Origin of the sequence: Streptomyces pratensis, assembly GCF_037137275.1 — a bacterium.
GTDB classification, from domain to species: Bacteria; Actinomycetota; Actinomycetes; order Streptomycetales; family Streptomycetaceae; genus Streptomyces; species Streptomyces pratensis_B.
Map to the genome: position 1 here is coordinate 64,901 of NZ_JBBBEN010000092.1, position 56,349 is coordinate 121,249.

Genomic DNA, 56,349 nt, shown 5'->3' on the forward strand with positions numbered 1-56,349 from the left:
CACCACCGCCTCAGCCGCCCCGGCAGGCCTCGACGAGCAGCAGGGCCACGTCGTCGGGGTCGTCCGGCTGACGCATGGTGTCGACGAGCCGGGCGCAGGTGGCGTCGTGGGGCGGGGTCGCGGCCCCGAGGATGCGCAGAAGGAGGCTCAGGCGCTCGTCGATGGGGTCGCCGCGGGTTTCTACGAGGCCGTCGGTGTAGAGGAGAAGCTGGTCACCGGGGTGCAGGGAGAGGGCGGTCGTGTCGAAGTCGACACCACCGACGCCGAGGGGCGCTCCGGTGGGCGGGTGGAGCAGTTCGGGCCGGCGCCCTGCGCGGGTGAGGACCGGGGGGAGGTGTCCGGCGTTGGCGATGCGGCACTGCTCGGTGCGGGGGTCGTACGTGGTGTAGAGACAGGTGGCGATGTAGTGCTCCAGGCCCTGCGTGAGCTGGTCGAGGTGGCGCAGGACCTCGTCCGGGGGCAGGTCCAGAGCGGCGTAGGCGCGAGCGGCGGTGCGCAGCTGCCCCATGGCGGCGGCGGCGTCGATGCCGTTGCCCATGACGTCGCCGATGACGAGGGCGGTCTTGTCGTCGGCGAGGGGGATGACGTCGTACCAGTCGCCCCCGACCTCGTTGGCCGCCAGGGCCGGCCGGTACAGGGAGGCGATCTTCAGGCCGGGCCGTTGCGGCGAGGCGGGTGGCAGCAGGCTGCGCTGGAGGGTCTCCGCGGCGGTCCGTACGTTCTGGTGCCACCGGGCGTTGTCGATGGCGATGGCCGCCCGGCCGGCCAGTTCGCGGGCGAGCAGGACGTCGTCCGCGTCGAAGGGCGCGGGGTTGCGGGCTCTCAGGAGGTCGAAGGCGCCGATGACCTCGTTCCTGGCGATCAGGGGGACCGCGAGGTAGGAGTGCGCGCCGACACGGGCCAGGCGGTCGGCGGCCTGCGGGTCGCGGGCGATGCGCAGCAGGTCCTGGTCGTCGCAGTGGGCCACGAGGACGGGCTCGCCGGTGCGCACACAGCGCGTGATCAGCCGGTCGGGACCGTAGGCGGAGACCTCGCCGACCGGGTCGGCGGCAGCGGCGATGTCGAGGGGGACGGCGGAGGCGACGGCGAGCGCCCGGAACAGCTCGGGGCCTTCCGGGTGCGCCGGTGAGGTGCGACAGGACAGCACGTCGTCCAGGACGTCGACCGCGGTCACGTCCGCGAGATCCGGGACCGCGACTTCCGCGAGCTCCCGGGCGGTCTGCACGACCCCGAGGGTCGTGCCGATCCGGGCGGAGGCGTCCGCGATCAGCGCGAGCCGTCTTCGGGCCCGCTCGGCCTCCGCTGCCACCGTGTGGCGCTCGGTGACGTCGATGACCGAGGACGCCACGCCGACGACTCGCCCAGCGGGCCCGACGATCCGGTAGTACGACACGGACCACGCGTGATCGTCGTCGGGATGCGCCCGGGTGCGGCTCACGACGTACTGGTCGACGAGCGGCGTGCCCGTCGCCAGCACGCGCCGCATCGCCTCTTCGACCGCCTCCGCTCCGCCGTAGGGGTGAATGTCGCGGGGGCGTCTGCCGAGGTGCTCGGCGGCCGGCAGCCCGTTGATCCGTTCCAGCGCGGGATTGACCAGCCGGTAGCGGAGATCGGTGTCCAGCAGGGCGAACCCCACCGGGGCCTGTGACACCAGCTGCTCCGACAGGGCCAGCCGGTTCTCCACTTCGTGGAGCGTCGTCCGGTCGACGGCGATCCCCAGCGCGTACACGTCCCCGAGGTCGTCCAGCAGCCGTACGTTGCGGAACTCCACCAGCCGCGTCGATCCGTCCCGGCGCCGGACGGGGAACACCCCGGACCAGCTCCGTCCGGTGGCCATCACCCCGGCGAACAGCTCTGTCGCCCGGCCCCGGTTCTCGTCGCTGAGCAGCAGCCGCGCCGCGTACTGCCCCAGCGCCTCCCGTGCCGTGTACCCGAACGTGTCCGTGGCCTGCGGGCTCCACAGGACGACCTTGCCCTCAGCGTCCACCACGACCGCTGCGACGTTCAGGAAGTCCAGCAGCCCCCCTCGCGCCCCCCGGCCCGCGACGGCTCCGAACTCCGCGGTCTCGGAGCCGTCGGCTTCAGAAGGCGCGTCATGGGCCATCGCATGCTCCCTCCACTCCCCCGCCCCGGCATCGTGCCCGGCACCGCCGACGGAACGCTTTTCTCCATGCTGCGCCCCCGGCGGCTCCGGGGGCATCCTGGAGGACGAGGGAGCCGGGGCCCTGGAGCACGGCGTCAAGGCCCGAAGGCCCGGCCCCCGGACCGCCCTCGCGTGCTCGGAGGGCGGTTCAGTCGAGGGCGGCGGTGACCTCCACCTCGACCAGGTAGTCGGGCGAGGCCAACGCCGCGACGCCCAGCAGAGTGCCCGGGGCGGCCGGGGTGACGCCCAGCCTCGCGGCGGCGCGGGAGACCCCGTCCAGGAACAGCGGCATCTTGTCGGGGGTCCAGTCGACGACGTACACGGTCAGTCTCGTGACGTCGTCGAAGGAGGCGCCGACCGCGGCCAGGGCGGTAGCGGCGTTGAGGTAGCTCTGCTCCACCTGGGCGGCGAGGTCGCCCGCGCCGACCGTGCCTCCCCGCGCGTCGACGGAGACCTGTCCGGCGACCGAGACCAGCCGCCTACCGGTCGCGACCGACACCTGCCGGTAGGCGTCGACCGTCGGCAGTCCCGCGGGGTTCACCAGGGTGATGGCCATGCTGTGCGTCTCCTTGCCAGGGGAGCCCACGGGGGCTCGCTCGTGCCGACCGGGGGTGTCACCGGTCTCTTGTGGTTACTGAGAAACCATAAGAGAGTGGGCGTTGACGTGGAAGAACGCACTTTTCGGTGACAGGGGAACCTGGTGGTTACCAAGCAGTTGAAGGACACATCCGACGGAGTGGATCTGCGACGGGCGGACTCTCTGGCACGGGAGATCTTCTCGGACGTCGCCAACAAGTGGGCGCTGCTCATCATCGAGGCCCTCGGCGACGACACCCTGCGCTTCACGCGCCTTCGTGACGGCGTCGAGGGCATCAGCCACAAGATGCTCTCCCAGAACCTGCGCATGCTGGAACGCAACGGCCTGGTCGAGCGGACCGTGCACCCCACCGTCCCGCCCCGGGTCGACTACGCCCTCACAGAACCGGGCCGCGCCCTGCGCGCGACCGTCGACGGCATGTGCGCCTGGACCCAGCGGCACCTCGGGCACATCGAGGCCTCCCGGCAGCGGTTCGACGGCTGAGAGGAGCGACCGCCCGCAGCGGGCCGCCGAGCGCGTCCGCCGGCGCCCCGGGCGGCGGCCGGAAGGTCATCGCCTAAGCGAGCCGGAGCGCGAGCTGGCGTGCCTTCACGACGCACCGGCTCGAAGACACCGGTGCGGACGCGGTGTGACGTCGCCGAGCCGGTGCGCGAGCCCGCGCGACCGCCCGCCCCGCGAGCACGGCCCGGACGCCGCCGTACGGCCCGGGCACCCCACCCTTGGCCGCCGTCGGCCCGTCCCTGCCGTGCCCGCCGGCCTCCTACCGCAGCGCGAGGGTGGCGAACACTCCTCGGGCGGCCGTTCCGTCGGGCCAGGTCCACCCGGCGACGAGGTGCGCGGACGCCGTCCCCTCGGACGTGCCCGGCCGCAGGACGCGGGTGAGCTGAACGTCGAACCCGTCCTCAAGGGTGGTTCCGTGCACGGTGACGGTCGGGTCGGGGGTGTCGCTCTCGCTCTGGTGCTGCGGCAGCGCCTCGCCCCGCAGGAGAGCCCGCAGCTGCGCCGTCACCACCGGGTCGTGGACGCCGTCGTAGACCCACCGGGTGCCGAGCACGCCGTGCTCGGAGGTGCCGATCAGCGCCTCTTCAGGGGCGCCTTCCAGCGCCGCACCGCGGTAGCTCATCGGTGTCAGGTACGCCACCGGCTCCCGCGCGGCGGAGTCCACCACGACCATGAACTCGATGCCGACCGCGCCCTGAGGATCGTCCAGGCGGAACCCGCCGGCCTGAACCAGCTCCGGCCCTTCCGCGTCGCCCGCGTACCAGCTCTGCCGCGGCAGCCAGCCGGTGAGCAGCTCCAGCTTGGTGGGCTCCATGGTGGTGCGGTGGACGTATGCCATGCGAACTCCCTCATGTGCGGATCTGGGCCCGCTCTCCGACAGGGCGGGCCGAACCTCCGGGAAACGACGACGCTTTCGCGCCGCAGCGAGTGGCCCCGCCGGGCTCCTGTCCCCGTTCCCTGCCCCCGCACGACGGGAAGCCGCCGCACGGCGACCGCCCTGCGGGGCCGACGGCTCGCTCATGCGATCATACGGGCGGCTCTCGATGGGCCGGTGCGCAACCGACCGGTCCGGCGGCCGAGCGATCGCGCCGACGAGCCGTGGGACGTCAGCGGATGACAGAGAGCGGGAGTGCGGCGTGAGCGGGGCTGGGGGGCGAGGCGGGTCGTCCGCGTCCGAAGACGAGTGGGAGCGGTTCCTCCGTGAATCGATGGCGGGCTCTGCCGGAGCCCCCGTGGAGCCGTCGGCGCGCGCCCGCGCGGTGGAGCGGCGGCTGCGCGAGAGTCCCGGGCCGCCGGACGGCTGGCGGACATACTCACCGGCCCGGCCCCGGCGCAGGACCGGCTGGTACATGACCGGGCTGGCGGCGGCCGTGGCCCTCCTGGCCGTGGCGCTCTTCCCGCAGCAGGTCGTCGGCTGGTTCGAGGGTGACGACAGCGGGCAGGACGCGGCGCCGTCGGCCGCCGAGTCACTACGCCCGCGCGAGGCGCCCGACGCCGAGCCGAGGCTGCGCCCGACCGTCTCGGAGCCCTTCCGGGGCTCGCCAGCCGCCCACTGGGCCGACGGAGCGGCGGGTATCACGGTGCCGCCTGCCAAGGCCACCGGCTGGATGGAAGCCGCCCAGGTCGAGCGGGCACTGCGGCAGAGCCGGGACTTCCTGGTGGCCTCGGGGCTCGATCCCCGGGTGCTGCGCGGTGAGCGGCCCACGAAGGCGATCGCGCAGGTGAACCCGCACCAGAAGGACGTCCAGGAGTATTTCCGTACGGCCCTGTCGTCGACGGCGCCCACGGAGCGCACCGATCCGCTGCTCCTGTTCAGCCGCTTCCGGCCGGATCAGGCCCGGCTGGTCGGGGACGTGGTCAAGACGCGCGGCCGGCTCACGTACCGGGAGGGCGGGCGGGGGGCGGTCGAGGTGACGGCGGACGTCACCTTCGTCTACCCGGTCGCCCCTGCGGCCGACGGCGGGCGCGATGCCGAGGTCGTCCGTACCATCGTGCGGCGCGAGGTGGTGATGAGCTGGGACGATCCGGCCGAGGTCGTCACGGAGCCGGGCACGATGTCCCTTCTCTCGTACACGCTCCACATGACCAACGGCGGCTGCTCCGGCCCGACCGGCTACTTCGTGCCGCCCTTCGGCACGGCCGCCGGGCAGCCCGCCACCCAAGATCGCCGGGTCGACCCGTACGACCGCAGCGAGCCGATCGACACGGGCGACGACACGGCCATGGGCAAAGGCTGTGCGACCGCCGACCGCTCCTGACGCCCCTTGCGGCAGGCGACACCCCGTCGTCGGGGTGCCGGTTACGGGCGAACGCCGATGTCCGCCGCGCTCGGGGAGCCCACGGCCGGTCCTCCGCACGGTAGGTCAGGGGCGGAAGAACCCGCCCACGCCGGTCCGACGGGGCCCCGCGCCCTCGCAGGCCGCCGGCGCCGTCCGGCAGGGCCCTGCTGGAGCCTGCCGTCGACCGTCGCAGCCGAAGCCGGGAGACCCCGGGCTCAGGGGGTCGCCGCCGATACGACGTAGACGACCGGACTGGCCGGGTCCGTCATGTTGACCGTGATGTCCTGGGTGGGACGGGGTTTCTCGTTGCGGTGCGTGGTGCCGGCCCAGTGCTGGTCCGGGCCGAAGTACCAGCCGGTGATCTTGACGTCCCGCTCCCCGATGGAGACCCGGCCGGGTTCCAGGGCCGCGCGTCCGGTGCCCACGCCGGTCAGGAAGCGATCGAGGCCGGCGGAGGTCGTGCGGAACTTCGCGTACATCCGGCTGGCCTTCCAGTTGTTGGTCTCGTAGTACTGGACGCCGGTGGCGTTGCCGGGGATAGGGATCTCGAAGATCCGGCGCTGCATGCGGGAGGGCCAGTCCTCGCGGAGGCCCTGGGCGGCCGCCTCTGCCTCCTTGTCCTTGCCGGAGCGGCGGCTCTGGCCGGCCGAGATCAGCAGGTAGCCCGCCGGGATGCCGATCAGCAGCACGATGATCGTGGCGGTGATGAACCGCCGTCTGAACACGCGCCAGCGGTCCTCGGGCGGCTTGCCCCCACCGTCGCCGGAGGGCTCCGACTGGTGCTGCACCACGGGGTGCTCGGCTTCGGTCATGATCAGGTGACCCTTCAGGTGCTGCGGTCATGGCGTACGGGGAGGGACGCCGGGCGGGCGACCGGGTTTCAGTCGATGACGCGGGCTGACCGCGTGTTGCGCAGCGTGCTCGCCGCCTGGTCGTAGATCTGGGCGTACCGCTCGTACCGCTCGACGCGCCGCCTGTTGGCCCGGCGGAACCGGCGCGCGACCAGCCGGGCCAGGTCCGCGGCGCCGACCATACCCGCCTCCGGGCCGAGCTGCGCCTTCGCGATCCTGGCCTCCGGGCGGTAGCCGCGGCCGGTGAGGTGGCGCTTGAAGGCGTCCCGTGCAGGGCCGATGAGGAGGTCGTCGGCGGCGCTGACGCCGCCTCCGATGACGAAGCAGGACGGGTCGAGCGCGGCGGCCAGGTTGGCGATGCCGACACCGAGCCACTGGCCGATGTCCTGGAGCAGCTCGATGCACATCGCGTCGCCCTCACGGGCCAGTTCGGTGATGAGCGGACCGGTGATGTCGGGGATCTGGCCCTTCACCCGGTCCAGCAGGTAGTGGGCGACCGGGGAGTCGGCGGCGGCCAGCTCCCTTGCCTCGCGGACCAGGGCGTTGCCGGAGCTGTACTGCTCCCAGCAGCCGCGGTTGCCGCAGGGGCAGCGGTGGCCGGAGGGGACGACCTGCATGTGGCCGAACTCACCGGCGACGCCGTACTTGCCGCGTTTGACCTGGCCGTCCTCCAGGATCGCGCCGCCGATGCCCGTGCCGAGGGTGATCATGACGAGGTGGTCCTCGCCGCGGCCGGCACCGAAGCGCCACTCCGCCCAGGCCGCCGTGTTGGCGTCGTTGTCGACCATGACGGGGACGACGAGGCGGGAGGCGATGGCGTCGCGCAGGGGCTCGTCGCGCCAGGCGAGGTGCGGGGCGAACAGGACCTTGGAGCGGTCGGCGTCGACCCAGCCCGCCGCGCCGATGCCGACGGCGTGCACGTCGTGCCGGTCGGAGAGGTCCAGGACCAGCTCGACGATGGTGTCCTCGACGACCTTGGGGCTCTTGGACTTGTCGGGCGTCTCGGTGCGCAGCTGTTCCAGGATGTTGCCGTCGGCGTCGACGACGCCTGCCATCACCTTGGTGCCGCCGATGTCGATCCCGACGGTGGGGACGCGGGGCGCGGTGAGGTGGGAGCGGCGCTCCTTGGTGCCCACGGTCTTGAGGACGGTGGCGCGGGCGGAGCCGCGGTGGGCGAAGTCGCGGTACGTGCTCATCGTCCCTTGGGGGGATTGGAGGAGCCGGTCGGCAGCGGCGGCCGGCGGCGGACGGCGCCCGCCGCGCTCGATTCTGCCACTGCCGGGCCCCGGGGACCGTTGGGCGGGGTCGGCCGGGCCGGGTCGGGCCCCGGGGCGGGCCCGGGTCAGGGGGCGCCCTCGTCGGCCGGGCGGCCGCCGGGGCGGAGGGGCGCGGGGCCGCGCTCCAGCTCGTGGCTCAGCTCCTCCAGCTCGCTGCCGCCCGCCATCTGCCGGGTCAGCTCGTCCAGCGTGACGTCGTCCTTGGTGTGGCTGCCGGACATCGAGCCGCGCTTGAGCAGGACGAAGCGGTCGCCGACGAGGTAGGCGTGGTGCGGATTGTGCGTGATGAGGACCACGCCGAGGCCGGCGTCGCGGGCGGCCGCCACGTACTTGAGGACCACGCCGGACTGCTTGACCCCGAGGGCGGCGGTCGGCTCGTCCAGGACGAGGACCTTCGCGCCGAAGTGGACGGCGCGGGCGATGGCCACGCACTGGCGCTCTCCGCCGGACAGCGTCCCGATGGGCTGGTCGACGTCGCGCAGGTCGATGCCCATGCGCAGCAGCTCGGCGCGGGTCGTCTCGCGCATCAGCCGGACGTCGAGGCGCTTGAAGGGCCCGACTCCGGTGGTCGGTTCGGAGCCGAGGAAGAAGTTCCGCCACACCGGCATGAGCGGGACGACGGCGAGGTCCTGGTAGACGGTGGCGATGCCCCGGTCCAGGGCGTCGCGCGGGTTGGCGAGCGAGGTCTCCTCCCCCTCGATCAGGAAGCGCCCGGAGTCGTGCCGGTGCAGCCCCGCGATGATCTTGATGAGGGTGGACTTGCCGGCTCCGTTGTCGCCGAGCACGCAGGTGATCTGTCCGGCGTGCACCTCCAGCGAGACGTGTTCCAGGGCCTTGATGTTGCCGTAGTACTTGGCTACGTCGGCCAGCTCGACCAGCGGGCCGGCCGGGACCTCAGGGGTGGCCGTCATGACGTCGCCTCCGCGCGCTTGCGCACCCACGCGTTGAGCAGGGTGGCCAGGAGCAGCATCGCTCCCAGGAAGAACTTGAACCAGTCCGGGTTCCACTCGGCGTACACGATGCCCTTGCTGGTCATGCCGAAGATGATCGCGCCGACCGCGGAGCCGATCGCTGAGCCGTAGCCGCCGGTGATCAGGCAGCCGCCGATGACGGCGGCGATGATGAACGTCAGTTCGTTGCCGACGCCCTCGCCGGACTGGACGACGTCGTAGCTGAACAGCAGGTGCTGACCGGAGACCCAGGCGCCGAAGGCGACGCCCAGGTAGAGCCCGATCTTGGTGCGGACGACCGGGACGCCGACCGCGCGGGCGGCGTCGGCCTCACCGCCGACGGCGAAGATCCAGTTGCCGAAGCGGGTGCGGAGCAGGACCCAGGTGGCGACCGCGACGAGCGCCGCCCACCACAGGATCGTCACCTTGAACTCGACGCCGCCGAGGGTGAGCGTCGAGGCGAACAGCGCGCGGGCCGAGTCGAAGCCCTCCATGTCGCCGATGGCCTTGGTGGAGACGGTTCCGCTGATCAGTTTGGTGAAACCGAGGTTGAGACCGGTCAGCATCAGGAAGGTGCCGAGCGTGATGATGAAACTCGGCAGTCGGGTGCGGGTCAGCATGAAGCCGTTGAACGCACCGATGGCCAGGGTGACCAGCAGTGACACGAAAACGCCCACCCACACGTTGGCCGTCATCTGGTAGCTGAACATCGAGGAGATCAGCGCGGAGCTGGTCACCATCACCCCGGCGGAGAGGTCGAACTCGCCGCCGATCATCAGCAGGGCGACCGGGGCGGCCATGATGCCGAGGGTGGAGGCCGCGTACAGCACGGTGCCGAAGCTGGAGGCCTGAAGGAAGCTGTCGGCGACGATCGCGAAGAAGACGAAGACGGCCGCCGCGCCGACGACCGACCCCAGCTCGGGGCGGCCGAGCAGCTTGCGCAGCGGTGAGGTGCTCACCAGCCGCTCGTCCGCCCGCTCGGGGGCCGCGGTGGCGCCGCTCATCGGGTGCCCCGCCGGGCGTAGTCGGCCAGCGCTTTCGCGTCGTCGGCGGTGATGATCTGCGGACCGGTCAGCACGGGCAGGCCGCCACCGAGGACGTTGCGGTTGTAGCGGTGGAGCCAGAGCAGGTCGACGGCCTCGTAGCCCTGGAGGTAGGGCTGCTGGTCGACGGCGAAGCCGAGCCTCCCGTCCTGGAGGCCGGCGGCGACCTTGGCGTTCAGGTCGAAGGTGTCGATCTCCGCCTTGCTGCCCGCGGTCTGCTTGGCCTGGACTGCGGCGTCCGCGAAGGGGGCGCCGAGGGTGACGACCGCGTCGATGCTCCGGTCCGACTGGAGCTTCGCCTCGATGGAAGCCGTGACGTCGGGCATGTTGGTGCCGTCGACGTAGAGGTTCTGCATCGTGCCGTCGAAGGTCTTCTTCGCCCCGGCGCAGCGCTGCTCGTGGCCCACGTTGCCCTGCTCGTGCAGGATGCAGAGGGCCTTCTCGCGGCCGCGGGCGTCGAGCTCGTCGCCGACCGCCTCGCCGGCGATCGTCTCGTCCTGGCCGATGTGGGCCAGCGCGCCGAACTCCTTGGACTCCGCTGAGCCCGAGTTCACGGTGATGACCGGGATGCCCGCCTTGACGGCCTTGGCGACCACGGCCTTCATCGCGTCCGGCTTGGCGAGCGAGACGATCAGCCCGTCGACCTTCTTGTCGATCGCGGTCTGGACGAGCTGGGCCTGCTGCTGGGCCTCGGCGTCGTGGGAGTAGAGGAAGTTGATGTTGTCCTTGACCGCCGCCTGTTCGGCGCCCTTCTGGACGATGTCCCAGAAGGTGTCGCCGTCGCCCGAGTGGGTCACCATGGCGAAGGTCCAGCGCGGCGTGTCGACCGCGGAGCGCCCCCCGGCCTCGGCGGCCGCGCGCTCCTCCGCCCGCTTGCCGCCGGTGCTGCTGCATCCCGTGAGGGAGGCGCCCAGCACCACTGCCAGCACGGCGCCCATGACGCGTACCCCTGTCCGAACCCTTGCCACGACGCCGTGCCCTTCTACTGCTGCTCGCTGTGCTGCTTGACGGGGCCGAGGAGTGTGGAGTCCCGGCCCGGCTGCCCAAGTATCCCCGAGCCCCGCCCGCCCTCGCCGGGCAGGGCCGAAGCAGGGGCGCGTGCCCCGGTGAGGGGAGTCCTACCCCTGACTCATGTCCATGTCAATGCCCGGCTTCGGCCCCTCCGTGCGCCGTCGGCGCATCAGCCCGTCCGACGGGCTCAGGGGCGTACGAGAAGCTGGAACTCGAAGGCGTACCGACCGGCCCGGTAGACGTGCGAGCCGAATTCGACCGCGCGGCCGGTGTCGTCGTACGTGGTGCGTTCCATCGTCAGCAGCGGGGCGCCCGCGTGCTCCTCCAGGAGCCGCGCCTCGGCCTGGGCGGCGGCGCGCGCGCCGACGGACTGGCGGGCGCTGTGCAGGGTGATGCCCGCGGCCCGCATCAGCCGGTACAGCCCGGTCTCCTCCAGCTCGCCGGTGGGGAGCGGGAGGAGCCCGAGAGGCAGGTGGTTGCGAAGGAGGGCCACCGGTTCGCCGTGCGCGCTGCGCAGCCGCTCGACGGCGTGCACCTCGCTTCCCTCGGGGACGCCGAGGGCCGCGGCGGCCTCGGCGCCGGCCGGTTCCACCGCGTTGCGCAGCACCAGGGTGCCGGGGCGCTGGCCGGCCGTCTCCAGGTCGTCGTAGAGCGAGCTGAGCTCCAGGGGGCGGCGGACCTGGCTGTGGACGACCTGGGTGCCGACGCCCCGGCGGCGCACCATCAGCCCCTTGTCGACCAGGGACTGGATGGCCTGGCGGACGGTGGGCCGGGACAGACCGAGGCGGTGGGCCAGGTCGATCTCGTTGCCGAGCAGAGTGCCGGGGGCCAGGCGCCCCTGTTCGACGGCGGCCTCCAGCTGCCGCGCCAGCTGGAAGTAGAGCGGCACCGGGCTGGTGCGGTCCACGCTCAGCGGCAGCGGCTGATCGTTTCCTCTTTCGGTCACGGGGCGAGCGTAGTTCGCTTGTCCGGACAAAGCCATGGCGTAACGGACGCCGGGCCGCTCTCCCCGCGGGATCACGCGCGGCGCCGCCCTGCCCAGTGGGATGCCGGGCAGGGCGCCGCCATCCTTCTTCGCCACGGCATGCCGCACGAGGCGCGGACGTCATTTGTCAGGACAAACGCTTGACATGACGACCGGGCGAGCACCACCTTGGGGGTCATGCGCATCGGACTGATCGGAACGGGACGGATCGGTACGTTCCACGCGGAGGTGCTGAGCCGCCACCCCGCCGTGGACGGCCTGCTGCTGGCGGACGCGGACCCCGGGCGGGCGGCCGCGGCCGCCGCGCGGACGGGTGGCTCGGCCGTCACCGCGGACGCGCTGTTCACGGGCGAGGCGGCGGGAGGGCCGCCCGACGCCGTGGTGATCTGTTCGGCCACCTCGGCCCACGCGAGCTACATCGCACGCGCCGCCCGCGCCGGGATGCCCGCGTTCTGCGAGAAACCGATCGCCCTGGACCTGCCCGGCACGCTGGCCGCGCTGGCGGAGGTCGAGGCGGCGGGCAGCGTCCTGCAACTGGGATTCATGCGGCGCTTCGACGCCGGGTACGGCCGGGCGAGGACGGCCGTACGGGAGGGCGGGCTCGGGCGGCTGCACACAGTGCGGACCGTCACCTCGGACCCCGCCCCGCCGCCCGCCGCCTACCTGCCGCTCTCCGGCGGGCTGTACCGCGACTGCCTCGTCCACGACTTCGACGCCCTGCGCTGGGTGACGGGCCGCGAGGTCACCGAGGTCTACGCCACCGGCTCGGACGCAGGGCCCGCGATATTCCGGGAGGCGGGCGACGTGGCCACCGCCGCCGCCCTGCTCACCCTGGACGACGGGACTCTCGCCACCGCGACCGCGACCCGGTGCAACGGCGCGGGGTACGACGTGCGGATGGAGCTGGCGGGGGAGCTGGGCCAGATCGCCGTCGGCCTCGACGACCGTACGCCGCTCACCTCGGCCGAGCCGGCGGGCCCCGGCGCACCGGCGAAGCCCTGGCCTGGCTTTCTGGAGCGGTTCGCTCCGGCGTACGAGGCGGAGGTGGACGCCTTCCTGCGCGTCGCCCGCGGCGAGCTGGCCAATCCGTGCGACGGGCGGGAGGCCCTGCACGCCCTGCGGATCGCCGAGGCCTGCGAGGTGTCGCGCCGCGAACGCCGGCCGGTCGCGCTGGCCGAGGTCCCCTGCGGCTGATCCGGGCCCGGGCGCCCCTCATGGCGGCCGGCCCCTCCACCGTTCCGTGCCCGCCCCCGTCAGCGCAGGCAGCCCCCGCCCTCCTGGTCCGTGTCGAGCAGGCCCGCGTCGTGCACCAACAGGGCGATCTGCACCCGGTTGTCGAGCCCGAGCTTGGCGAGAATCCGCGAGACGTGGGTCTTGACCGTGGCCACGCTCAAGTACAGCGAGCCGGCGATCTGCGCGTTGGACGCCCCTCGTCCGACGGCGACGGCGACCTCCTGCTCCCGTTCGGCGAGTTCACCGAACCGCGTGCGTGCGCGTTCGGCGCGGCCGGCCCGGTCGTCCCGCCCACCTCCCGCGGCCCTGTCCATCAGCTGCCGGGTGACGGCGGGCGAGAGGACCGGATCGCCTGCGGCGACCCGACGGACCGACTCGACGATCCGGGCCGGTGGCGTGTCCTTCAGGACGAAACCGGCGGCTCCGGCGCGGATGGCCCGGAGCACGTGCTCGTCGGCGTGGAAGGTGGTCAGGACGATGACTTCGGGGGCCGCCGGGCGGCTGCGCAGACGTTCTGTCGCGGTGAGCCCGTCCATGCCCGGCATCCGGAGGTCCATCAGGACGACATCGGGTCGCAGCCGTTCGACGAGCTCCGCGACCTCGTGGCCGTCCGCGCCCTCCCCCACGATGTCGATGCCGTCGTCCCCGCCCAGCATCAGCGTCAGTCCGGCCCGGACCAACGGGTCGTCGTCGACGATCAACAGCCGCACGGGCCGGCCGGCCGGGGGCGGGGAGGGTGCCGGGGGCGCCGGAGACGGCGGAGTGCTCATGACAGCCACCGTAGCCAGCCGGCCGGAGGGGCGCGTACGGCGGGCCTGACCGGTCGAGGCCGCCCACGGGGGGCCGCGTGCGATGCACACGCACGGCGGCGTGTCCGGGGGCGGGCCTCGTGCGGCGGAGAGGGCGGGCGGTGGGCGGCGGTCATGTCGCCCCGTTCCCCGGGCGCCCTCCGGCGGACGCCCGCGCCGTACGTCACGCGGGGGGCCACGGCAGCCGGGCCCGGAGCGCGAAGCCGCCGCCGTCCGTCGGGCCGTGGTCCAGCTCGCCCCCGGCGAGCGTGGCGCGCTCGGTGAGGCCGATGAGCCCCTGGCCCGAGCCGGGGACGCGCTCGAAGGGCTCGGTCGGGGCCGGGTTGCGGACCTCGATGCCGAGCCCGCGGCCGGGGCCGCCGGTCACGAGGACGGTGACCTCGGCGCCGGGGGCGTGCTTGCGGGCGTTGGTCAGTCCCTCCTGGGCGATGCGGTAGACCGTGCGGCCGGTCGCGGCGGGGGCGTCCCCGGGGGCGGCGACCCGGTTGTCGACCACGACCCGCATGCCGGCGAGCCGCGACTCGGCGATGAGGTCGCCCAGGGTGGCGAGGGTGGGCTGCGGCCGCTCCCCCTCGCCGGAGTCCCCGGGGCCCCGCAGGACGCCGATGATCTCGCGGAGGTCCTGAAGCGCCTCGTGGGCACTGTCCCGGATGACCCCGGCGGCCCGGGCGACCTCCGCCGCGGGGGCGTCGGGCCGGAATTCCAGAGCCCCGGCGTGCACGCTGAGCAGTGTCAAGCGGTGGGCCAGGACGTCGTGCATCTCGCGGGCGATGGCCTCACGGGCCAGGCGCTGGGCCCCTTCGGCGCGGAGTTCCGCCTCGGCCTCGGCCCGGCGGGCGCGCTCGCGGAGGCTGACGACGAGCTGTCGCCGCGACCGTACGGCCATGCCCCAGCTGAGCGCCAGCAGGACGAGCAGGAGCCCGATGACGGTCGAGGCCATCAAGCTGGTCCCGGGGTCGGGGCGCAGGGAGGGCTGGAGGGGCGTGACGATCAGTGCGGCCGCCCCGACGATCGCGACGGGCTTGAAGGGGCGGTGCACGGCCAGGCTGAACAGGGCGACCATCAGGGCGCCGGCCGCGACGGGCTCCACGACGCATACCGCGGTCAGGGCCGCCGCGAGTCCGACGGGCCACCGTCGCCGGAGCCAGAGCGCACAGCAGGCCGCCGCGCCGGCCACCGAGTCGACGAAGACGACCGCGTCCGGGGTGGTCGGGTCGGCGTCGATGGCGGCGACGGTCAGCATGCCGGCGAACGCGGCGCAGAGGAAGGCCGCGATGTCCACGGCCCAGTCCCGCACGGTCCGCCGCGACCTGGCCCGGTCGCCCGGCAGCTCGGCCCCGGCCATCGCCGAGGGGAGGAGCCAGCGGTACTCGGTGGGCGTCATGTCGGCAAAGTTACGCAGCCGGTCGGCCCGGAGCCGCTCCGAGCGGCACGGGTGCGACCAAAGTCGCACGACCTGGCTGCTTTGGTCGCGGCGGACGGGGACCGGTGGGCGATGCGGAGGGCGCGGGTCGGGCGGGAGGGTCGGTCCATGAAGAGTAGCGTCGAGACGATCGGGTTCCTCGTCTTCCTCCAGGGCGTCGGCGGCCTGCTGTACGAGTGGACCGGTTGGTTCCGGCTGTGGACGGTGGTGCGGCACGTCGGCTTCCTCAGCGACCGCGGGCTGTTCGTCCACATCGTGCTGCTCGTGACAGGGGTGGCCGTGATGATCGCCGCGGACGCGGTCAAGACCTGACCGCGGCGGCCCGGCTCACGCCCCGGCACGCTCCCGGTCGGCGCCGCGCCGGCCCCAGGCGGTGCCCGCCAGGACAAGGACCGCCCCGGCCGCACCGAGCGCCCCGAGCCGTTCCCCGCCGAGGCTGATGCCGACGGCCGCGGCCCACAGTGGTTCCGTACCGAGCAGCAGGCTGACCCGGGACGGCGAGGTGCGGCGGACGGACCACATCTGCACGAAGAACGCGAACAGCGTGCAGAACACCGAGAGGAAGACCAGGCCCGCCCATTCCCGGGCGCCGAAGTCCGCCGCCGCGCTCCACGGCGAGGCGCCGGTTCCGGGAACGGCGGCGAGAACGGCGAAGACGGCGACCGCGCTGCCGAGCTGGACCGTGGTCAGGGACAGCGAGTCGGCGTCCTGGACCGCCTTGATCCTGGCCATGGCCAGGACGTGGACGGTCCGGGCGAGGGCCGCGAGAAGCATCAGGAGGTCACCGCCGGAGGGGCTGGTGAACCCGCCGCCCTGGGTCAGCAGGACCACACCGGTGACGGAGAGCCCGGCCGCGGCGACGCATCCGGCCGACGGGCGGACGCGGGTCACGGCGGCCTCTGCCAGGGGCGTGAAGATCATCGTCAGGCTGATGATCAGCCCGGCGTTGGTGGCGGAGGTGTGCACCACCCCGTACGTCTCCAGCAGGAAGATCCCGCTCAGCACCAGGCCCAGCAGCCCGGCCCCCCGCCACTGCGCGCCGGTCAGCGCCCGCAGCCTGCGCCACCCGGTCACCACGAGCACCGGCAGCACGATCGCGAACCGCAGGACGAGCACGGCGATGACGGTGTGGGCGGTGGTGATGCCCTTGGCCGCCAGGTAGCTGGCGCCCCAGACGACGGCCACCGCCAGCACGGGCAGATCGGTCGCCCAGGCGCGGCGTGGGGGTGCGAGGGCGGGCGCGGCGACGACGGACACCTGGTTCTCCTGGATCTCCACGGACCGTGTTGTGGAGACCTCACCGGCTCGCACGCGGAGCGATCACGCTACCCGCCGGGCCCCCGGGAAAGGAACACCCGTCTCGACGGTCGGATGGACCCGCAGCATCACCCGTGGTCAGGGACGGTCGAGGCGATCCGGCAGGCAGCGAGGGGCCGGTCGGCCGCGACAGAACTCCCTGGACTGACATCCCGGTACCCCTGAGGCACGGAGTGGTCACTTTCGTCGGCAAGGGCGCACGGGCGGGTCGTGCGCGGGAACCAGACCCGGCAGTTGGTCGTGGGGCAGGCGGGTCGGCCGACCACGCCGCCGCCTGGCGGGGGCCGCGTCGAGCTGCCGCGCCACGGCCGCGCCTCTACGCTGGCCGGGACGGGGACAGCGACGGGAAGGACGGGGCGGACCATGCCCGGCACACCGGTACACGCGCTCAACGACGGCACCGCGCTCCCGGCGGTGGGGCTCGGCACCTACCCGATGGACGACGCCGCAGCGGAGGAGGCCGTCGCCGGGGCCCTGGAACTCGGCTACCGGCTGGTCGACACCGCCGTCAACTACGGCAACGAGACCGGCGTCGGCCGGGGCATCGCCCGCAGCGGCGTCCCGCGCGAGGAGGTCCTCGTCACCACGAAGGCGCCCGGCCGGCACCAGGGGTACGAGGAGACGCTCGCCTCGTTCGAGCAGTCGCGGGCCCGTCTGGGCGTCGAGTACGTCGACCTGTACCTGATCCACTGGCCGCTGCCCCGCGTCGACCGGTACACGGAGACCTGGAAGGCGATGATCAAACTGCGTGAGGACGGCCTGGTCCGCTCCATCGGCGTCTCCAACTTCACCGCCGGACACCTGGAGCGGCTGGAGAGGGAGACCGGCGTGCTGCCCTCGGTGAACCAGGTCGAGATGCATCCGCTGCTCCCCCAGGAGGAGCTGCGGGCGGTTCACGCGTCGAAGGGCATCGTCACGGAGAGCTGGAGCCCGCTCGCCCGCGGCCGCGAGGTGCTGGAGGACCCCTCGACGGTGGCCGTCGCGAGGGACCACGGGGTGGCCCCCGGCCAGGTGGTCCTGCGCTGGCACACCCAGCTGGGCGCGGTGCCGATCCCGAAGTCGGCCGATCCGGGGCGCCGGCGCGAGAACCTCGATCTGTTCGGGTTCGAGCTGACGGCTCAGGAGATGGCGACGATCACGTCCGGGGCGCGACGGCGCTTCGGCGGCGACCCGGAGACGCACGAGGAGTTCTGAACGCCCTGCCCGGCGCGGCCAGCGGTCACCGGTTGCGCGGAGTGACCTCCGCCATCCGGGACCAGCCCTCGCCCTCCGCCTCGACGTTGATGATCTCGGGGACCTCGGCCACCAGCTCCGACATCGTCTCGATGGCCGCGCGGAAGTGGCCGGAGTTGACGTGCGCCTCCCCCGCCTCCGCGTCGGCGAACGCCTCCAGCAGCACGAACTCGTCCGGGTTCTCCACGCTGCGGGACCAGTCGAAGAAGAGGTTGCCGGGCTCGGCGCGGGTGGCGGCGGTGAAGTCCGCCAGTGCGGGGAGCCAGTTGTCACGCTCGGCGGGCAGGGCGGTGAACTTGACGGCGATGAAGATCATGGGGGCTCCTGGTCGGTAGGTCGGGCAGTGCGGCGCCGCGCCTGCGAGCGCTCGCCGCACCCCGACCAGGGTGACATGCCCTCACTCGACCGGGCCGGCCCGGCACACCGTGGCGCCGGGCGGCCCGCACCGGGTGGGCCTCGCCCTCTTCGGCCCCGCAGCGCCCGGTCCCGGCCCGGACGGCGTCACCGGTGCGGCGCGGCCGCACGGTGCCGCCCGTCACGGCCGGGCGTCCCTTTCGAGGAGGCGGCCGGCGGGTTCGGCCAGGACGCCGTCCGCGGCGATGCGGACGCCGCGCAGCCAACTGGAGCGGACCACGCCGTGCAGGGTCTTCCCGGCGTAGGCGGTGACCTGGTTGCGGTGGAAGAGCTCGGCGGGGTCGACGGTGAAGACGGCCTCGGGCGCGAGGACCGCGAAGTCGGCGTCCCGGCCGGCCTCGATGGCCCCCTTGCGGGAGAGCCCGGCCAGCTCCGCCGGGGCCGCGGACATCCAGCGGGCCACGTCGTCCAGCGAGTGGCCGCGCCTGCGGGCCTCGGTCCAGATGGCGGGCAGGCCGAGCTGGAGGGAGGAGATTCCACCCCAGGCAGAGGCGAAGTCCGGGGTCTTCAGGTCCGTGGTACAGGGCGAGTGGTCGGAGACGATCGCGTCGATGGTGCCGTCGGCGAGCCCGGCCCACAGGGCGTCCTGGTTGGCGGCCTCACGGATGGGCGGGCAGCACTTGAACTCGGTCGCCCCGTCCGGCACCTCCTCCGCGGTGAGGGTGAGGAAGTGCGGGCAGGACTCGACCGTGACGCGGACGCCCTCACGCCGGGCGGCGGCGATCAGCGGCAGGGCGTCGCCGGAGGACAGGTGCAGGACGTGGACTCGCGCGTCGAGCCGCTTGGCGTGCGCGATGAGGCCCTCGATCGCGGTGTTCTCGGCGTCGCGGGGGCGGGAGGCGAGGAAGTCCGCGTAGGCGGGGCCGGGGCGCTGCGGGGCCTCGGCCAGGTGGTGCGGGTCCTCGGCGTGCACGATGAGCAGCCCGCCGAAGCCGGCGATCTCCGCCATCGCGCGGGCCAGCTGCTCCTGGTCCAGCTCCGGGAACTCCTCGACGCCCGAGGGCGACAGGAAGCACTTGAAGCCGAAGACGCCGGCCTCGTGCAGCGGGCGCAGGTCCTTGGTGTTGGAAGGGATCGCGCCGCCCCAGAAGCCCGTGTCGACGTGCGCCTTGGGGGCCGCGACCTGCTGCTTGATCCGCAGGTGCTCGACGGTGGTGGTCGGCGGGAGGGAGTTGAGCGGCATGTCCAGAAGCGTGGTGATGCCGCCCGCCGCCGCCGCCCGGGTGGCCGTGAAGAAGCCTTCCCACTCGGTGCGTCCGGGGTCGTTCACATGGACGTGGGTGTCGACGAGGCCGGGCAGCAGGACGTCGTCGCCGAGCTCCTCCAGCCGGGCGCCCGGGGGCACGGCGGTGTCGTACGGCAGGACCGCGTCGATGGTCCCGCCCGCGACGGCGACCGTCGCGGGGCGGGTGCCCTCGGGGGTGACGACGCGCGACGAGCGCAGTAGCAGGTTCACGTCCGTACCGGACACCTGTTGCTCCTTCCCTCCAGGAATTCAACGAACTGTTGAAGTTTCGGTGGAGTCTTCACCCGGGAGGACCCACCGTCAACCCCCGCCGCCACCCCCTCGAAGCCCGCCGGGCCGCTCCCCGGACCTGTCGGACCCCAGCACGGGCCTATGGGAGAATTCCACAAAGTAAAATACATATTCCGAACAACGGAACGTAGCATGGGCCAGAACACGCAGCGCCGAACCGCCCGACGGATCGTCTGCACCCGGACAAAACAGGCCCTGACCGGCACGGACGCCGACCGGTCGGCGGTGGGCCGATCGAGGACCGCCCGGTAGGCTGCTGACTTGCCTTCCGCTTCGAAAGGACCGTTGACGTGCCGCCGTCCCACGCCAGCACAGCCGACTCCAAGCCCTCCGGTGCCAGCGGCGGGGTGCAGTCCCTCGAGCGTGCCTTCGATCTGCTGGAGCGGATGGCCGACGCCGGGGGCGAGGTGGGGCTGAGCGAGCTCTCCGCGAGCAGCGGGCTGCCCCTGCCCACCATTCACCGGCTGATGCGCACCCTGGTCGTCTGCGGCTACGTCCGCCAGCAGCCCAACCGCCGTTACGCACTCGGCCCCCGGCTGATCCGGCTCGGCGAGTCCGCCTCCCGGCTGCTGGGCACCTGGGCACGCCCCTACCTCCAGCGCCTGGTGGAGGAGACCGGTGAGACGGCGAACATGGCGTTGCTGGACGGGGACGAGATCGTGTACGTCGCCCAGGTGCCCTCCAAACACTCGATGCGCATGTTCACCGAGGTCGGCCGTCGGGTGCTCCCCCACTCCACCGGCGTGGGCAAGGCGCTGCTCGCCGACACCCCCGCCGACGAGGTCCGCGCGCTCCTGACGCGTACCGGCATGCCGGCCGCGACGGAGAAGACCATCACCACGCCGGAGGGCTTCCTCGAGGCTCTGGAGCAGGTGCGGGGGGCCGGGTACGCGGTGGACGACAGCGAGCAGGAGATCGGGGTGCGCTGCCTGGCGGTCTCCGTGCCGAACAGCCCCACCTCGGCCGCGATCTCCATCTCGGGCCCGGCGGGACGGGTGACGGAGGCGGCGACGGAGCGGATCGTGCCGATTCTCCAGCAGGTCGCGCAGGAGCTGTCGGGCGCGCTGACGAGCAGCGGCCCGACCGGCTGAGCCCGGCCGGCCGGGAGGCCTACCGCCTTTGGCCCCTGGGCCCCGGCCTCTTGCCCTCCCGGCCTCCTGGCCCAGCTCAGGGCGCCGCCGGGGCCCCCGCCAGCCGCCCGTCGTCCATCCGCACCGTCCGGTCCACCCGGTCCAGGTGCGTGAGGTCGTGCGTGACCAGAACCGTGGCGGTGGCGCGCTGCCGGGTCAGGGAGACCAGCAGATCGAGCACGGCCGCGCCCCGCTCGTGGTCGAGCGCGCTGGTCGGTTCGTCGACGAGGAGCACCTTGGGCTCGTTCATCAGAGCCCGCGCGATGGTGATCCGCTGGCGCTGGCCGCCCGACAGCTGGTGCGGCCGCCGGTCAGCGCGGTCCGCGAGTCCGACCGCGTCCAGCAGCTCCAGGGCCTGGCGGCGGGCCCCTCTGGCGGAGCCGCCCGACAGGTGCCGCATCACCTGGAGCTGCTCGGCCGCGGTGAGCGAGGGCAGCAGGTTGGGCTGTTGGAAGACGATGCCGATGTGCTCCCGGCGCAGCGCCGCCCGCCCCGCCCGACCCAGATCCGCGGTCCGGGTACCGGCCACGACGACCTCTCCGGAATCCGGGGTGACCAGGGTGGCGGCCGCCGCGAGGAGGCTGGACTTGCCCGAGCCGGAGCGCCCGACGACGGCGGTGAGCGTGCCGGCGGGCACGTCCAGCGATACGCGGTCCAGAGCGGTGAGCCGGCCCTCGCCGTCCGGGTAGGTGAGGGTGACGTCGGTCAGGGTGAGTGTCATCGGGCACTCCCGAGTGCGGTGAGCGGGTCGACGGCGGTGATGCGTCGGACGGACAGGGCCGCGCCGAGGATGCCGAGGGCGATCATGACGGCAGCCGGGACGAGGACGGTGGGCGCGTCCAGGACGAACGGCGCCGCACCCCCGCCGATCAAGGCCCCGGCGCCGACGGCGAGGGCGGCGCCCAGCCCCGTACCGAGGGCGAGCACCACCACGGCCTGCCCGAGGGCGTCGCGCAGCAGGTACGGCGTCGACGCGCCGAGCGCCTTCAGCACGGCGACGTCGCCGCTGCGCTGAATCGTCCAGACGGTGAAGAACGCGCCGATGACGAGCGCGGAGATGGCGAACAGGAAGCCGCGCATCAGTTGCAGCGAGCCGTTCTCCGCCTGGTAGGAGCCGATCGCGGTGAGGGCGTCGTCCAGGGCCAGTGTGCGGGTGCCCGCCGCCTCGTCCCCGGCCACGAGATCGGCGCCGCCGGTGGTGGTCAGGGCGATCACGGTCGCCGCTTCCCCTGGCCCCGCGCCGCCCTGGCCGACGTGCTGCCAGTCGTCGAGGGTGGTCCAGACGACAGGCGTGTGACTGTAGGAAGCGTCCCCCGCCACGGCGGCGACCTCGCGCTCCGCCCGGCCGAGCGCGACGCGGTCGCCGGCGGCGACGCCGAGCTCCTTCGCCGCCTGCTCGGAGAGCACCACCTGGCCGGGGGCGAGCCCGGCCGCCCCCCGGCCGCCCGGGGCGAGTGTGCCGTCCGGCTCGACACCGAAGGCGGACACCGCGGCCGTCCGGTCGCCTGCGGCGGTCACGTTCAGGGTCCGGATGCCGAGCGGCTGCGCGGCCTCGATTCCGGGCCGCGCGCCCCAGGCCCGCCAGGCGTCCTCGCGGACCGTCGAGTCGGCGAACGACACCGCCTGCCCGTCCGGTGGGGCGGCGAAGGCGATATGGTCCGCGTCCAGCCCGATGACGGCCGAGGTGTTCTCCCGCGCCAGGCCGGCCGTCAGACCGGACAACAAGCCCACGAGCAGCGTGATCAGCACCACGACGGACCCCATGAGGGCGAACCGGCCCCTGGCGGACCGAAGGTCTCTCCATGCGACGAACATGGTCCCAGCGTGGCCCGGCCCGGGAGCGGGAACATCGCGCGGCGGACGGGCCCGACATCAACCCTTCGGTTGACCGTGCCCGGGAAGGCCGCCGCTACGCTGGACGGACAATGGATTCGCCATCGCACACCCACGTCACCGTCGCCCTGCGGCTCTGCCTGCACGGGCTGTTGACAGGGCTGTTGGCGCTCGCCGCCCTGCGCGCCCTGGGCCAGGGCGCACCCCACGCCGGAGCGATTGTGGCGCTGGCGGCGCTGATGGCGGGGGTGTACGCGGCGGGGGTGTACGCCGGGTCCCGGCGGCCGGAAGCCAGGGCCGGCCGGCGTCCGGCGCCGGCCCTGTCCGGAGGCGCGGACGGGGCCGCCCCGCCGCTCGGCCGGGCGGGCGGCGGCAAGGGCGAGACCACCCCGGCCCGGCCGGCGGGCGGCGAGGCGGACGCCGCCCCTGGGAGGAGCCAGGGCCGGGCGCTCGCCGGGCTCGCGCCGCGCCTCGGGAGCCGGGCCGGGGCGCTGTGGCTGGCCGGCCTCTGCTCGGTGTGGGGCGCGCTGCTCGTACTCTCGCCGGACGCCCTGTGGGCGGCCTTCCCGCTCTACTTCCTCCAGCTCCACCTGCTGCCGGCACGCTGGGCCCTGCCCACCGTGGCGGTCACCGCGGCCGCCGCGATCACCAGCTTCGTCGTGCACCGGCAGGAGATCGCGCCCGGTGCGGTCATCGGGCCACTGCTCGGCGCGGCGGTCGCCGTGGCCACGGTCCTCGGGTACGACGCGCTGTCCCGCGAGAGCGAGCGGCGGCGCGCGCTGATCGTGGAGTTGGTCGCCACCCGGGCGGAGCTGGCCGCCGCGGAGCGTACGGCGGGCGCCCTCGCCGAGCGGGAGCGCCTGGCGCGGGAGATCCACGACACCCTCGCCCAGGGGTTGTCCAGCATCCAGTTGCTGCTGCGCGCCGCCGAGCGCTCGCTGCCCGAAGGGGACCCGGCCACGGGACACGTCCGGGCCGCCCGCGAGGCCGCGCAGGCGAATCTGGCCGAGGCCCGTTCCTTCGTGCGCGCCCTGGCCCCGCCGGATCTGGAAGACGGTTCGCTGGCCGCCGCGCTGGAGCGGCTCTGCGCCAGGACGAGCGCGCCGGGGCTCGCCGTGCGGTTCGCGGTCAGCGGCGTCCCAGTGGAGCTGCCGACCCCCTACGAGGTGGCGTTGTTGCGGACGGCCCAGTCGGCCCTGGCCAACACGGAGCGCCATGCGCGGGCCGGTCGGGTGGAGGTCACCCTCAGCTTCATGGACACCGCGGTGGCGTTGGACGTCGTGGACGACGGACGGGGCTTCGATCCGGCGCGGGCTCCCGGGGCCGGACGCGGCGACGGGGGTTTCGGACTGCCGGCCATGCGCTCCCGGGCCGGGGCGCTCGGCGGGGTGCTGAGCGTCGAGTCGGCGCCGGGCCAGGGCACGGCCGTGGCCGTCACTCTGCCCCTGCCCGCCGCGGATCGGGAGAGCGCCGCGTGAGCGGGGACACCGTCCGGCTGCTGCTCGCCGACGACCACCCGGTCGTCCGGGCGGGGCTGCGCGCGGTGCTGGACACCGAACCGGGCTTCCAGGTGGTCGGCGAAGCCGCGACCGCGGAGGAGGCGGTGGCCCTGGCGGCGGCGGGTGGCGTCGACGTCGTCCTGATGGACCTCCAGTTCGGCGCGGGGATGCACGGCTCCGAGGCCACGGCGGCGATCTCGGCGGGGCCGGACGCTCCCCGGGTGCTGATCCTCACCACGTACGACTCCGACGCGGACATCCTGGCGGCCGTCGAGGCGGGGGCGAGCGGTTATCTGCTCAAGGACGCGCCGCCACAGGAGCTGGCGGCGGCGGTGCGCACGGCGGCGGCGGGCCACTCAGCGCTCGCGCCCTCGGTGGCGCACCGGCTGATGGACCGGATGCGCACCCCGGCAGAGGCGTTGACCAGGCGGGAGCTGGAGGTGCTCCAGCTGGTCGGGGAGGGCCTGTCGAACCTCCACATCAGCAAGAGGCTGTTCCTGAGCCAGGCCACGGTCAAGTCCCACCTGGTGCACATCTACGCGAAGCTGGGCGTCGACTCGCGTACGTCGGCGGTCGCGGCGGCCACGGCGCGCAGGCTCATCCGCCGCTGACGCGGCCCACCCGGGCCGCGTCCGCCGGATCACCCGCGCGGCGGCTCCCCGAAGAGGTCGACCGCGTTGCGCACCTCGCGCAGGGCGGCGGCCAGAGCGCTGACCGAACCGATCGCCCCGGCGATCAGCAGCAGTGAGCGGCGCAGCCGGGGGATCTCGGGCACACCGCCGAGGGCCATGGCGTCCAGCGCGGCCAGCTCGTCCTCGGCGATCGGCCGGTCCGGGAAATCGGCGGGATGGGCGGCCAGTTCCCGGCGGAGCCGGGAGACGGCCGTGCGCAGCCCGGCCACTCTCGGGTCCTCGCCGCTGCCGGTGACCCGCTTCTGTCCCACGCTTCGCAACACAGCACTCCCCCTCGCACACCGTTGTGCCGCTGTCCCTCCCCGCACCGGGTCCGTGGCCAAGTCCCCGGGCTCGCAGGCAAGTTAACGTCATAACAGGCAGTGCGCGCCACTCCACGGACAGAAATCGGGGTGACCCCTGCGGGTGACATGGATGTCGCGTGTGCGAACGGCCAGGTGGTATCCAGACCCCATGACTGAGGACATGACCGCCGACACGAGGAACCCCGAGGTCGCGGGGGTGCTGCTGGCCGCGGGAGGGGGGCGCCGGCTCGGCGGCCGCCCCAAGGCGTTGCTGAAGCACCGGGGCCGCCCGCTCGTCGAGCACGCCGTGCGCTCCCTGCGCGACGGGGGCTGCGGGCCGCTGCACGTGGTGCTGGGCGCGGCGGCCGACGAGGTGTGCGCCCGCGCCGATCTCACGGACTGCGCGGTGACGGTGAACCCCGGCTGGGAGGAGGGCATGGGGTCCTCGCTGCGGCTGGGGCTGGCCGCGCTGACCGGCTCGCACGCCGACGCGGCGCTCGTCCTGCTGGTGGACCAGCCGGGCATCGGCGCGGAAGCGGTGGCCCGGGTGCGTTCGGCGCACCGATCCCGGACGGACCTGGTGGCGGCTTCGTACGGCGGCAGGCGGGGTCACCCCGTGTTGTTCGGGGCGGCCCGCTGGGCGGATGCGGCGGCCGGAGCGGTGGGCGACCAGGGGGCGCGGGCGTATCTGCGGGAGCACCGCGATGCGATCACGCTCGTGGAGTGTTCCGATGTGGCTCAGGCGTACGACATCGACACCGCGCAGGACCTGAGGCGCCTGGAGTGAACGGTGTGCGGCCGCGTCGGCACGCTGCGCCGCCGCCCGCCGTTTCTGTCGACCCGGAGAATCTCGACATCAACAAACCATTGAACTTCCACCATGAGGAAACTACTATCCACTGGTCAGAAGCCCTCTGAACCTCAGGCGGCATCCACGGCCGTATCTCGGAGCCATGGCACGCCGTGCCGTGTCAGGCGTCCCGGCGGCCCTGCGACGCCGCCGCCCGCTGAAGGAGTGACAGCTCATGTCCGCACCAGCGCCGTCCACGCTGGCCATCGTCGATGCCGAGCCCCTGCCCCGGCAGGAAGAGGTCCTGACCGACGCGGCCCTCGCGTTCGTGGCCGAGCTGCACCGGCAGTTCACCCCGCGCCGCAATGAGCTGCTCGCCCGGCGCGGTGAGCGCCGCGCCGAGATCGCCCGCACCTCCACGCTGGACTTCCTGCCCGAGACGGCGGCGATCCGCGCGGACGACTCCTGGAAGGTCGCGCCAGCCCCGGCGGCGCTCGATGACCGCCGGGTGGAGATCACCGGCCCCACCGACCGCAAGATGACCATCAACGCCCTGAACTCGGGCGCCAGGGTCTGGCTCGCCGACTTCGAGGACGCCTCCGCTCCCACCTGGGAGAACGTCGTCCTCGGCCAGCTCAACCTGACCGACGCCTACGAGCGGCGCATCGACTTCACCGACCCGCGCTCCGGCAAGTCGTACGCGCTCAAGGCCGCCGACGAACTCGCCACCGTCGTCATGCGCCCGCGCGGCTGGCACCTGGAGGAGCGCCACCTCCAGGTGGACGGCGCCCCGGTGCCCGGAGCGCTCGTCGATTTCGGCCTCTACTTCTTCCACAACGCCGAGCGTCTGATCGAGCTCGGCAAGGGCCCGTACTTCTACCTGCCGAAGACGGAGTCGCACCTGGAGGCCCGCCTCTGGAACGACGTCTTCGTCTTCGCGCAGGACTACGTCGGCATTCCCCGGGGCACGGTCCGCGCGACGGTCCTCATCGAGACGATCACCGCGGCGTACGAGATGGAGGAGATCCTCTACGAGCTGCGCGACCACGCCTCGGGGCTGAACGCCGGCCGCTGGGACTACCTCTTCTCCATCGTCAAGAACTTCCGTGACGGCGGGTCCAAGTTCGTCCTGCCGGATCGCAACGCGGTGACGATGACCGCCCCGTTCATGCGGGCCTACACCGAACTCCTCGTCCGCACCTGCCACAAGCGGGGCGCGCACGCGATCGGCGGCATGGCGGCGTTCATCCCCTCCCGCCGCGACGCCGAGGTCAACAAGGTCGCCTTCGAGAAGGTCAAGGCCGACAAGGACCGCGAGGCGCACGACGGCTTCGACGGCTCCTGGGTCGCCCACCCCGACCTCGTCCCGATCGCCCTGGCCTCCTTCGACGCGGTCCTGGGCGAGAAGCCCCACCAGAAGGACCGCCTCCGCGAGGACGTCTCGGTCGCGGCGGGAGACCTGATCGCGATCGACACCCTCGACGCCAAACCCACCTACGACGGTCTGCGCAACGCCGTGGCGGTCGGCATCCGCTACATCGAGGCGTGGCTGCGCGGCCTCGGCGCGGTCGCCATCTTCAACCTGATGGAGGACGCGGCCACCGCCGAGATCTCCCGCTCCCAGATCTGGCAGTGGATCAACGCGGACGTGGTGTTCGACAACGGCGAGCACGCCACCGCGGACCTGGCCCGCGCGGTCGCCGCCGAGGAGCTGGCCGCGATCCGCGCGGAGGTCGGCGAGGAGGCCTTCGCCGCCGGGTCGTGGCAGCAGGCCCACGACCTCCTGCTCCAGGTCTCCCTGGACCAGGACTACGCGGACTTCCTGACTCTGCCCGCGTACGAACAGCTGCGCTGACCCGAGCGACGGCGCCGACCGGCGCGAACCGAGCCCCGCCCCCGGCGCCGCACCGCGCCGGGGGCGGAGCCGTGCGTGCGCTCGCCGTCCCCTCCCCGCTGGCCGCTCCTCGGGGCGCGCCTGCAAAACAGCGCCCGCCGGGAGTCAGTCGGCCAGGACGATCGTCGGCTGGGCCGAGAAGTCGCCCCACTTGCCGTCCGGCAGCTTCGCCCGGAGCTTCACCGAGTAGCGGGTGCCGGGCGGGTCGGCCAGATTCAGCCGGTAGGAGGCCCGGCCCTCGGGGGGCGGGCCGCCCCAGACGATGGTGGTGGTCAGCTTGCCGTTCAGGTACAGCTGGTAGGCGGGGATCGCGCCGCCCGTCTCGGGCTGGTCCCAGGACAGGTCGACGGTGAACTCGGCGCCCTCCTTGCCGATGTCGGCGCGCAGGCCGGTGGGAGCGGTGCTCGCGGGGGCGCCGGGGGCCGGTGCGGTGGTGAGATCGACGGCGTTGCTGTCGGGCGAGGACTTGTCGGAGGCGTCCCGGGCGCGCACGGTGAAGGTGTAGACGGTCCCCGGGCGCAGACCTGTCAGCCTCGCCGTGGTCTCGTCGGCCGGAACGCTGTGGATGCGGGAGTCCTCCTGGTAGATGTCGTACGAGGTGACGCCCACGTCGTCCTTGGCCGCGCCCCAGGTGAGGGTGGCCGCGCGGCTTCCGTCGGCAGCGCCTTTCAGCCGCGAGGGGGCGGTGGGCGGCTCGTCGTCGTCGGGCGGGGTGGCCCGGGTGGTGACCGGCACGACGGTGCTGGGCTCGGAGAGGTTTCCCGCGGTGTCCTTGGCCCGGACCGAGAAGGTGTAGTCCGTCGAGGCCTTCAAGCCGCTGACATCGATCATGCGCTTCGTCGCCGGAACGCTCTTGACCTTGGTCTTCTCTCGGTAGACCTCGTATCCGGCGATGGCCTTGTCGTCGGTGGCGGGCTCCCACATGACGTGCACCGAGGTGGAGCTGCTGGCCTGCGCGGTCACGCCCTTCGGGGTGCTGGGGCGCCGGGTGTCGGCGTCGGCCGTGCCGCCGCACGCGGTGAGGGAGGCGAGGAGCAGAGCGGCGGAACAGGCCAACGCGGCAGACATGTGGGGGCGTTGCACGGGAGTGCCTTCCATCCGGACAGCAATGGTCCAGACCTGTATGACATGGCGTGGGGGCTGCCGACAAGAGGCGGGCCGGTAACCTTCCGCTATATGCCGGTGTGTGTCGTCCCTCGGGACGCGGGGCGAGGACCTCTGACGCCGAGGGACCCGTCGGAGCGATGAGTTCCCGGCGGCGCGGGAGTCCGCCCTGTATGGACACAAACAGCACTCGGAAGCCCGCTCCGTCCCCCGTGCTCGACCTGGGGCCGGCCGCCCGGCGCGTCGCGGGCCTGCTCGACGCCGTCGACGACGACCGGCTGGCCGGCCGCACCCCTTGCCCGGACTACGCCGTGCGGGAGCTGCTGGGCCACACGGCCGGGCTGGCCACGGCCTTCCGTGACGCGGCCCGCAAGGATCTCGGGGCGAGCACCGCCGACTCCCCGGACGCCGCACTCCCCGTCCTCGACGACGGCTGGCGCGCGGAACTGCCCCGCCGACTGGAGGAGCTGGCGGCGGCCTGGCGCTCCCCCGCCGCCTGGTCCGGGCCGACCAGAGCGGGCGGGGTGGAGTTGCCCGGCGAGGTGGCCGGGGCCGTCGCGCTGAACGAACTCGTCGTGCACGGCTGGGACCTGGCCCGTGCGACCGGCCAGCCGTACGCGGTCGGCGAGGCCGAGCTGCGGTCGTGCGAGGCCCTGCTGACCGCGGCCGACGACGGCCCGCAGGAGGAGAGCCCCTTCGGCCCGCCGGTCCCGGTCCCCGACGACGCCCCGCTGCTGGACCGGGTGATCGCCCTGAGCGGCCGCCGTCCGGACTGGCGGCCGGAGAGCTGAGCGGCGGGGCCGGGGCGGGCGCGACGCGGGCCGCCCCGGTCCGCTCCCCCACGCCCGGCCGGCCCGGCCCCCCGGCCCCCGCCCCTCGGCCGGAGCGGTCCGCGGCCGTCGTGCGCCTCCGGGCGTCGGCCGAGACCGCCTGCCGCGGGTCCGTATCGGCCTCGGCCTCAGCTGGTGAAGAACTCCGTGATGTGCGCGGCCACCTGGTCGGCCCGGGTCTCGTGCATCCGGTGGCCGCCCGGGACCGTGATCAGTCGGCAGTCCGGGATCAGGGAGGCCGTGTCGGCCTGCCGGTCCTGCGGCATCGTGCTCTCCGGGCCGCCGGTGATGATCATCGTCGGGGCGACGATCTCCCCGAGGCCCTCTGCGGCGTCCGGCCCGGGGTCGGCGAGGTGGGCCCGTACGGCGGGCACCGCGTTCTCGTCGTAGTCCACCGGCCCCTCCGGGCGCCCCGCCGGCCCGGGGTCGCCGGGGAACGGCGCCGGGGTCTCCACCAGCACCAGCCGCTCCACCCGGTCGGAGTGCTCCTGCGCCAGCAGCCGGGCGACGACGCCGCCCATGCCGTGGCCGACGAGACCGACCCGGTCCAGTTCCAGTTCGTCGAGAAAGCCCACGACGTCCTCGACCATCAGCTCCGGACCGTACGCGTCGGGCCAGTCGCTCCCCCCGTGGCCGCGCAGGTCGAGGGCGAAGACCCGCCATTCCCGCCCCAGCAGGAGGGCGGCCGCCTCCCAGTCGGCGGCCGAACCGCCCAGGCCGTGCAGCAGCACGACGGGCGAGCCGTACGAGTCGCCCCAGGTCCGGTACGCGAGGCGCACATCGCCGACATCCACAACTGACTGATCTTCCATGCCCCTGACGCTACAGCCGCCGGGGCCCCGTCGGCCGCCGGGCCCCGGCCTGGCAGGCTGGGCGGGTGAAGCACCTCGCCCGCGCCCTGCGCCCGCCCCTCGCCGCCGCGCTCCTCTCGGCCGCCGCTCTGACCGGCTGCTCCGGGTCCGCCTCCGACGCCCCGGCCGTCTCCCTGGACGACCCGGCGAAGAAGCGGATCGCCCTGCAACTCGTCTCCAGCGCGGAGAACTCCTCCCTGGACTGGGAGGCGCAGTACCCGTACATCGAGGACATCGGGGACGGGCGGGGCTACACGGCGGGCATCATCGGGTTCTGCTCCGGCACCGGGGACATGACCGCGGTGGTGGAGCGGTACGCGAAGGCACGTCCCGGCAACCCGCTGGAGCGGTTCCTGCCGGCGCTGCGGGCGGTGGAGGGCAGCGACGCCCACACGGGGCTCGGCCCACCGTTCGCCCGGGCCTGGGCGAGGGCCGCGAACGATCCGGCCTTCCGGGCGGCGCAGGACGCGGAGCGAGACGCGGGGTACTTCGACCCGGCGGTGCGGCAGGCGAAGAAGGACGGGCTCGGCGCGCTCGGCCAGTTCGTCTACTACGACGCGTATGTGATGCACGGCGCGCAGGACGCCGAGGGCACTCTCGGTTTCCGCACGATACGCCGCCAGGCGCTGGCTGCGGCCCGGACGCCCGCGGGGGGCGGGGACGAGCGGAGGTATCTCGACGCGTTCCTCGACGCCCGGGTCGCCGCGATGGTCCAGGAGCCCGCGCACGCCGACACCAGCCGGGTGGAGACGGCCCAGCGCGTCTTCGTACGGGAGGGGAAGTTCCAACTGGAGACGCCGTTGCGGTGGCGGGTGTACGGCGACGGCTACCGCATCGACGAGGGCTGAGCAGGAGCACTGCCACAGGGCCGTCGCCCGCGTGCGCGGGAGGACCTCGTCCCGGACCCGGAGGCGGCACGCGCCGGTCCGGCCCCGCCCGGATCTCCGGACCGGGACGCGGCCGGCGGCGGCAGGCGGCCCGGATGCGGCGGGCATCCGGGCCGCCGGGGCGCCGGCGGCTCCGGGCGGGCGCGTCGGGCGGTCAGTGGACGCCCACCCCGGCGGCGGCCGGGACCACGTGCTCGCCGTCGCGGCCGCCCGTGCCCTCCCTGTCCTCCGCGTCCGGCCCGCGGCCCAGGTGGTTGAAGGCGAGGTTCAGCACGATCGCCACCACACAGCCGGTGGAGATGCCCGAGTCCAGGACGACCAGCAGGTCCTCGGGGAAGGCGTGGTAGAACTGCGGCGCGGCGATCGGGATCAGGCCGATGCCGACGGCCGCGGCCACGATCAAGGCGTTCTCCCCCTTCTCCAGCGCGGCGGTGGCCAGGGTCTGGATGCCGCTGGCCGCGACCGTCCCGAACAGGACGATGCCCGCGCCGCCGAGCACCGGCAGCGGCACGAGGGCGATCACGGATGCCGCGACCGGGACCAGGCCGAGCACGATGAGGATCACGCCGCCCGCCGCGACGACGAAGCGGCTGCGGATCTTCGTCATGGCGACGAGGCCGACGTTCTGGGCGAAGGCGCTGCACATGAAGCCGTTGAAGACGGGGCTGATGGCGCTGCCCAGGGTGTCGGCCCGCAGCCCGCCCTCGATGACCTTCTCATCCGCCGGGCGGCCGACGATCTTGCCGAGGGCCAGCATGTCCGCCGTGGACTCGGTCATGCAGACCAGCATCACGATGCACATGGAGATGATGGCCGCGATCTCGAACTGCGGGCCGCCGAAGGCGAACGGCGTCGGGAAGCCCACCACGTCGGCGTCCTTGATGGCGCCGAAGTCTGTGATGCCGGCCGGGACGGCGATCAGGGTGCCGACGACCAGGCCGAGCAGGATCGCGATCTGCTGGAGGAAACCACGCAGCAGTTTGCGCAGGGCCAGCACGATCACCAGGGTGACGGCGGCCATGGCGATGTTGGTCGTCGACCCGTAGTCCTCCGCCGCCGCGTCGCCGCCCTGGGACCAGTTGAAGGCGACCGGCAGCAGCGAGACTCCGATCAGCGTGATGACGGTGCCGGTGACGACCGGCGGGAAGAAGCGGACCAGTTTGCAGAAGTACGGGGCGAGGACGAAACCGAGCACGCTCGCCACGATGATCGCGCCGAAGATCACCGCGATGCCGTCATGGCCCCGGTCCTTGCCTATCGCGATCATCGGGGCCACCCCGGCGAACGAGACGCCGTTGACGAAGGGCAGCCGGGCGCCGACCCGCCAGAAGCCGATGGTCTGGAGCAGGGTGGCTATCCCCGCGGTGAACAGGCTCGCCCCCATCAGGAAGGCGGTCTCCTTGGCGGTGAGGCCGACGGCCGGCCCCACGATGAGCGGCGGGGCCACCACGCCCGCGTACATCGCGGCCACGTGCTGGAGGCCGCTGGTGAACATCCTCAGTGGGGGGAGGGTCTCGTCGACCGGGTGTTTCCGGTCGGCTCCCGCGTCTGCGCCGGCGTCGGCGGCTGCTTCTGCGTCGTTCTGAAACCTGGGCTTGGCGGCCACGGCGGTTCCTCCGGTCGGTTACGCGTCGTCGTCGACGCGGGTGTCAGGGAGGTGGTGCGTAGGAGTGCGATGGTGCGGCTCTCTCAGGTGGTGCAGGTGGTGCAGGTGGTGCGAGCGGTGCGGTGACGCATGGGGGCACAGCGGCACGGGACTGACGGGGCACGGGGTGCGGTGGGGATGCGTGCGGGCAGGAGGTGTCACCGGTCCGGTGGCCGCGCGCCCTGAGGCGCGCGGCCGCCGGACCGGCTGCCGCGGACCCCGCTCGGGTCCACGGCGGCCGGTCGAGGGCCGTCCCCCTCGGCCGGCCGGTCGGGGTTCCGCCGGGGTCAGGCCCCGGCGGCGATCCGGGCGAGGCGGCGGGCCTCGTCCCGGGTGACGCGGGCGACGGCGTCCTCGTCCACCGTGGTGAGGCGGCTCTCCTCGACGACCGGTTGGCCGTCGACGAGGGACAGGGTCACCGGGGCGGCCGCGCCGAAGACGAGGGCGGTCACCGGGTCCGCGATCGAGGAGTGGGCCAGGGTGTCCAGCTTCCACAGGACGAGGTCGGCGAGCTTGCCGGCTTCCAGGGAGCCGATCTGGTCGGCGCGCCCCAGGACCCGGGCGCCGCCGAAGGTGCCCAGGCGCAGGGCCTGCCGGGCGTTCAGGGCCGCCTCGCGGTGGGCGCCGAGCCGGTTGATGAGCAGCGCGTTGCGCAGCTCGGTGTGCAGCTCCCCGGACTCGTTGGAGGCGGTGCCGTCCACGCCGAGGCCGACGGGGACGCCGGCGGCGAGCATGTCGGGCACCCGGGCGATGCCGGCGGCCAGGCGGGCGTTGGAGGACGGGCAGTGCGCGACGCCGGTGCCCGTGCGGGCGAAGGCGGCGATGTCGGAGTCGTTCATGTGGACGCAGTGCGCCATCCACACGTCCTCGCCGAGCCAGCCGGTGGACTCGAAGTACTGGGTGGGGCCCATCCCGAACAGTTCCTTGCAGAACTGCTCCTCCTCCACCGTCTCCGAGCCGTGGGTGTGCAGCCGCACGCCCTTGCGGCGTGCCAGCTCGGCCCCCTGGCGCATCAGTTCGGTGGAGACCGAGAACGGTGAGCAGGGCGCCACGGCGACCTGCGTCATCGCGTCGAAGGAGGCGTCGTGGTGGGCGTCGATGGTGGCCTCGGTGGCGGCGAGCGCGCCTTCCAGGGTCTCGACGGCGAAGTCCGGGGGCAGGCCGCCGTCCTTTTCGCTGCGGTCCATGGAGCCGCGGGCCAGGGTGAACCGTACGCCCGTCTCACGGGCGGCGCCGATGATCGCGCCGGACAGGTCGCCGGAGCCCCGCGGGTAGACGTAGTGGTGGTCCATGGCGGTGGTGACGCCGCCGCGGGCCATCATGGCGAGCGAACCCTGCGCCGCGGCCCGGGCCATCGGCTCGTCGATGCGCGCCCAGGTGGGGTAGAGGGCGACCAGCCAGTTGAAGAGGTTGTGGTCGGTGGCAAGCCCGCGGGTGATCCACTGGTAGAAGTGGTGGTGGGTGTTGACCAGGCCCGGTGTCGCGAGGTGGCCGGTGGCGTCGATGCGCCGGACGACTCCGGTGAGGCCCTCCGGCGCCTGGCCGGCGCCGACGGACTCGATGCGGTTGCCCGCGACGACGATGTGCCCGGAGGCGTACTCCGTGTCGTGGGCGTCGACGGTGGCGATCGAACAGTTCTCTATGACGATGCGCTGAGGGTCTGCCGAAGCTGCCATGGTGCTTCCTTCTTCTCTCTGTGGCGATGTGGGCACGGCAGGACCCTAGGAGGATTTGAGTGCCACAGCGCTGCGGCCGTGGGTGCCGAGGTGGTGGAAGAACAGGTTGAGGACGACCGCGACGAGTGCCCCCGCACTGATTCCGGAACCGAGGACGGTCTGCGCCCAGGCCGGGAACCCGGCGTAGAAGGCGGGGGCGGCGAGCGGGATGATGCCCGCGCCGAGCGCGACCGCGACCAGGATGATGTTGGAGCTGTCGTCCAGGCCGGCTTCGGAGAGCGTACGGATGCCGCTGACCGCGATGGAGCCGAACAGGACGATGCCGGCGCCGCCGAGGACGGGCATCGGCACGAGCGAGACGATCGCACCGAGGACCGGGAAGGCCCCCAGGACCAGCAGCGCGCCGCCCGCGGCCGCGACGACGTAACGGCTGCGCACCCGGGTCAGCGTGACGACGCCCACGTTCTGGGCGAAGGCGCTGGTGGGGAATCCGCCGAAGACGGGTCCCAGGAGGGTGGCGATGCCGTCGGTGCGCAGGCCTCGCGTGATGGTGCGGCCGTCGGCTCGGCGTTCGCAGATCTCGCCGAGGGCGAGCATGCCGGCAGAGGACTCCGTCATCAGGACGAGCATGACGATGCAGAGGGAGAGGATCGCGGCGGGCTGGAACTCCGGCGCGCCGAAGGCGAAGGGGGTCGGCAGCGCGGCGAGCGGTGCGGACCTCAGCGCGGTGAAGTCGGCGAGTCCGAACGGTATCGCGGCCAGTGTGCCGACGAACATGCCCATCAGCAGCGCGACTTGTCGGACGAAGCCGCGGCCGAAGCGCTGGATGAGCAGGATCACGACGAGGGTGAAGGCGGCCAGTGCGAGGTACTTCATCGCGCCGAAGTCGTGGGCCGTGGCATCGCCTCCCTGGGCCCAGGCGACCGGGACCGGCATGAGGGTGACGCCGATGAGGGTGATGACCACGCCGGTGACGAGCGGTGGGAAGAAGCGCAGCAGCCTGCCGAAGAACGGGCCGACGGTGAGGCAGAAGGCTCCGGCGACGAGCACCGCCCCGTAGATGGCGGGAAGTTGGTGCCCGGGTGCGCTGGTCTCGGCGATGGCGAGCATCGGCGCGATGCCGGCGGACGAGGCGGCGTTGACGAACGGGAGCCGGTTGCCGGCGAAGGGGCCGAGGCCGATGGTCTGGACGAGGGTGGCGAGTCCGGCGATCAGGAGGCTCGCCGCGATGAGCCGGGTCATGCCCGCGGCGTCCAGGCCCACGGCCTGGCCGATGATGAGCGGAGGGGTGACGACGCCCGCGTACATGGCGGCGATGTGCTGGAGCGCGGCGGGGGCGAGCCGCGCGCAAGGAAGCTTCTCGTCGACCGGATGCACGGTCGTCCGGGGGGTCTTCGTCGGTCGGACTTCCATGCCGGCCGGGTCCGGTGGGGAGGTGCTCGGGCCTGTAGCCGGCCCCGTTGCTGGCTGTGCCATGGGGTGTTCCCTCCGGGATGACCGGCCCCCGCCCGTCGGCGGACGGGGGCCGGTTCAGTGCCGCGTCAGAGGTTGGTCATGTCGACCGGGATCTTCGGCTCGACGCCGTCCCGGAGCACGGTGGCCTCGATCAGACCGTAGGGACGGTCCGCCGCGAAGTAGACGGCCCCGTCGGCGGTGTCGTTCTTCAGGCCGAACGGTTCGAGGTCCACCAGGAAGTGGTGGTTGTTCGGCAGCGAGAAGCGGATCTCGTCGATCTCGCTCCGGCTGTTGATGATGCGCGAACCCATCTGGTACAGGGTCTGCTGGAGCGAGAGGGAGTACGTCTCGGCGAAGGCCTGGAGCATGTGCTTGCGTGCCTGCTCGTAGGACTTCTCCCAGTTGGGCATCCGCTGCTCGTCGCTGGTCCAGTTGTACCGCCACCTCGCGGAGACGTCCGTGGCCAGGATGCGGTCGTACGCCTCCTTCAGGGTGGTGTACCGGTCCTTGACGTATCCCCAGAACTCGGAGTTGGTCGAGTTCATCACCGTCAGGTCCTTGAGGCCCGAGACGACCTCCCAGCTCCCACCGTCGTAGGTGATCTGGGTGACGCGGGTCTCCTGCCCCTTGCGGACGAAGGAGTGCTTGACGTCGTCGGCCCCGATGAACCGGGAATTGCCGTCCGAGGTCGCGATGCGCTCCCAGGCGTACTCCTCGATGCGGATGCGGGCCCGGTGGATGGGCTCCTGCGAGGAGACGAAGTGCCGGGCGAGGTGGATGCCGAACTGCTCGGCGGACTCGATCCCGTGTTCCTTGGCGAACGCGTACACCGTGTTCTTGGTGGTGTCGGTCGGCAGGACGTTGGCGTTGGAGCCGGAGTAGTGCACGTCGTCCATGTCGCCGGACAGGGCGACCGAGACGTTCAGGTCCTTGATGTGGTGGGTGTCGCCGTCCCGCGTGATCTTCACGACGCGGTTCTCTGCTTTGCCGTACTGGTTCTGGCCGAGAATCGTGGGCATGTCGGTGCTAGCTCCCTCGGTAAACGGAGTAGCCGAACGGGTTGAGCAGCAGCGGTACGTGATAGTGCTCGCCCGGGACGACCGCGAACGCGATCGTCACTTCCGGGAAGAACGCGCCGCTGTCCCTTACGCGGGGGGCGTCCTGCTGCGCCTCGGCTTGCTTCTGGGAAAAGTACGTCTCGGTGTCGAACGCGAGACGCACGTGGGTGGTGCCCTCCGGCAGTGCCGGCAGGTCCTTGCAACGCCCGTCCGCGTCGGTCGCCGAGGCGCCGAGCGTCACGTACGGCGCGCCGCCGCTGCGGGCGGCGAGCGAGACGGCGACGGACGCGGCGGGGCGGCCGAGACTGGTGTCCAGGATGTGGGTGGACACCGATGCGGTCGTGTCGGTACTCAAGACCGTCACTCTCCTCGTTCTCAAGAGTCCTGTGCGGGAGAGTCCTGTGCGGGGGCTCCCCGGGGGGAGGCTTCCGGCAGCAGGACCTCCCGTACGAGACGGGTCAGCCGGATGCGGTTGATCCTGCCCAGTTCGGTGCGCACGACCTCCCGCTCCTGCTCGGGCGAGTTCCCGATCCGGGACTTCACCGCGTCGCGCATCTGCTCGCCGGTGGCTCCGGTGGCGCAGATGAGGAAGACGTGTCCGAACCGCTCCTGGTAGGCCAGGTTCAGTTCGAGCATCTCGGCCTTGAGCTCCTCGGAGGCTTGGGCCATGCCCCGCTGTTCGCGGGAGGAGGTCGGGTCGCCGGGCTTCGGGCGGCCGATGGGCGGGTGGCCGGCCATCGCTTCTGCCAGGTCCGCCGCGGTGAGGCCGGCCATGGCGGCGTCGCTCGCGGAGAGCAGGGCTTCTTCTGTGGCGTACGGACGCCCGGCGAGGAGGGTGTCTCCCCATGCCGCGCTGGCACACACCTCGTGCAGTGCGGAAGTGGCCTCGCCGTCCGCCAGGGTGTTGAACCGGGTGAGGCCCGGTGTGAAGCTCGACGTCACGGGAGCCTCCGTGGCTGTTTTTCGCTGTGCGTTGTTCGGGCTGCGGATAGCTAACGCCCTCCACAACACGACGTCAACAGTTTGTTGAAATCTGGTGCGCGAAGAAAGCCGCCGTCCCGGCATGCGGACGGCGGCTTCCCTGTGGCTTCGGCCAACTACTCGGGCTTGGAACCGTGTTCTCTGTTGAGGTAGTTGTAGACCGTGAACCGGGAGACGCCCAGAGCGCTCGCCACCGTCTCCACCCCGTGCCGTACGGAGAAGGCACCGCGTGCCTCCAGGGTCCGGACGACGGACTGCTTGGTACGGCGGTCCAGGTCGCGGAGCGGCATCCCGTGCCGTCTCTCCATCGCGGCGAGAATGTGGTCCAGCGACTCGGACAGCTGGGGCAGGCGCACGGCTATGACGTCCACACCCTCCCAGGCCAGCACCACGTCGTCCGGCTCCGCCTCCTGCGGCCCCAGCAGCTCCGCGCCCATCGCGTCGACGAGCGGCTTGACAGCGGTGACGAGCGGATGGCCGACGGCCGTCGGGGGCGGTTCGGCGGGTCGGGTCACGCGGCGTCCCCCTCGACCACGTTGACCTGGAGCGACACCCTGGTGGCGCCCGAGGCCAGGGCCCTGCGCAGCAGGGCGTCCACGGCGGTGAGCACCTCGTCCCCGCCCCCTTCGGCGGTGTTGCCGAACGGGCCGACGTCGACGGCGTCGAGCCGGGCGTTCTGGATGACCTCGCGGGCCACCACCGCGTGTGCGGGCGCCTCGTCGAGATCGAAGGGCTCGGTGGTGAATTCCACCCTCAAGCGCACGGTGCCTCCCTGGTCTGCTTCGCCGCGGGCAGGTGCTCCCGCCGCTCGGCCACGACTGTAACCGCTGGGGCGGGCTCCGGTCCGGGGCGAGCGGGGCGCGGTGGCGGCGCTCACGGCAGTGGCAGGACGCAGACCGCCACCGGCGCCGGAAACGGCCTGCCCTTCGCGGTCAGGGAGCCGTCACGGCCCACCCGGAAGACGCTGACGGTCGAGGAGCGCTGGTTGGCGGTGAAGAGCAGCGAGCCGTCGGGGGAGAGGGCGAGATGGCGGGGCCACGACCCGCCGACGGGCACGGTGTCCAGCAGTCGCAGGGCCGCCCCGTCGTCCTCCACGGCATAGCGGGTGAGGCTGTCGGGGCCCCGGTTGGCCAGATAGGCGTACGCTCCGTCGCCGGTGACCGCCAGCTGGGCGGGGTAGCTCGTGCCGGGCCCCGTGCCCGCGGGCCGACCCGGCCCCGGGGTGAGGACGCCGGAGACGGGGTCCCAGGCGCAGACGACGGTGGTGGCGTCGAGTTCGCAGGCCAGGTAGGCGAAGCGCCCGCCGGGATGGAAGGTGAGGTGGCGGGGGCCCGACCCGGGCTTCAGCACGGCACGGGAGGCCTCCGTGAGCGTGCCGGCGGACTCGTCCAGCCGGTAGGTGTACACGGTGTCGGTGCCGAGGTCGACGGCGAGGACGTGGCCGCCGTCGGGGGCGGTCATGATCTGGTGGGCGTGCGGCCCGCCCTGGCCGGGACCGGGCGGCGGCGAGGTGTGCGCGACCAGGTCGCTGCGCTCCCCCAGGGAGCCGTCGTCGCCGATCGGGTGGACCGCGACGCTGCCGGAGGTGTAGTTCGCGCTCAGCAGCCAGCGCCCGGAAGGGTGGACGGAGAGATGGGTGGCGCCGGAACCTCCGGTGGAGCGGCTGCCGAGCACCTCGTACCCGCCGTCCGGCGCGAGGGCCACGGCCGTGACCGCGCCCGCCTCCTGCTCGGCGACCGCGTAGACCGTGGCGCCGGAGGGGTGCAGGGCCAGGTAGGAGGGGTTCTCGACGCCGGTGATCACGGGGCCGGGGGTGATGGCCCCGGTGCCGGTGTCGTACGCGGCGGTGCCGATCCCCGTGCCGCCTCCCTGAGCCGAGGTGTACGTGCCGAGCAGCAGGGGGCGGGTGGCGCGCGGGCAGCCGCGCGGGGCGGAGGCGGGCGACGGGCGGGTCGCGGCGCGGGCGGGAGCGGCCAGGGCGGGGGCCGCGGCCAGGGCGGCTCCCGCCAGCATCCCCTGGACGAGGCTCCGGCGGCCGGGGCGGGCGGGGGCGCGGTCCGGGGCGGGGGCCGGGGCGGAGACGGGCGTGGGGGCAGGTTTCATGCGAGGCACCTCGTGGGGGGGGGCGACTGCTCGTGACGGGTCCACCACCCTGACGCGCCCCCAGCGCGCCGGGCAAGAGGTGCAACAGGAGTTGCGCGGTGCGCAACGCGAACAGGTCTGATTCAGCCGCCCGTCTGGACGTCCCCCCGGGTGGAGGCGGCGATGGCGTCGCCGTGCGCGAAGTCGCCGGGGGGAATACCCGGGTGGTGGCCCTCCCGGTCCGGGGCGACCTCGGCCTTCGGGCCGAGCGCGAGGCGGGAGACGATCCGGTAGCGGTCGCCCCGGTAGAGCGAGTGGACGTATTCCACCGGGCGGCCCGTGGTGTCCGAGGTCAGCCGTTCGAAGAGCAGCGCCGGGGACAGTTCGGGAACGTCGAGCAGCTTCGCCTCGGCCCGGGTGACGACGGTGGGCTCGATCGCCTGGACCGCCTCGTGGACATGCACGCCGTGGGTGGCCCGCAGGTGCTCGTACAGGTCGCCGCTCTCCAGCTCCTGCGCGCTGAGGCCCGGCACCAGCTCGGCCCGGATGTGCAGGTGCTCGATGGCGATGGGCGCCCCGTCGACCAGTCGCAGCCGTGCCACGTAGACGATCTCGGCGGCGGGTGACATCCGCAGCTTGCGACCGACCCGGGCCCCCGCCTGGAGCGTGGTGAACTCCAGCAGCCGGCTCGACCAGGCGCCCGACGCCTGCGGCACGGTCAGCGCCCGGTCCCCCGCCACCAGCTCCTGGGTGATCTTGGCGGGTGCGACGAACATCCCCCGGCCGTGCTCTCGCACCAGGAGCCCGGCGGCGACCAGTTCGTCGACCGCCGCGCGCACGGTGGGCCGCGACACACCGAGCAGGACGCACAGGGCGCGCTCGGAGGGGAGCGCGTCGCCGGACCCGCGCGACTCGATCAGCTCCAGCACCGCCTCGCGGGCCCGCTCCCGTTTGAGCACCGTTCCCGGCACCTGCGCGTTCATACGCCCCCTCCCGACACCTTCATTTCTTACCAGTTGAGCAAGTCGGCACGGCCAACTGGCCTGCTGGTCAGGTGAAGTGTAGCGCTTTCCCTGCGGTGCACGAGAGGCCCGACCACGGCCTGATCTCCAAATCCCTTATTTGTCGCGGGGGTTGACGCCTCCATGGGCCTATGCCACCTTCAACCACCATCGAGAGGTGAGCTGTCCAGTGGACCCCATTGGTCAGACAGTGGTCAAGTCCGGTCCGATCAGCCCCGCTTTTTGAGGTGAACCGTGAAGTACCGCTTGCTTGCCGGTGGGTCCGTGCTCGTCCTGGCCGCCGCGCTCAGTGCCTGCAGTTCGCCGTCCGACTCCGCGGGCGGGGACGGACGGACGACGGTGGACGTCTGGCTGATGCGCGACAGCGTCTCGGACGCCTTCCAGAAGGAGTTCACCGCCGACTTCGAGAAGCGCCACCCGACGATCGACGTGAAGGTCCAGATCCAGGAGTGGGACGGCATCGGCCAGAAGGTCACCGCCGCACTGGCCGGCAACGACGCCCCGGACGTGATCGAGGTGGGCAACACCCAGGTGGCGCAGTTCGCCCAGAGCGGCGGACTGCTGGACCTGACCGACCGGACCGACGAGCTGAACGGCGAGGACTGGCTGAGCGGGCTGGCGGAGCCGGGGGCGTACGAGGGCAGGCAGTACGGCATTCCCTACTACGCGGCGAACCGCGTGGTCGTCTACCGCACCGACCTCTTCGAGCAGGCGGGCGTCGACGCCGCCGCGATACGGACCCGTGAGCAGTGGACCGACGCCACCGCCCAGCTCGACAAGGGCGGCACACAGGGCATCTACCTGCCCGGACAGATGTGGTACACCCTGGCCGGCTTCATCTGGGACGAGGGCGGCGATCTCGCCGCCGAGTCCGGGGGCACGTGGTCCGGTGCCCTGGACACCCCCGAGGCCCTGCGGGGCATGGCGTTCTACAAGGAGCTCCAGGCACTCGGCAAGGGCCCCAAGGACTCCGACGAGGACGACCCGCCGCAGGCCGAGGTGATGGCGCAGGGGCAGGCAGCCCAGATCATCTCCACCCCGGGCGGGGCCAACGTCGTCGTGGAGAAGAACCCCGGGCTCAAGGGGAAGCTCGCCTTCTTCCCGATCCCGGGCAAGACCGCGGACACCCCGGGCGCGGTGTTCACCGGCGGTTCCGACCTGGTCGTACCGGCCGCCGCGGGCCACCCGGAGGAGGCGGTCACCTTCATCAAGGAGCTGACCGGGGACACCTGGCAGAAGAAGCTCGCCGTGGCCATGAGCTACGTGCCGAACCGCACCTCGCTCGCCTCAGCCGTGGCCGGCGACCCGGGCGCAGCGGCGATGGCGGCCGGAGCGGCGAACGGCCGCGCGACGCCCAACACCCCCGGGTGGGCGGCGGTCGAGGCGGAGAACCCGATCAAGGACTACATGACGGCCGTGCTCACCGGAGGCGATCCGGAGAAGGAGGCCGCGCAGGCCTCCCAGGACATCACCCGGGCCATGAACGCAGATTCCTGACCGCCCGGCCGGCCCAGTACGGGAAACCCCGTACCCGCAGATCCAGGAGAGGAGGCGCGCCGTGCCGGTCGCCGAGAAGCGGACCGCAGCTCGCGCACCCCGGTGGCGCCCGGACACGCGCCCCACCGCACGCCCGGCCCGGCCCGCGGGCGCGGGAGGCCGGCGCGCCTCCCGTCTGTGGCCGTACGCGCTGGTCGCCCCCGCCGTCGGCGGCATGCTCTATCTGCTGGTCTACCCGCTGGCGCGGGCCGTCCTGATCTCGCTCCAGGACTTCCGGCTGCGCCAGCTGATCAGCGGGGACGCCGAGTTCGTCGGACTGCGGAACTACCGGACGCTGCTGTCGGACCCGCGGTTCTGGGAGGTGGTCCAGCGGACGTTCCTGTTCATGGCGCTCAACGTCTTCCTGATCATGGTGATCGCCACTCTGGTCGCCCTGATGGTGGAGCGGCTGCGCCGGATCGGACGGACGGTGGTGCTGTGCTCGCTGGTGCTGGCCTGGGCCATGCCGGTGGTGGCCGCGACCACGGTGTTCCAGTGGCTGTTCCACTCGGAGTTCGGCATCGTCAACCAGACGCTGACCTCGCTCGGCCTCACCTCCTTCGACCGCTATCCGTGGTTCGCGAACGGCACCGCCTCCTTCGTCATCCTGGTGACGCTGATCGTCTGGCAGTCGGTCCCGTTCGCCGCGATCACGCTGTACTCCGCGCTCACCACCGTGCCCTTGGAGCTCTACGAGTCCGCGCGGCTGGACGGGGCGGGCGCGGGGAGGATCTTCCGCTCGGTCACCTTCCCGGTACTGCGGCCGATCTTCCTGCTGGTCCTCTCGCTGGAGGTGATCTGGACGTTCAAGGCGTTCGTGCAGATCTGGGTGATGACCAGAGGCGGGCCGGGCGACGCCACCACGATCCTGCCGGTCTACGCGGTGCAGACGGCCCTCTCCAGCCAGCGCTACGACCTGGGCTCGGCCGCCTCGATGATCACCGTGGTCCTGATGTCCGGGGTGCTCGTCCTCTACTTCCGCCAGATGTTCCGCCAGGAGGACGAGAGCCGATGAGCCCGCGCACCGTACACCCCCGACTGCGGCGCCTCCCGCTGAACATCGCCGCCGCCGCGACCGTCGTGGTCTGCCTCTTTCCCGTGTACTGGATGGTCTCCACGGCCTTCAAACCCTCCACGGACATCCAGTCCGCCGACCCCCGGCTCCTCCCGCGCACCTGGACCCTCGACCACTTCCAACGGGCCGTGGAGGCGGACGGGTTCGCCCTGTTCTGGCGCAACAGCGTCCTCGTCACGCTGGGGGCGGTACTGCTGGCCCTGCTGGTGGCGCTGGGCGCGGCCTTCGCCGTGGCGCGCATGCGGTGGAAGGGCCGGCGGCAGTTCATGCTGATGATCTTCATCGCCCAGATGGCGCCCTGGGAGTCGCTGATCATCCCGATCTACATCATCTCCCGGGACACCGACATGCTCGACCGGCTGCCGACGCTGACGCTGATCTACTTCATGATCACGCTGCCGTTCACCATCGTGGTGCTGCGCGGCTTCATCGGGACGATCCCTCCGGAGCTGGAGGAGGCCGCCCAGGTCGACGGCTGCACCCGGACCGGGGCGTTCTGGCGGGTGGCGATGCCGCTGCTGACGCCCGGCCTGATGGCGACCTCGCTGTTCGGCTTCATCACCGCCTGGAACGAGTTCGCCTACGCCAACTTCCTGATCATCAAGCAGCAGGACAACCGGACCCTGCCCGTCTGGCTGTCGTCCTTCCAGAACACCTTCGGCACCGACTGGGGCGCCACGATGGCCGCCTCCACCCTCTTCGCGCTACCGGCCCTGGTGATCTTCCTGTTGCTCCAGCGCCATGTCACCTCCGGCTTCGCCGCCGGCGCCGTCAAAGGCTGAGGGGCGAGGGCCCCCACGCACGTTCCCGCCCGCCCGCGAACCGAACCCGGAGGCACCCGTGCCCGCATCGCGCCCCGATCTCCCCCTCCTCCCCCAGCCGCGGAAGGTGTCCCCCCTGGCCGGCCGGCTCACGCTCGACCGGGACACCGCCGTCCGGGCGCTGCCGGGCGCGGAGCCGGCGGCCGACCTGCTGCGTTCCGTGGTCGGCGCTCCCGCCGGACTACCGCTGGCCCCCTCGCCGGAGGGCCGGATCGTCCTCGCGCTGGACCCGCAGCTCGGGGGTCTCGGCGAGGAGGGGTACGGGCTCACGGTCGGGCCGCAGGCGCTCCTCCTGCGCGCCGCCCACCCGACCGGGCTGCTCCACGGAGTCCAGACGGTCCGTCAGCTGCTGCCCCCCGAGGCCCTGGCGGGCGGGTCGCGGGGGCCGGGCTCCTGGCAACTGCCGTGCGTCGAGATCACCGACGTGCCGGACCGCCCCTGGCGCGGGGCGATGCTGGACGTGGCGCGGCACTTCCAGCCGATCGGGTATCTGCGCCGGTACGTGGACCTCCTGGCGCTGCACAAACTGAACATCCTGCACCTCCACCTCACCGACGACCAGGGCTGGCGGATGCCGGTCGACGCCTACCCCCGGCTGACCACGGTCGGCGCCCGTCGGGCCCGGTCGCAGCGGGGTCCGGCCGGACCCGACGGAGCGGACTTCGACTCGACGCCCCACGAAGGCTCCTACACCAAGGCGGAGTTGCGCGGGCTCGTGCGGTACGCGGCGCAGCGCGGCGTCACCGTCGTACCGGAGATCGAGCTGCCCGGCCATGTGCGGGCGGCACTCGCCGCCTATCCGGAACTCGGCAACGGCCCGGGGCGGGTGCTGGACGTGTGGACCCGCTGGGGCGTGTGCGACACGATCCTCGGTGTGCACGAGGAGGTGTTCGACTTCTGCCGGGCGGTGCTGGAGGAGGTCATGGACGTCTTCCCGTCGCCGTACATCCACATCGGGGGCGAGGAGTGCCCGACCACCGAATGGGAGAACAGCCCGGCCGCCCGGGATCGCGCGGCGGCCGAGGGGCTCGCGAGCCCGGCCGCGCTGCACGGTTGGTTCATGGGCAGGGTCGGGGCGTTTCTGGTGGAGCGCGGGCGCATCCCCCTCGGCTGGAGCGAGAACGGCTCCGACCTCCCCCTGGAGTTCACGGTGATGACCTGGCGCGACTCCTCGCACGCGCTGGCCGCCGCACGCCGGGGCCACCAGGTGGTCGCCGTGCACCACCGGGCCACGTACCTCGACTACGCCCAGTCCGGCGACCCGGACGAACCGGTCGCCCAGCCCGGCCCCCCGGTCACCCTGCGCACGGTCCACGACCACGAACCGGCCCCCGAGGGGTGGACCGACGCCGAGCGGGCCCGGGTGCTCGGGACCCAGGCCCACCTGTGGACCGAGTACGCCCGCACGCCACAGGAGATCGAGTACCTCGGCTATCCGCGGCTCTGTGCGCTGGCCGACCGTTCCTGGACAGGCGGGCGCGGCGACTGGCCCGGGTTCCTCGCGCGGCTGCGCCACCACACCGCCCGGCTGGACGCCCTCGGCGTCCCCTACCGCCCGCTGGACGCGAGGCCGCCCGTGGCCGCTTCCGCGTTCCCGCCCTCAGGAACAGCGCGACCGCTCCCGTAGGGACTCGCGTTCGGCTCGGACCGGGACCGCGTGCCCCGGCGCCCCGATCCGCACGGAGGGTCCCCACCACACCCCCACCCCGTTCCGGAAAGGAACCCGCCCGTGAACACACCGCAGAAGAAGAAAAGCAGGACCGGGCTGCGCTCCGCCGCGGCCGCTGCCGCCGCCGTGGCCCTGGCCTGCACCGGGCTCGCCGCCCTGCCGTCCTCGGCGAACGCCGCGGCGGACGGGGTCGTCGTCCAGTACCGTACGAGCGCGTCCGGGGCCAGCGCCGACCAGGTCGAGCCGTGGCTGAAGGTGCGCAACAGCGGCAGCACCTCCCTGCCCCTGAGCAGCGTCAAGGTGCGCTACTACTTCAAGGCCGACTCGGCTTCCGCCGCGTACCGGTTCGCCTGCTCCTGGGCGGTGAAGGGGTGCGCGAACATCACCGGGACCTTCGGCACGCTCGCCTCCCCGACGGCCACCGCCGACCGGTACCTGGAGATCGGCTTCACCCCGGGCGCGGGTTCGCTGGCGCCGGGGGCGGACACCGGTGACATGCAGCTCCGGTTCCACCAGGCGTCCTGGGCCTCGCTCGTCCAGTCCGACGACTACTCCTTCGGCCCGCAGCGCTCCGCGTACGGCGACTGGTCCAAGGTGACGGCCCACGTCGCGGGGGCGACCGTGTGGGGCGAAGCTCCCGGCGGCAACGGTCCGACGGACCCGCCGGACCCCACGGACCCGCCCACCGACCCGCCGGCAGACGCGCCCAAGCTGTTCGACGACTTCAACTACAGCTCGCACACCGACCCGAGGATCAACGCGAACGGCTGGAGCGTACGGGCCAACTCCGGCGGTCCGGGCGTGCCGGGCGCGACCTGGGCGCCGGAGAACGTCACCTTCGCCTCGCAGAGCGGCAACTCGGTGATGAACCTGGAGACCTCGACGGCGGGGACGGGGGCCTCGACGAAGCACACCGAGTTCCTGACGCGGTCGATGAAGTTCAAGAACGGGACGTACGCGTCCCGGGTGAAGTTCAGCGACGCGCCGCGTTCGGGCCCTGACGGCGACCGGATCGTGCAGACGTTCTTCACCATCAACGACCTCAAGGCGCCGATGGCGGACGACTACGCGGAGTACGACTTCGAGTACCTGCCGAACGGCGGCTGGGGCGAACCGGCGAACATCCTCTACACGACCTCCTGGGAGACCTACCGGCCCGACCCGTGGGAGGCGGTCAACGCGCACAGCGAGGTCCGGCAGTCGTACGCGGGCTGGCACGACCTGGTGGTCACGATCGACGACAACCAGATCACGTACTACGTCGACGGGCAGCACTTCGGGACGCACGGGGCGGCCTACCTGCCCGAACGGCCCATGTCGATCAACTTCAACCAGTGGCTGATCGACCTCCAGGGGCAGCCGAGCACGACGCCCCGCTCGTACGACCAGCAGGTGGACTACGTGCTGCACGTGAAGGACCAGGTGCTCACTCCGTCGCAGGTCAACGCGATGGTCGGGGCGTACCGCAGTGCCGGGACGACGTTCCAGGACACCGTTCCGGCCGGATAGGGACGGCGCGTACGGGCTGAGAGCAGGGCGGGGCGGGGGTCGAGGGCGGCCCCCGCCCCGCCTTCGTGCGTCCGAAGGGTTCCGCACGACCGGTTCCGTACCGGCCGGCCGGGGCGTTTTTCCCGGCGCCCCCTTGACAGCCGTGCCACCCTCCGGGCAATCTTCCGTTAAGCAGAAACTAACTTCCGCAATACGGAAGGAGCGCCGAACCCTTATGGGCTACCCGGACCAGCGCTTCGATGTGAACCTCTCGATCCTCTTCACGGAACTCCCGCTCCTGGAGCGCCCCGCGGCAGCCGCCGCGGCAGGCTTCACGGCGGTCGAGCTGTGGTGGCCCTGGATCGAGACCCCCACTCCGCCACAGGCGGAGCTCGACGCCCTCAAGAAGGCGCTCGACGACGCCGGCACCCAGCTGGTGGGGCTGAACTTCTACGCCGGACAGCTGCCCGGCCCCGACCGCGGCGCGCTCTCCGTGCCCGGCGCGGAGTCGGACCGCTTCCGGGCCAACATCGAGGTGGCGGCCGACTTCGCCGCCTCTGTCGGCTGCACGGCGCTCAACGCGCTGTACGGCAACCGCGTCGAGGGCGTGGACCCGGCGGCGCAGGACGCGCTCGCCCTGGAGAACCTGGTGCAGGCCGCCCGCGCGGCGGACCGCATCGGGGCGATCCTGCTGATCGAGGCCCTCAACAAGCCGGAATCGCCGCTCTACCCACTGGTCGACGCGCCGGCCGCCATCGAGGTCGTGGACAAGGTCAACGCCGCGACGGGCCTCGGGAACGCGAAGTTCCTGCTGGACCTCTACCACCTCTCGATGAACGGCGAGGACCTGAGCCAGGTCATCGCGGCGTACGCCGCGAAGACCGGCCACGTCCAGATCGCCGACAACCCGGGGCGCGGCGCGCCGGGCACCGGCTCGCTCCCGCTGGAACAGCTCCTGGACGAGCTGAAGGACGCGGGGTACGCGGGCCGGGTCGGCCTGGAGTACAAGCCGGGCGACCTGCCGAGCGCGGACTCCTTCGACTGGCTCCCGGCGTCGGCCCGGGCAGCGCGCTGACACAGCGCCGCCGCGCCGCGGACGGACCGGGCGCACCGCGCGGAAGGTCCGGCCCCCTCACCGTAGAAACGTTTTCCAGGAAGGCACCCTCATGAGCAACGACCTCCCCAAGGTTGCGTGGATCGGCCTCGGCATCATGGGCTCGCCCATGTCCGAGAACCTGGTCAAGGCCGGTTACGACGTCACCGGATACACCCTGGAGCAGGCCAAGATCGACCGGCTGGTCGCGGCCGGCGGCACCGGGGCCGCCTCGATCGCGGACGCGGTCAAGGACGCCGACGTCGTGGTCACGATGGTGCCCGCCTCCCCGCAGGTCGAGGCCATCGCCTACGGTCCCGACGGCATCCTGGAGAACGCCAGGCGCGGCGCGCTGCTGGTCGACATGTCCTCCATCACCCCGCAGACCTCCGTGGACCTCGCCGAGAAGGCGGCTTCGCGGGGCATACGCGTCCTGGACGCTCCGGTCTCCGGGGGCGAGGCCGGAGCCATCGAGGCGGTGCTGTCTATCATGGTCGGCGGTGAGCAGGCGGACTTCGACGCCGCGAAGCCGCTCCTGGAGGCGCTCGGCAGGACCATCGTGCTCTGCGGCCCGCACGGCTCCGGCCAGACGGTGAAGGCGGCCAACCAGCTGATCGTCGCGGTCAACATCCAGGCCTGTGCCGAGGCCGTCGTCTTCCTGGAGAAGTCCGGGGTCGATCTCGCCGCCGCACTGGAGGTCCTGGGCGGCGGCCTGGCCGGCTCGACCGTGCTGACCCGCAAGAAGGACAACTTCCTCAAGCGGGACTTCGCCCCCGGCTTCCGCATCGACCTGCACCACAAGGACATGGGCATCGTCACCGACGCCGCCCGCAACGTCGGCGCGGCCCTGCCCGTCGGCGGCGTCGTCGCCCAGCTGGTCGCCTCGCTGCGCGCCCAGGGCGACGGCGGCCTGGACCACTCGGCGCTGCTGCGCTCGGTCGAGCGGCTGTCCGGCTCGCAGGTCTGACCCCTCCCCCCGGCCCCGCGAGGGGCGACCGGCCCTGGTCCGCCGGACGCCCCCGAGGGCCGCGGCCCGCACGGCGGGCCCCCTGAACTCCGGGCCGCGGTGGCGCTGACACCTGTCCTGTCGCGCCCAGGCGCCGCCGCGGCTCGGACCGGCATTCATCATTTTCAACAAACTGTTGACGTTGCTTCACGGCGAATCTACGCTCCTGGGGCCGTCAGCAGCTCGTACGAAAGGTCATCCCGCCACATGGCTAAGCGTGTGCTCACGACCGAGTCAGGCGCCCCGGTCGCCGACAACCAGAACTCCGCCACCGCCGGTGTCGGTGGACCGATCCTCCTCCAGGACCAGCACCTCCTGGAGAAGCTCGCCCGCTTCAACCGTGAGCGCATTCCGGAGCGCGTGGTCCACGCCCGCGGCTCCGGCGCGTACGGCTACTTCGAGGTGACCGACGACGTCACCGGCTTCACCCGCGCCGACTTCCTCTCCGCGGTGGGCCGGCGCACCCAGACGTTCATCCGCTTCTCCACCGTCGCCGACTCGCTCGGCGGCGCGGACGCGGTCCGCGACCCGCGCGGCTTCGCCCTCAAGTTCTATACGAACGAGGGCAACTACGACCTGGTCGGGAACAACACCCCGGTGTTCTTCATCAAGGACCCGCTCAAATTCCCCGACTTCATCCACTCGCAGAAGCGCGACCCCTTCACGGGCAAGCAGGAGCCGGACAACGTCTGGGACTTCTGGGCGCACGCTCCCGAGGCGACGCACCAGATCACCTGGCTGATGGGCGACCGCGGCATCCCCGCCTCCTACCGTCACATGAACGGCTACGGCTCGCACACCTACCAGTGGACGAACGCCGAGGGCGAGGCCTTCTTCGTCAAGTACCACTTCAAGACGAACCAGGGCGTGCGGTCGCTCTCCGCCGAACAGGCCGCCGAGCTGGTCGGCAAGGACGCCAACTCACACCAGACGGACCTGCTCCAGGCCATCGAGCGGGGCGTCAACCCGTCCTGGACGCTGTACGTGCAGGTCATGCCGGCCGCGGAGGCCGCTGACTACCGGTTCAACCCGTTCGACCTCACCAAGGTGTGGCCGCACGGCGACTACCCGCTCCAGCGGGTCGGCCGGCTGGTCCTGGACCGGAACCCGGACAACGTGTTCGCGGAGGTCGAGCAGGCCGCGTTCTCCCCGAACAACTTCGTGCCCGGCATCGGCCCCTCCCCGGACAAGATGCTCCAGGGCCGGCTGTTCGCCTACGCCGACGCACACCGCTACCGGCTGGGCGTCAACCACACCCAGCTCGCGGTCAACGCCCCCAAGGCGGCACAGGCGGACAACTACGGCCGCGACGGGCTGCACGCCACCCGCAACGGCTCGCGCCACGACAAGAACTACGAGCCCAACTCGTACGCCGGCCCGGCACAGACCGGCGCGGCGCTCGCCGCCCCGCTCGCGGTCCACGGCTGGACGGGCGCGCACGAGACGCCCGCACACGCCAAGGACGACGACTTCTTCCAGGCGGGCGAACTCTTCCGGCTCATGTCGCAGGACGAGAAGGACCGCCTGGTCGCGAACATCGCGGGGGGCCTGTCGCAGGTCACCCGCGACGACGTGATCGAGAAGAACCTCGCCCACTTCCACGCCGCCGACGCCGACTACGGCAAGCGCGTCGAGGAAGCGGTCCGCGCCCTGCGCGAGGACTGAGCCTCCCCGGACCCCTGCCCGTGCCGCGCACCCGGATGAGGGGTGCCGCGCGGCACGGGCAGGACGACGAGGCCGCGGCGGCTGTGCGATGCCAGTGCGGTGGTGAAGGCTCCGGAGGCCGTCTTCTGACCTGAAGGAGACGCCCCCCGGAGCCGATCGCCGCCGCCGCGGTCCCTGTCACTCTCGCGACGCCTCCGCGTCGCCCCCGATCGAGGGCGCGGAGTACGGATACGGTCCCGTACTCCGCGCCCTTTCGCGTGCCTGGGCGCCGCGACCGGCCCGCTGCTTCCGCGCTTCAGCGGGGGCGGGGCCGCCCCCGCTGAAGCGTGCCCCGGTCGCGACGGGACCGGCCCCCTCCCGGCGTCCGCGTGCGGGGAGTCCGCGTTCGGGGAGGGAGTCCGCGTTCGGGGAGTCCGCGTTCAGGGCGGCCACCCATGCGAGCACCGTCGGCGGAGTGCGGACCCGTCCGCGGCGGGGCTACGCCCTCAGCCGCCGGACGGTCCGTGCCCCGGGGAAGGCGGAGAGACCCCGGACATCATGGCGAAGGGCCCCTGCCCCGGAGGTTCGCTCCGGGGCAGGGGCCCTCGCCGGGTGACGGGCGGGTCAGGACACCGTCAGCGGGCGGATCGCGGTGGGGGCGTGGGACGGGTCCGTGGCGATGTCCTCGAACTCGTTGACCGACGCGATGTCCGTGCCGCTCATCGCGATGTTCGTGACCCGCTCCAGGATCGCCTCGACGACGACCGGCACCCGGAACTCCGCGGCGAGCTTCTTCGCCTCCTCGAAGGCCGGCAGCAGCTGGTCCGGCTCGGTGACCCGGATCGCCTTGCAGCCGAGGCCCTCGACGACCTTGACGTGGTCGACGCCGTAGACGCCCAGCTCCGGAGAGTTGAGGTTCTCGAACTCCAGGTTGACCTGGAAGTCGATGTCGAAGGTGCGCTGGGCCTGGCGGATGAGCCCCAGGTAGGAGTTGTTGACCAGGACGTGGACGTACGGGATGCGGTGCTGAGCGCCGACGGCCAGCTCCTCCAGCATGAACTGGAAGTCGTAGTCGCCCGACAGGGCCACGACCATGCCCTCCGGGTCCGCGGTGGCGACGCCCAGGGCGGCCGGGATGGTCCAGCCGAGCGGGCCCGCCTGGCCGCAGTTGATCCAGTGGCGGGGCTTGTAGACGTGCAGCATCTGCGCGCCGGCGATCTGGGAGAGCCCGATGGTGGTGACGTAGCGGGCCTCGGGGCCGAACGCCCGGTTCATCTCCTCGTACACGCGCTGCGGCTTGAGGGGCACGTCGTCGAAGTGGGTCCTGCGCTGGAGGGTCGCCTTGCGCTCCTGCGTCGAGGCGGCCCAGGCCGAGCGGTCCTTCAGCCGGCCCGCGGCCTTCAGCTCGCGCGCCACCTCGACGAAGAGGGTCAGCGCGGCCTTGGCATCGGAGGCGATGCCGAGGTCGGGGGCGAAGATCTTGCCGAGCTGGGTGGGCTCGACGTCGACGTGGACGAAGGTGCGGCCCTGGGTGTAGACGTCCAGCTTGCCGGTGTGGCGGTTGGCCCAGCGGTTGCCGACGCCGAGGACGAAGTCGGACTCCAAAAAGTTCGCGTTGCCGTAGCGGTGCGAGGTCTGGAGGCCCACCATCCCGGCGTTCAGCTCGTGGTCGTCGGGCAGGATGCCCCAGCCCATCAGGGTCGGGATGACCGGGACCCCGGTCAACTCGGCGAACTCCACGAGGAGTTCGCAGGCGTCGGCGTTGATGACGCCGCCGCCCGCGACGAGCAGCGGGCGCTTTGAGGCGTTCAGCATCTCGACGGCCCGCTCGATCTGCTTGCGGGAGGCGGCGGGCTTGTGCACCGGAAGGGGCTCGTACAGCTCGGGGTCGAACTCGATCTCGGTGAGCTGGACGTCGATCGGCAGGTCGATGAGGACGGGGCCGGGACGACCGGTCCGCATCAGGTGGAAGGCCTGCTGGAAGACGCCGGGAACCTGCGCGGCCTCCAGGACGGTGGTCGCCGCCTTGGTGACCGGCTTCGCGATGGAGGCGATGTCGACGGCCTGGAAGTCCTCCTTGTGCAGGACCGCGGTCGGGGCCTGGCCGGTGATGCACAGGATCGGGATCGAGTCGGCGATGGCCGAGTAGAGACCGGTGATCATGTCGGTGCCGGCCGGACCCGAGGTGCCGATGCAGACGCCGATGTTGCCCGCCGCGGCCCGGGTGTAGCCCTCCGCCATGTGGGAGGCGCCCTCGACGTGGCGGGCCAGCGTGTGGTGCACCCCGCCGGAGGCCTTGAGGGCCGCGTAGAAGGGGTTGATCGCCGCTCCCGGCACACCGAACGCGTTGCTGACGCCTTCGCGCTTGAGGATCTCAACTGCCGCTCGGGCAGCGGTCATACGAGGCATTGAGTGCTCCTGCTCGGGATGGGTGGAGTCGGGCTCTGTCGCGCCACCTGAGAGCACCAATTCCGTATTACGGAAATCCAGTTCTGCTATACGGAAGTAAATCTAAAACGCGGGGGGACCGGCGTCAAGGGCGTCCACGGCCGCCCGCCCGCCCGGAGTCCGTCGACCCCCTCCCCAGGGCCCCGCTCCTGGTGGACGATGGGACCGGCGGACGATGGGACGACGAGGGGGGTGCGGCCGACCGCGGTCGGCCGCGCCCCGCGCCGGAGGGAGGCGAACGTGGAGTCCGTGCCGGTCCGGTGCTCCGTCTGCGGCCGGGGCCACGCCTACCGCGCCCCGGCCTGTCCGTGCCCGTGCGGCGTGCCCAGCGCCCCGCCTCTGACGCCGGGCGCCCCGGCGGTCCGGGTCACGCAGCGCAGTTGGAACGACGCGTGGGTGCTCGTCCGCTGCACGGCCTGCGACCGGGTGAACGAGTGGCCGCAGCCCGAGCCGTGCTGCCCGTGCGGAAGCGTGCTGCGGATAGCCGTACGCCCGCCGTCCGGCCGGCCCCCGGGCGCCCCCGCGCACATCCCGCTGCCGCGCACGGCCGCGCGCCCGCGCCCGGCGTTCGCACCGGTGCCGATCCGTACCGGCCAGGACGCCGTGGAGGCGGCCGGGCTCTACCTGGCCTGGCTCGGCTACGGCCGTGTCGGCCGGCCCGGGGCCGGCCCCGGGGTCGACCTGCGGGCCGACGGGCTGGTCGCCCGCGTGGAGACCGGCGCCCTGCCCGTCGGGCCGCGCGCGGTGGAATGCCTCTGGCTCAGCGCGCTGGGGGCGTCGGCGACCGGGGTCTTCTTCTCCCTCGCGGGGTACGCCGCGCCCGCGCGGGCCCGCGCGGACGGCGTCGGACTCCCGCTCTTCGTCATGGATCTCACGGGGCTTCCGCAACCGGTGAACGGCCCGGCGGACGAGCTGGTGAGCACCGGCGCCTGAACCCGCCCCCCAGGGGGTGAATCCAGCCACGGCCGTACCGCTGCGCGGTCCGGCGCGGCACACTGAGCGCATGCGTATCCGCTTCGCCAGACGCTCCGATCTCCCGCTCCTCCAGGACATCGAGTGCGCCGCAGGGGAACCGTTCCGCACCCTGGGCATGGCTTTCGTGGCCGACGACGATCCGCCCCCGCTCGATCTGCTGGAGAGCTACCGGCTGGCCGGCCGCTGCTGGGTGGCCACCGACCCCCTCTCCGCCACCGGCGACCGGCCGCTCGGCTATGTCCTCGCCGATCCCGTCGACGAGGCGCTGCACATCGAGCAGGTCTCTGTCGACCCGGCGGTCGCCCGCCGGGGCATCGGCCGTGCCCTGATCGCCCATCTCGCCGCCCTGGCCACCGCCCGGGGAACGCCGGCGCTCACCCTGACCACCTTCAGCGAGGTGCCGTGGAACGCCCCGTACTACGCCCGCATCGGTTTCCGGGTCCTGTCGGAGCACGAACTCACCGACGGACTGCGGGCGATCCGTGCGGAGGAGGCCCACCACGGCCTCGACCGCTGGCCTCGGGTCTGCATGCGCCGCGACCTGATGATCGTCCCACCCCCGGACGCCTCACCCATCGTGGCTGTCAGTGGCGGCGCGTAAGCTATGCGCATGGCTTTACTCCCTGACCGCTCCATGCCCGCCGCCGAACAGGCCAACGAGGCCATTCGCGCTCTCGTCGACGCCACCGGACCGAACTGGTCCGACGTACAGGCGGCGACGTACGAGATCCTCCTCATCGAGTGGGCCGCGGCGACCCGGAGCGGACCCGAGATCATCGAAGCGGCCTGACCGCCCTCGCCGGGCGGACCCGGAACGGGGGCGCGCCGGGTCCGCCCGGCACGGCGTCAGCCGACGAACGACTCGCGCAGCTCGACCTTGCGGACCTTCCCGCTCACCGTCAGCGGGAAGGAGTCCAGAATCCGCAGCCGACGCGGGATCTTGTAGTGCGCGAGCCGTTCCCGGCAGTGCGCGGTGATCTCCTCCAGGGTCGGCGGATCTGCCGGGTCCCGGGGGATGACGCAGGCCGCGACCTCCTCGCCGTACCGTTCGTCCGGCACACCGACCACCTGGACGTCGGCGACCTTGGGGTGGCCGTACAGGAACTCCTCGATCTCCCGCGGGTACACGTTCTCGCCACCCCGGATGATCATGTCCTTTATCCGGCCGACGATGTGGACGTATCCGTCCTCGCGCATCACCGCCAGGTCGCCGGTGTGCATCCATCTTCCCGCGTCGATCACCTCGGCGGTGCGGTCCGGCTGGTCCCAGTAACCGA

Annotated in this window: 54 protein-coding genes (1 of these 54 running past the window's edge); 23 read left to right on the plus strand and 31 right to left on the minus strand. The window is 72.6% G+C overall.

The window, feature by feature from the left end; all coding sequences use genetic code 11:
- Window positions 1–10 precede the first annotated feature (10 nt).
- Entirely contained in the window at window positions 11–2,104 is a 2,094-nt protein-coding gene (locus V9U70_RS17185) for a SpoIIE family protein phosphatase (RefSeq protein ID WP_336676212.1), read from the minus strand.
- 187 nt (window positions 2,105–2,291) lie between these two features.
- Window positions 2,292–2,699: a RidA family protein gene (locus V9U70_RS17190; RefSeq protein ID WP_336676213.1), complete on the minus strand. Its 408-nt coding sequence runs from the start codon at window positions 2,697–2,699 to the stop codon at window positions 2,292–2,294.
- Between the two features lie 144 nt (window positions 2,700–2,843).
- On the opposite strand from V9U70_RS17190, the gene V9U70_RS17195 reads away from it, so the two are divergent.
- Window positions 2,844–3,224: a winged helix-turn-helix transcriptional regulator gene (locus tag V9U70_RS17195; protein ID WP_336676214.1), complete on the plus strand. Its 381-nt coding sequence runs from the start codon at window positions 2,844–2,846 to the stop codon at window positions 3,222–3,224.
- A 277-nt stretch (window positions 3,225–3,501) separates the two neighbouring features.
- Here V9U70_RS17195 and V9U70_RS17200 read toward each other — a convergent pair whose 3' ends face one another.
- Window positions 3,502–4,080: a maltokinase N-terminal cap-like domain-containing protein gene (locus V9U70_RS17200; protein ID WP_336676215.1), complete on the minus strand. Its 579-nt coding sequence runs from the start codon at window positions 4,078–4,080 to the stop codon at window positions 3,502–3,504.
- Between the two features lie 370 nt (window positions 4,081–4,450).
- On the opposite strand from V9U70_RS17200, the gene V9U70_RS17205 reads away from it, so the two are divergent.
- Entirely contained in the window at window positions 4,451–5,500 is a 1,050-nt protein-coding gene (locus tag V9U70_RS17205; RefSeq protein ID WP_336676217.1) for a hypothetical protein, read from the plus strand.
- 236 nt (window positions 5,501–5,736) lie between these two features.
- On the opposite strand, the gene V9U70_RS17210 is transcribed toward V9U70_RS17205, so the two are convergent.
- The 6 genes from V9U70_RS17210 to V9U70_RS17235 form a co-directional block, all read right to left on the minus strand.
- Entirely contained in the window at window positions 5,737–6,333 is a 597-nt protein-coding gene (locus tag V9U70_RS17210) for a hypothetical protein (RefSeq protein WP_336676218.1), read from the minus strand.
- 68 nt (window positions 6,334–6,401) lie between these two features.
- On the minus strand, window positions 6,402–7,568 hold the full coding sequence (locus V9U70_RS17215; protein WP_336676220.1) for an ROK family glucokinase: 1,167 nt from the start codon (window positions 7,566–7,568) through the stop codon (window positions 6,402–6,404).
- Between the two features lie 146 nt (window positions 7,569–7,714).
- Window positions 7,715–8,560: an ATP-binding cassette domain-containing protein gene (locus tag V9U70_RS17220; protein ID WP_336676222.1), complete on the minus strand. Its 846-nt coding sequence runs from the start codon at window positions 8,558–8,560 to the stop codon at window positions 7,715–7,717.
- Complete coding sequence (locus tag V9U70_RS17225; protein ID WP_336676224.1) at window positions 8,557–9,603, minus strand: ABC transporter permease; 1,047 nt, start codon at window positions 9,601–9,603, stop codon at window positions 8,557–8,559. Before V9U70_RS17225 ends, V9U70_RS17220 begins: the two co-directional genes overlap by 4 nt.
- On the minus strand, window positions 9,600–10,610 hold the full coding sequence (locus tag V9U70_RS17230; protein ID WP_473828701.1) for a sugar ABC transporter substrate-binding protein: 1,011 nt from the start codon (window positions 10,608–10,610) through the stop codon (window positions 9,600–9,602). The genes V9U70_RS17225 and V9U70_RS17230 overlap by 4 nt, the downstream gene beginning before the upstream one ends.
- A 230-nt stretch (window positions 10,611–10,840) precedes the next feature.
- A complete protein-coding gene (locus tag V9U70_RS17235; RefSeq protein WP_336676227.1) occupies window positions 10,841–11,599 on the minus strand; it encodes a GntR family transcriptional regulator in 759 nt (252 codons plus the stop codon).
- 216 nt (window positions 11,600–11,815) lie between these two features.
- Between V9U70_RS17235 and V9U70_RS17240 the strand changes: the two genes are divergently transcribed.
- Complete coding sequence (locus V9U70_RS17240; protein ID WP_336676229.1) at window positions 11,816–12,832, plus strand: Gfo/Idh/MocA family protein; 1,017 nt, start codon at window positions 11,816–11,818, stop codon at window positions 12,830–12,832.
- 59 nt (window positions 12,833–12,891) lie between these two features.
- Here the strand turns inward: V9U70_RS17240 and V9U70_RS17245 are convergent, their stop codons facing one another.
- Complete coding sequence (locus V9U70_RS17245) at window positions 12,892–13,641, minus strand: response regulator transcription factor (protein ID WP_336676231.1); 750 nt, start codon at window positions 13,639–13,641, stop codon at window positions 12,892–12,894.
- Window positions 13,642–13,843: 202 nt separating this feature from the next.
- Window positions 13,844–15,064, minus strand: coding sequence for a sensor histidine kinase (locus tag V9U70_RS17250; RefSeq protein ID WP_336676233.1), 1,221 nt, complete (start codon window positions 15,062–15,064; stop codon window positions 13,844–13,846).
- A gap of 147 nt (window positions 15,065–15,211) precedes the next feature.
- Between V9U70_RS17250 and V9U70_RS17255 the strand changes: the two genes are divergently transcribed.
- The gene (locus V9U70_RS17255; RefSeq protein ID WP_336676235.1) at window positions 15,212–15,415 is read left to right on the plus strand and encodes a hypothetical protein; all 204 of its coding nucleotides are present in this window, start codon (window positions 15,212–15,214) and stop codon (window positions 15,413–15,415) included.
- Window positions 15,416–15,430: 15 nt separating this feature from the next.
- Here V9U70_RS17255 and V9U70_RS17260 read toward each other — a convergent pair whose 3' ends face one another.
- A complete protein-coding gene (locus V9U70_RS17260; protein WP_419724000.1) occupies window positions 15,431–16,360 on the minus strand; it encodes a DMT family transporter in 930 nt (309 codons plus the stop codon).
- Window positions 16,361–16,783: 423 nt separating this feature from the next.
- Between V9U70_RS17260 and V9U70_RS17265 the strand changes: the two genes are divergently transcribed.
- The gene (locus V9U70_RS17265; RefSeq protein ID WP_336676240.1) at window positions 16,784–17,614 is read left to right on the plus strand and encodes an aldo/keto reductase; all 831 of its coding nucleotides are present in this window, start codon (window positions 16,784–16,786) and stop codon (window positions 17,612–17,614) included.
- Window positions 17,615–17,639: 25 nt separating this feature from the next.
- Here the strand turns inward: V9U70_RS17265 and V9U70_RS17270 are convergent, their stop codons facing one another.
- Together V9U70_RS17270 and allB are read right to left on the minus strand one after the other, a co-directional pair.
- Window positions 17,640–17,969 carry a putative quinol monooxygenase gene (locus tag V9U70_RS17270; RefSeq protein ID WP_336676242.1) on the minus strand — a complete coding sequence of 110 codons (330 nt, stop codon included), beginning with the start codon at window positions 17,967–17,969 and terminating at the stop codon, window positions 17,640–17,642.
- Between the two features lie 219 nt (window positions 17,970–18,188).
- Window positions 18,189–19,538 carry an allantoinase AllB gene (gene allB, locus V9U70_RS17275; RefSeq protein ID WP_336676244.1) on the minus strand — a complete coding sequence of 450 codons (1,350 nt, stop codon included), beginning with the start codon at window positions 19,536–19,538 and terminating at the stop codon, window positions 18,189–18,191.
- Window positions 19,539–19,894: 356 nt separating this feature from the next.
- Between allB and V9U70_RS17280 the strand changes: the two genes are divergently transcribed.
- Complete coding sequence (locus V9U70_RS17280; RefSeq protein WP_336676245.1) at window positions 19,895–20,695, plus strand: IclR family transcriptional regulator; 801 nt, start codon at window positions 19,895–19,897, stop codon at window positions 20,693–20,695.
- 76 nt (window positions 20,696–20,771) lie between these two features.
- On the opposite strand, the gene V9U70_RS17285 is transcribed toward V9U70_RS17280, so the two are convergent.
- Both V9U70_RS17285 and V9U70_RS17290 read right to left on the minus strand, forming a co-directional pair.
- Window positions 20,772–21,455 carry an ABC transporter ATP-binding protein gene (locus V9U70_RS17285; RefSeq protein ID WP_336676247.1) on the minus strand — a complete coding sequence of 228 codons (684 nt, stop codon included), beginning with the start codon at window positions 21,453–21,455 and terminating at the stop codon, window positions 20,772–20,774.
- Window positions 21,452–22,549: an ABC transporter permease gene (locus tag V9U70_RS17290; RefSeq protein WP_336676249.1), complete on the minus strand. Its 1,098-nt coding sequence runs from the start codon at window positions 22,547–22,549 to the stop codon at window positions 21,452–21,454. The genes V9U70_RS17285 and V9U70_RS17290 overlap by 4 nt, the downstream gene beginning before the upstream one ends.
- A gap of 110 nt (window positions 22,550–22,659) precedes the next feature.
- On the opposite strand from V9U70_RS17290, the gene V9U70_RS17295 reads away from it, so the two are divergent.
- Window positions 22,660–24,045 carry a sensor histidine kinase gene (locus V9U70_RS17295; RefSeq protein ID WP_336676251.1) on the plus strand — a complete coding sequence of 462 codons (1,386 nt, stop codon included), beginning with the start codon at window positions 22,660–22,662 and terminating at the stop codon, window positions 24,043–24,045.
- Window positions 24,042–24,677 carry a response regulator transcription factor gene (locus tag V9U70_RS17300; protein WP_336676252.1) on the plus strand — a complete coding sequence of 212 codons (636 nt, stop codon included), beginning with the start codon at window positions 24,042–24,044 and terminating at the stop codon, window positions 24,675–24,677. The genes V9U70_RS17295 and V9U70_RS17300 overlap by 4 nt, the downstream gene beginning before the upstream one ends.
- Before the next feature lie 29 nt (window positions 24,678–24,706).
- On the opposite strand, the gene V9U70_RS17305 is transcribed toward V9U70_RS17300, so the two are convergent.
- Complete coding sequence (locus tag V9U70_RS17305) at window positions 24,707–25,009, minus strand: DUF5955 family protein (RefSeq protein WP_336676253.1); 303 nt, start codon at window positions 25,007–25,009, stop codon at window positions 24,707–24,709.
- Window positions 25,010–25,211: 202 nt separating this feature from the next.
- Between V9U70_RS17305 and V9U70_RS17310 the strand changes: the two genes are divergently transcribed.
- Window positions 25,212–25,829 (plus strand): nucleotidyltransferase family protein, encoded by a 618-nt coding sequence (locus tag V9U70_RS17310; RefSeq protein WP_419723991.1) that lies wholly within the window; start codon window positions 25,212–25,214, stop codon window positions 25,827–25,829.
- Between the two features lie 238 nt (window positions 25,830–26,067).
- Window positions 26,068–27,687, plus strand: a complete 1,620-nt coding sequence (gene aceB / locus V9U70_RS17315) for a malate synthase A (protein ID WP_336676254.1) — start codon at window positions 26,068–26,070, stop codon at window positions 27,685–27,687.
- A gap of 144 nt (window positions 27,688–27,831) precedes the next feature.
- Here the strand turns inward: aceB and V9U70_RS17320 are convergent, their stop codons facing one another.
- The gene (locus tag V9U70_RS17320; protein WP_336676256.1) at window positions 27,832–28,824 is read right to left on the minus strand and encodes a fibronectin type III domain-containing protein; all 993 of its coding nucleotides are present in this window, start codon (window positions 28,822–28,824) and stop codon (window positions 27,832–27,834) included.
- A 179-nt stretch (window positions 28,825–29,003) separates the two neighbouring features.
- On the opposite strand from V9U70_RS17320, the gene V9U70_RS17325 reads away from it, so the two are divergent.
- Window positions 29,004–29,621 (plus strand): TIGR03086 family metal-binding protein, encoded by a 618-nt coding sequence (locus V9U70_RS17325; protein ID WP_336676258.1) that lies wholly within the window; start codon window positions 29,004–29,006, stop codon window positions 29,619–29,621.
- Between the two features lie 167 nt (window positions 29,622–29,788).
- Here V9U70_RS17325 and V9U70_RS17330 read toward each other — a convergent pair whose 3' ends face one another.
- Window positions 29,789–30,472 (minus strand): alpha/beta fold hydrolase, encoded by a 684-nt coding sequence (locus tag V9U70_RS17330; protein ID WP_336676259.1) that lies wholly within the window; start codon window positions 30,470–30,472, stop codon window positions 29,789–29,791.
- A gap of 65 nt (window positions 30,473–30,537) precedes the next feature.
- Between V9U70_RS17330 and V9U70_RS17335 the strand changes: the two genes are divergently transcribed.
- Complete coding sequence (locus tag V9U70_RS17335) at window positions 30,538–31,359, plus strand: chitosanase (protein ID WP_336676260.1); 822 nt, start codon at window positions 30,538–30,540, stop codon at window positions 31,357–31,359.
- Between the two features lie 193 nt (window positions 31,360–31,552).
- Here the strand turns inward: V9U70_RS17335 and V9U70_RS17340 are convergent, their stop codons facing one another.
- The 10 genes from V9U70_RS17340 to V9U70_RS17385 form a co-directional block, all read right to left on the minus strand.
- A complete protein-coding gene (locus V9U70_RS17340) occupies window positions 31,553–33,004 on the minus strand; it encodes a nucleobase:cation symporter-2 family protein (protein ID WP_336676262.1) in 1,452 nt (483 codons plus the stop codon).
- 326 nt (window positions 33,005–33,330) lie between these two features.
- A complete protein-coding gene (locus tag V9U70_RS17345; protein WP_336676263.1) occupies window positions 33,331–34,719 on the minus strand; it encodes an 8-oxoguanine deaminase in 1,389 nt (462 codons plus the stop codon).
- 45 nt (window positions 34,720–34,764) lie between these two features.
- Window positions 34,765–36,195, minus strand: coding sequence for a nucleobase:cation symporter-2 family protein (locus V9U70_RS17350; protein WP_336676264.1), 1,431 nt, complete (start codon window positions 36,193–36,195; stop codon window positions 34,765–34,767).
- A 65-nt stretch (window positions 36,196–36,260) separates the two neighbouring features.
- Window positions 36,261–37,193: a factor-independent urate hydroxylase gene (gene pucL, locus V9U70_RS17355; RefSeq protein ID WP_336676266.1), complete on the minus strand. Its 933-nt coding sequence runs from the start codon at window positions 37,191–37,193 to the stop codon at window positions 36,261–36,263.
- A 7-nt stretch (window positions 37,194–37,200) separates the two neighbouring features.
- On the minus strand, window positions 37,201–37,587 hold the full coding sequence (gene uraH / locus V9U70_RS17360) for a hydroxyisourate hydrolase (RefSeq protein WP_336676268.1): 387 nt from the start codon (window positions 37,585–37,587) through the stop codon (window positions 37,201–37,203).
- A gap of 20 nt (window positions 37,588–37,607) precedes the next feature.
- Complete coding sequence (uraD, locus tag V9U70_RS17365) at window positions 37,608–38,174, minus strand: 2-oxo-4-hydroxy-4-carboxy-5-ureidoimidazoline decarboxylase (protein WP_336676269.1); 567 nt, start codon at window positions 38,172–38,174, stop codon at window positions 37,608–37,610.
- Window positions 38,175–38,329: 155 nt separating this feature from the next.
- The gene (locus V9U70_RS17370; RefSeq protein WP_336676832.1) at window positions 38,330–38,650 is read right to left on the minus strand and encodes a helix-turn-helix domain-containing protein; all 321 of its coding nucleotides are present in this window, start codon (window positions 38,648–38,650) and stop codon (window positions 38,330–38,332) included.
- 74 nt (window positions 38,651–38,724) lie between these two features.
- Window positions 38,725–38,976, minus strand: a complete 252-nt coding sequence (locus tag V9U70_RS17375) for a YkoF family thiamine-binding protein (protein ID WP_336676270.1) — start codon at window positions 38,974–38,976, stop codon at window positions 38,725–38,727.
- Window positions 38,977–39,086: 110 nt separating this feature from the next.
- Window positions 39,087–40,316 (minus strand): lactonase family protein, encoded by a 1,230-nt coding sequence (locus V9U70_RS17380; protein ID WP_336676271.1) that lies wholly within the window; start codon window positions 40,314–40,316, stop codon window positions 39,087–39,089.
- Between the two features lie 122 nt (window positions 40,317–40,438).
- On the minus strand, window positions 40,439–41,278 hold the full coding sequence (locus tag V9U70_RS17385; protein ID WP_336676273.1) for a GntR family transcriptional regulator: 840 nt from the start codon (window positions 41,276–41,278) through the stop codon (window positions 40,439–40,441).
- 273 nt (window positions 41,279–41,551) lie between these two features.
- Between V9U70_RS17385 and V9U70_RS17390 the strand changes: the two genes are divergently transcribed.
- The 8 genes from V9U70_RS17390 (at window position 41,552) to V9U70_RS17425 (ending at window position 51,670) form a co-directional block, all read left to right on the plus strand.
- Window positions 41,552–42,814 (plus strand): extracellular solute-binding protein, encoded by a 1,263-nt coding sequence (locus tag V9U70_RS17390; RefSeq protein ID WP_336676274.1) that lies wholly within the window; start codon window positions 41,552–41,554, stop codon window positions 42,812–42,814.
- A 61-nt stretch (window positions 42,815–42,875) separates the two neighbouring features.
- The gene (locus V9U70_RS17395; RefSeq protein WP_336676275.1) at window positions 42,876–43,868 is read left to right on the plus strand and encodes a carbohydrate ABC transporter permease; all 993 of its coding nucleotides are present in this window, start codon (window positions 42,876–42,878) and stop codon (window positions 43,866–43,868) included.
- A complete protein-coding gene (locus V9U70_RS17400; protein ID WP_336676277.1) occupies window positions 43,865–44,710 on the plus strand; it encodes a carbohydrate ABC transporter permease in 846 nt (281 codons plus the stop codon). The genes V9U70_RS17395 and V9U70_RS17400 overlap by 4 nt, the downstream gene beginning before the upstream one ends.
- A gap of 58 nt (window positions 44,711–44,768) precedes the next feature.
- On the plus strand, window positions 44,769–46,376 hold the full coding sequence (locus V9U70_RS17405) for a beta-N-acetylhexosaminidase (RefSeq protein ID WP_336676279.1): 1,608 nt from the start codon (window positions 44,769–44,771) through the stop codon (window positions 46,374–46,376).
- Window positions 46,377–46,478: 102 nt separating this feature from the next.
- On the plus strand, window positions 46,479–47,927 hold the full coding sequence (locus V9U70_RS17410; RefSeq protein WP_336676281.1) for a cellulose binding domain-containing protein: 1,449 nt from the start codon (window positions 46,479–46,481) through the stop codon (window positions 47,925–47,927).
- A gap of 214 nt (window positions 47,928–48,141) precedes the next feature.
- Window positions 48,142–48,981 (plus strand): TIM barrel protein, encoded by an 840-nt coding sequence (locus V9U70_RS17415; RefSeq protein ID WP_336676283.1) that lies wholly within the window; start codon window positions 48,142–48,144, stop codon window positions 48,979–48,981.
- Between the two features lie 91 nt (window positions 48,982–49,072).
- Window positions 49,073–49,966 carry a 2-hydroxy-3-oxopropionate reductase gene (locus V9U70_RS17420; protein ID WP_336676285.1) on the plus strand — a complete coding sequence of 298 codons (894 nt, stop codon included), beginning with the start codon at window positions 49,073–49,075 and terminating at the stop codon, window positions 49,964–49,966.
- Window positions 49,967–50,212: 246 nt separating this feature from the next.
- Entirely contained in the window at window positions 50,213–51,670 is a 1,458-nt protein-coding gene (locus V9U70_RS17425) for a catalase (RefSeq protein ID WP_336676287.1), read from the plus strand.
- A 603-nt stretch (window positions 51,671–52,273) separates the two neighbouring features.
- Here the strand turns inward: V9U70_RS17425 and gcl are convergent.
- A complete protein-coding gene (gcl, locus tag V9U70_RS17430; RefSeq protein ID WP_336676289.1) occupies window positions 52,274–54,058 on the minus strand; it encodes a glyoxylate carboligase in 1,785 nt (594 codons plus the stop codon).
- Window positions 54,059–54,337: 279 nt separating this feature from the next.
- On the opposite strand from gcl, the gene V9U70_RS17435 reads away from it, so the two are divergent.
- The 3 genes from V9U70_RS17435 (at window position 54,338) to V9U70_RS17445 (ending at window position 55,862) form a co-directional block, all read left to right on the plus strand.
- Window positions 54,338–55,030, plus strand: coding sequence for a hypothetical protein (locus tag V9U70_RS17435; protein ID WP_336676291.1), 693 nt, complete (start codon window positions 54,338–54,340; stop codon window positions 55,028–55,030).
- 70 nt (window positions 55,031–55,100) lie between these two features.
- On the plus strand, window positions 55,101–55,673 hold the full coding sequence (locus V9U70_RS17440; RefSeq protein ID WP_336676293.1) for a GNAT family N-acetyltransferase: 573 nt from the start codon (window positions 55,101–55,103) through the stop codon (window positions 55,671–55,673).
- A gap of 9 nt (window positions 55,674–55,682) precedes the next feature.
- On the plus strand, window positions 55,683–55,862 hold the full coding sequence (locus V9U70_RS17445) for a hypothetical protein (RefSeq protein WP_336676295.1): 180 nt from the start codon (window positions 55,683–55,685) through the stop codon (window positions 55,860–55,862).
- A gap of 56 nt (window positions 55,863–55,918) precedes the next feature.
- On the opposite strand, the gene V9U70_RS17450 is transcribed toward V9U70_RS17445, so the two are convergent.
- Window positions 55,919–56,349, minus strand: partial view of an AMP-binding protein gene (locus V9U70_RS17450; RefSeq protein WP_336676297.1) — the final stretch only. The gene runs 1,234 nt beyond the window's last position; 431 of the gene's 1,665 nt are visible here — the last part of the coding sequence; its start codon lies beyond the right edge, outside the window — the gene reads right to left on this strand; it ends in the stop codon at window positions 55,919–55,921.

Coding starts and splice junctions, on each gene's coding strand:
- pucL (WP_336676266.1), bottom strand. CDS start 37,193: ATGCCCACGATTCTCGGCCAGAACCAGTACGGCAAAGCAGAGAACCGC.
- V9U70_RS17330 (WP_336676259.1), bottom strand. CDS start 30,472: ATGGAAGATCAGTCAGTTGTGGATGTCGGCGATGTGCGCCTCGCGTAC.
- V9U70_RS17245 (WP_336676231.1), bottom strand. CDS start 13,641: ATGAGCACTCCGCCGTCTCCGGCGCCCCCGGCACCCTCCCCGCCCCCG.
- V9U70_RS17350 (WP_336676264.1), bottom strand. CDS start 36,195: ATGGCACAGCCAGCAACGGGGCCGGCTACAGGCCCGAGCACCTCCCCA.
- V9U70_RS17255 (WP_336676235.1), top strand. CDS start 15,212: ATGAAGAGTAGCGTCGAGACGATCGGGTTCCTCGTCTTCCTCCAGGGC.
- V9U70_RS17205 (WP_336676217.1), top strand. CDS start 4,451: ATGGCGGGCTCTGCCGGAGCCCCCGTGGAGCCGTCGGCGCGCGCCCGC.
- gcl (WP_336676289.1), bottom strand. CDS start 54,058: ATGCCTCGTATGACCGCTGCCCGAGCGGCAGTTGAGATCCTCAAGCGC.
- V9U70_RS17215 (WP_336676220.1), bottom strand. CDS start 7,568: ATGAGCACGTACCGCGACTTCGCCCACCGCGGCTCCGCCCGCGCCACC.
- V9U70_RS17310 (WP_419723991.1), top strand. CDS start 25,212: ATGACTGAGGACATGACCGCCGACACGAGGAACCCCGAGGTCGCGGGG.
- V9U70_RS17250 (WP_336676233.1), bottom strand. CDS start 15,064: ATGACGCCCACCGAGTACCGCTGGCTCCTCCCCTCGGCGATGGCCGGG.
- V9U70_RS17290 (WP_336676249.1), bottom strand. CDS start 22,549: ATGTTCGTCGCATGGAGAGACCTTCGGTCCGCCAGGGGCCGGTTCGCC.
- V9U70_RS17345 (WP_336676263.1), bottom strand. CDS start 34,719: ATGGCAGCTTCGGCAGACCCTCAGCGCATCGTCATAGAGAACTGTTCG.
- V9U70_RS17425 (WP_336676287.1), top strand. CDS start 50,213: ATGGCTAAGCGTGTGCTCACGACCGAGTCAGGCGCCCCGGTCGCCGAC.
- V9U70_RS17225 (WP_336676224.1), bottom strand. CDS start 9,603: ATGAGCGGCGCCACCGCGGCCCCCGAGCGGGCGGACGAGCGGCTGGTG.
- V9U70_RS17325 (WP_336676258.1), top strand. CDS start 29,004: ATGGACACAAACAGCACTCGGAAGCCCGCTCCGTCCCCCGTGCTCGAC.
- V9U70_RS17295 (WP_336676251.1), top strand. CDS start 22,660: ATGGATTCGCCATCGCACACCCACGTCACCGTCGCCCTGCGGCTCTGC.
- V9U70_RS17370 (WP_336676832.1), bottom strand. CDS start 38,650: ATGGGCGCGGAGCTGCTGGGGCCGCAGGAGGCGGAGCCGGACGACGTG.
- V9U70_RS17320 (WP_336676256.1), bottom strand. CDS start 28,824: ATGGAAGGCACTCCCGTGCAACGCCCCCACATGTCTGCCGCGTTGGCC.
- V9U70_RS17220 (WP_336676222.1), bottom strand. CDS start 8,560: ATGACGGCCACCCCTGAGGTCCCGGCCGGCCCGCTGGTCGAGCTGGCC.
- V9U70_RS17190 (WP_336676213.1), bottom strand. CDS start 2,699: ATGGCCATCACCCTGGTGAACCCCGCGGGACTGCCGACGGTCGACGCC.
- V9U70_RS17185 (WP_336676212.1), bottom strand. CDS start 2,104: ATGGCCCATGACGCGCCTTCTGAAGCCGACGGCTCCGAGACCGCGGAG.
- V9U70_RS17380 (WP_336676271.1), bottom strand. CDS start 40,316: ATGAAACCTGCCCCCACGCCCGTCTCCGCCCCGGCCCCCGCCCCGGAC.
- V9U70_RS17270 (WP_336676242.1), bottom strand. CDS start 17,969: ATGATCTTCATCGCCGTCAAGTTCACCGCCCTGCCCGCCGAGCGTGAC.
- V9U70_RS17445 (WP_336676295.1), top strand. CDS start 55,683: ATGGCTTTACTCCCTGACCGCTCCATGCCCGCCGCCGAACAGGCCAAC.
- V9U70_RS17415 (WP_336676283.1), top strand. CDS start 48,142: ATGGGCTACCCGGACCAGCGCTTCGATGTGAACCTCTCGATCCTCTTC.
- V9U70_RS17420 (WP_336676285.1), top strand. CDS start 49,073: ATGAGCAACGACCTCCCCAAGGTTGCGTGGATCGGCCTCGGCATCATG.
- V9U70_RS17285 (WP_336676247.1), bottom strand. CDS start 21,455: ATGACACTCACCCTGACCGACGTCACCCTCACCTACCCGGACGGCGAG.
- V9U70_RS17440 (WP_336676293.1), top strand. CDS start 55,101: ATGCGTATCCGCTTCGCCAGACGCTCCGATCTCCCGCTCCTCCAGGAC.
- V9U70_RS17210 (WP_336676218.1), bottom strand. CDS start 6,333: ATGACCGAAGCCGAGCACCCCGTGGTGCAGCACCAGTCGGAGCCCTCC.
- V9U70_RS17265 (WP_336676240.1), top strand. CDS start 16,784: ATGCCCGGCACACCGGTACACGCGCTCAACGACGGCACCGCGCTCCCG.
- V9U70_RS17400 (WP_336676277.1), top strand. CDS start 43,865: ATGAGCCCGCGCACCGTACACCCCCGACTGCGGCGCCTCCCGCTGAAC.
- V9U70_RS17240 (WP_336676229.1), top strand. CDS start 11,816: ATGCGCATCGGACTGATCGGAACGGGACGGATCGGTACGTTCCACGCG.
- V9U70_RS17385 (WP_336676273.1), bottom strand. CDS start 41,278: ATGAACGCGCAGGTGCCGGGAACGGTGCTCAAACGGGAGCGGGCCCGC.
- V9U70_RS17200 (WP_336676215.1), bottom strand. CDS start 4,080: ATGGCATACGTCCACCGCACCACCATGGAGCCCACCAAGCTGGAGCTG.
- aceB (WP_336676254.1), top strand. CDS start 26,068: ATGTCCGCACCAGCGCCGTCCACGCTGGCCATCGTCGATGCCGAGCCC.